This window comes from Dokdonella ginsengisoli (assembly GCF_042652785.1).
Taxonomy (GTDB): domain Bacteria; phylum Pseudomonadota; class Gammaproteobacteria; order Xanthomonadales; family Rhodanobacteraceae; genus Dokdonella_A; species Dokdonella_A ginsengisoli.
Genome location: NZ_JBHSHD010000013.1, coordinates 57,672 through 114,234 on the forward strand (window position 1 = coordinate 57,672; position 56,563 = coordinate 114,234).

Here is a 56,563-nt window from a genome sequence, read left to right on the forward strand (position 1 = left end):
GACGACCATCGTCCGAACCTGATCGCCATGCGCCGCCTGCTCGCCGGCATCGACGCGGAAATCGTCGAGGCGATGACCGGCAACGACGTGCTCGCCGCCGCGCTCGATCACGAATTCGCGCTGATCCTGCTCGACGTGCAGATGCCGGACATGAACGGCTTCGAGGCGGCGACCCTGCTCGCCGGCGAGGAACGCACGCGCTCGACGCCGATCATCTTCGTCACCGCCTCGCACGCCGACGACGTCAACCGCCTGCGCGGCTACAGCTTCGGCGCGGTCGACTACATCACCAAGCCGCTGAACGAGGTGATCCTGCTGTCGAAGGTGCGCATCTTCCTCGAGCTGTACCGCAACAAGGTCGCCCTGCGCTCGGCACTGTCGGATCTTTCCGAGCGCAACCGCCAGCTCGAGCGCGAGGTGCAGGAACGGCGCATGGCCGAGGAGCAGGTGCGTCACCTGGCGCACCACGACGGCCTCACGGGCCTGGCCAACCGCCTGCTGTTCATGGCCCGTCTGGAGGCCGCCATCGCGCGCGCCCGCGCCGACAGCGGCGGCTTCGCGCTGGCCTACCTGGACATCGACGACTTCAAGCCGATCAACGACCAGCACGGCCACCAGGCCGGCGACGAACTGCTCAGGCTGATCGCCGGCCGCCTGCGCAGCGGGCTGCGCTACGACGAAACCGGCGCGCGCCTGGGCGGCGACGAGTTCGCGCTGATCCTCAACGTCGACAACCTGCACGATGCGGCCAGCCGCGCCGGCGAAATCGCGCGCTCGCTGTTCGAGCCCTACGACGTGCAGTCGCGCACCGCCGGCGGCAACGTCGACGTGCGCATCCGCGGCAGCCTCGGCGTCGCGCTCTATCCGCAGCACGGCGACGACAGCGAGGCGATGATCCACGCCGCCGACGTGGCGATGTACGCGGCCAAGCGCGACCAGACCCAGCTGCACCTGCTCGGCGACCTGCTGTAACCCCTGCCTGCCGCGCGCGCGGCAGGCGTGCCCGCCGCGCGTTCGGTCGCGCTCACGCGGCCCGGAGCATTCCCCCGCCATCGCCGCAAGCCCCGCCACTGCACGTTTTTGATGCTTGTTTGACGTCTTCCGCGGCGCGTTTGAGGCTTGCCTGACGCGATCGAGCACGTCCCGTCATAGCGTGAAGGGACGGAAGTTCGCCCCGCCGCCGAAACGACTCGCGGCCGGGCGGGCATCCCGTCATCCTGACTCGCAGAGGGGAAACCGCATCATGCCGATCACCACATCCACCGCCGGGGCGCCGATCTGGCCGCCGCGGGAATCCTTCCGCCCGGCGCAACGGTCGTGGCGGCGTGCCGCGAAACGGCTCGTCGCCCTGGGCGGCCTTCTTCTCGCCGCCGCGACCGCCGCCGCCGCGCCGGTGATCGCCGTCGATCCGGCCGCACTGTCGGCCACGCTGGCGCCGGGAGAGACCGCGACGCAGACGCTGACGATCCGCAATCGGGGCAGCGACGCGCTGGACTGGAGCGTGCTGGACCAGAGCACGACCGTGCAGGACTTCCGCCGCGAAGCGGCGCTGAGTTTCGATGCGGGCGAGTACTTCCCGGTCTCCGCCGTGATCGACCCGACCGGCCACTACGCCTATTTCGGCACCAGTTCGCCGCCGGGCCAGATCGTCAAGGTCGACCTGCGCACCTGGGAGCGCGTCGACGCGATCACCCTGCTCGACGGCGCGGGTGAAGACGCCGAGCGTTTCCTGTTCACCGCCATCATGGACCCGGCCGGCCGCTACGCCTATTTCGGCACCGGCACCTATCCGGGCCGGGTGGTCAAGATCGACCTGGAGCGCTTCGAGCGCGTCGGCTCCGTCACGCTGGAATTCGGCGAGGACGTGCTGCGCTCGGCCGCGATCGACCCGACCGGCCGCTTCGGCTACTTCGGCGCGGACTCGTCCCCGGTCCGCATCGTCAAGGTGGATCTGGAAACGATGCAGCGCGTGGGCTCCGTCGATCTGGAGGAAGGCACCGAAGGCCTCGCCGGCGGAGCCGCGGTCGACCCGGCGGGCCAGTTCGGCTACTTCGCCGCCGGTTTCGGTACCGTCGTGAAGATCGATCTGGCCAGCTTCACCCTGAGCGAGCGGCTGGACACCGGCATCGGCACGTTCTTCTCGCCGGCGCTGATCGACCCGGCCGGACAGTTCATCTATTTCGGCACCTATTCCGATCCCGGCCAGATCCTGAAGATCGACCTGGCCAGCTTCAGCATCGTCGATACCCTGACGCTGGGGCCGGGCGAGGCGCGGCCGCTGAGCGCGGCGATGTCCGCCGACGGAACCATCGCCTATTTCGGCACGCAACAGACGACTCCCGGCCGCGTGATCAAGGTCGACCTGGCGAACTTCACGCGCGTCGATGCGATCACGCTGGACGAAGGCGAAGACGACGTGCGCGCCACGATGCTCGATCCCTCCGGCGGCACTCTCTACGTCTCCACCGCGACGTTCCCCGGCAAGGTGGTCAGGCTCGTCGACGTCGCCTACGACTGCGCGCTGCCGGACTGGGCCGGCGCCACGCCGGGCAGCGGCTCGGTCGCTGCCGGATCGAGCCAGACCGTGGACGTCGGCTTCGACGCCGGCGGGCTCGGCGTCGGTCGCCACCAGGCCGCGCTGTGCCTGCAGAGCAACGATCCGGCGACGCCGCGGGTGGCCGTGCCGCTGACCGCCGAGGTGCGGGTGGCCGACGTCGCGCCGGCGCGGCTGTCCTTCGACGTGGTGCGCGGCGGCACCGGCAGCGACACGCTGTCGATCGCCAATCACGGCAGCGGCGATCTCGCCTGGGCCGTCACGCAGGCCGATCCGGCGCAAGGCTGCGGCACGCCCGCGGCGGCCTCCTGGCTCGGCGCCTCGCCGGCCGGCGGCAGCATCGCCCCCGGCGGCACCACGGCGGTCGGCGTGACGGTCGACATCACCGCGCTGGCGGCGGGCTCCTACGCCTGGCTGCTGTGCGTGGACACCGGCAGCGGCGCCGACGCGCAGACCCGCAGCGTCGCCGTCGACCTGCGGGTGAGCGAGCCGGTACCGGCGTTCACCGTCGATCCGGGCAGCCTGTCGATGACCCTGCCGCCGGATCAGAGCGGCAGCTGGGACCTGGCGCTGCGCAACGACGGCGCCGGCACGCTGGACTGGACCGTGCTGAGCGGGAGCTTCGCACCGTACCTGAAGGATTCCCTGCTCCTGGAAAACGCCGCCCTGCCCACCGCCGCCGTGATGGACCCGGCCGGGCGCTACGCCTACTTCGGCACCAATTCGATACCCGCCCGCGTTCTCAAGATCGACCTGACGAGCTTCGAGACCGTCGCCGCGATCACGCTGCCGGCGGGCGAGGACATGCTCCGCTCCGCCGTCATCGACGCCGCCGGCCGCTACGCCTATTTCGGCACGTTCACCGACCCGGGCAAGGTCATCCGGATCGACCTGAACAGTTTCCAGCGCGTGGCTGCACTCACCCTGCAGGCCGGCGAGGACCGGCTCAGCTCCGCGGTGATCGACCCCGCCGGCGCCTACGCCTACTTCGGCACGCGCACCGAGGTCGGCCGCGTCGTGAAGATCGACCTGGCGAACTTCACGCGCGCCGGCGCGATCGATTTCTCCGCCGGCGAAGAGGAAGGCTTCCTGATCTCGGCGGCGATCGACACCGCCGGCGCCTACGCCTATTTCGGCACCGGTCCGCTGGTCGGCAAGGCGGTCAAGGTCGACCTGGCCACGTTCCAGCGCGTCGACTCGATCGTCCTGAGCGAGGACCAGGGCATCAGCACGGCGATGATCGACGGCGCCGGCCGCTTCGCCTACTTCGGCACCGAGCCGCCATTCCTGGGCGCGGCGCATTTCATCAAGCTCGACCTGGCCGAGTTCCGCCTCGTCAGCTCGATCGATCTGGAGGTGAGCAACTACGAAGGCGGCATCACCGCCGCGGTGATCGATCCGCTCGGCCGCTATGCCCTGCTCGGCAATACCTGGGGCTCGGCCACGCGCATGGTCGAGGTCGATCTGCAGGACTTCTACCGCACCGGATCGGTCCTGCTCGGCGTCACCGAGGGCGGCTTGTATTCGGCGGTGATGGACCCCGCCGGCCGCTACGCCTACTTCGGCGGCGTGCGCTACCCCGGCACGAACGAGCCGGGCCGCCTCCTCAAGATCGAAAGCCGCCTCGACTGCGTGCTGCCGGGCTGGCTGTCGGTCGCCGACAGCAGCGGCAGCGTCGCCCCCGGCGGCGCGCAGACGCTGGCGATCGAGGTCGACTCCGCCGGACTCGCCGACGGCGTCCACGGGGCGAACCTGTGCTTCGGCAGCAACGACCCGGCGCAGCCGCTGTTGAGCGCCGCGGTGGAACTGGTCGTGGCCGGCGACGACCGCATCTTCGGCGACGGCTTCGATCCCGCCGCTCCCTGACGCGGTTGCGGCGCGGCGGCCTCCGTGCGACGGCCGCCGCGCCGCACCCTTTTCCCCGGGCTGCGATGAAATCCGTCTCGTTCGGAATCTTCCTGCTGGCCGCCGCGCTGATGCCGCGACCAGCAACATCGGCCGCCTTCCTGGCGCTGGATCTGCCCGGCAGCCAGCTCGCGGCGTTGTCCGCCGACGGCTGCGTCGCCGCCGGCGGGGTACTGGGCGCCCGCCCGAGCGGCTTCCGCTGGTCCGCCGCGCACGGCGCCGAATCGCTCGACGCCGCGATCACCGTGCACGCCCTGTCGCCCAGCGGCGACTATGCCGCCGGCTCGACGCTCGATGCGATGCAGCGCGAGGTCGCCAGCTACTGGGACGGCGCCGGCACGCTGCATCGCCTCGCCGCGATGCCGGGGCTGGCGACGATCGGCGCCGTCAGCCAGGCGCATGCGATCACCGACGCACCGCACGTCGTCGGCAGCGCACGCCGCAACGACCGCCTGCGCATCGCGTTCGACTGGAGCGACACGACCGGCATGCGCGCGCTCGATCCGGTTCGGGCGGAGGAAACTCGGGCGATCGCGATCAGTCCCGACGGCCGCCGCATCGGCGGCTGGGAGCGGATCGGCGACCGCGTGCGGCCGCTGCATTGGCGCGACGGCCGGCTGCTGGCGGACGCGTCCGACACCGAGCCCGGCGAAATCCTCGGCGCCAGCCGCGACGCCGAAACCCTGGTCGGCTGGATCGCGGCGAACGGCAGCTACCTCGTCCATCGCGACGCCGGCATCCGCCGCCTGGGCCGGGACCCGCCCGTGCGTCTGCGCGCCGGCAGCGACGACGGCCGCGTGCTGGCCGGCGAGCGCGGCAGCGGCGACGAGCGCGAGGCATGGCTGTGGCTCCAGGCGGAAGGTTTCGTTTCCCTGCGCGACTGGCTGGCCCGGCACGCCGCGGCATTGCCGCCGGACTGGCGCCCGCTCGCGTTGACCGCCGTCAGTGCCGACGGCAGGCGCGTGGGCGGCTGGGGCAGGCGCGACGGCGACCGTCTCGATTCCTTCATTGTCGATCTCGGCGGCGCGTCCTGCGATCCCGCGTCGCATCCGCAGGCGGCGTTCAGGGCGACAGCTGCAGATCACGCTCGCCGGCAAGGGCACGCCGCTTCGCCTGGGCCGCATCCGCCAGCGCGCCCTGACCTGAGGCCCGGTAGTACGCGCTGAGCGCGCGCGCCGCGAAGTAGTCCTTCTCGGCGTACGGCGTCAGGCGTCCGGCGATCGGAACCGCCGCATCGAACTCGCGCCGCTCGATCAGATGGTGCAGCCAGATCGAGGCGAAGGCGACGATCGTGCTCGGCTCGCCGACCTTCTCCGCCGCCGCCAGCGAGGACGAAAACAAGGCGCGTGCCTCGTCGTAGCGACCGCGCGCCTGCAGCAGCTGGGCGCGGCTGAAATCGAGCAGGGTCGACGCTTCGCCCTGCAGCGGCTCGACGGACAGGCGCGTGCGCCGCTCGATCAGCTGCGCGGCCAGTTCGAGGCGCTGCACGCGCAAGGCGGCATCGACGCCGATGAAGCCGCTCCACGACAACGCCAGCTGGCTGGCGAAGCCTTCGCTGGCGGCGGCACGCTGCATCGAGTCCATCGCCAGGTCCGCCACCCGTGCGTATTCGCCGCGCTGGCGCAGCCATTCCAGCCGCAGCATCACGAATTCCGGGTCGACCGCGGCGGCGGCGGGGCCGTCGTAGCGATCGATCACGCGGCCGGCCTCGCCCAGCCGCCCGACATTGAGCAGCGCGCGCGTGTGCGCCGCGGCGATGCGCGTCTTCAGCCGTTCGTTGTCGACCGACTGCACCAGCTCCAGAGCCTGCCGGCTGGTTTCCAGCGCGCCGGGGAAATCGAGCAGGCCGAACTGCACGTAGATCTTGTTGTGCAGGGCGGTGAGGAGCATCTCGCCCGCGCCGAATGCGGTCAGCACGCGAATCGACCGCTCCTGTGCTTCCAGAGCCGGCGCCAGGCGGCCGCGGTACGCGTCGGCCGCGGCGATGTTGATCTCGAGCTTGGCGATGCCGATGCGATCTTCGGCGCGCTCGAGCGCGACGCGCGCGTGACCGAAGTCCGCCATCGCTTCCTCGAAGCGCTCGCGGTTGGCGTAGCTGGCGCCGCGGCCGGCGTAGGCGTTGCCGAGCAGCTGCTGGTTGCCGCTCTCCTGCAAGCGCGTGATCGCTTCGCTGTAGGCCGTCTCGGCGGCGGCGAAGTCGGGACGCTGCAACTCGGCGCCGGCCAGGCCGAGCCAGGCCTGCGGCGACAGCTCGCGCGCGGCCGGCGCGGCGTCGTCGATCAGGGCGCGGAACGTCCGCCGTGCCTCGTCCAGGCGGCCGCGGCGCAATGCGACCTGGCCCGCACGCAGGCGGAAGCGGGCGTCCTCGGCGGCCAGCGTCGCATTCGCGCCGAGCAGCTGCTGCGCCTGCGCGAGGTCGCCGCTGAGCAGCGCGGCGTCAATGCGCTGCAGGACTTCCTCGTGCGAAGACGGCGGCGCCAGACGCCCGGCCGGACGCAGTTCGCGCAGCATCGGTTCGAGTGCGGCACGCACGGCGTCCAGCGGCGCCGGCGCGGTGCCCGAGTAGCTGCGCAGGGTCTGGCCGTGGAACACGTCGAGCGCGACGCGCCAGCCCGCATCGGTCCTGCGCGCATGCGCCTGCACCGCGTGCGTGGCGCCGGTCAGTGCGAGCAGGCGCGACAGTTCGGCGTTCTCCATCTGACCGCTCGGCTTCGCATCGGCGGTCAGGCTGAGGATCTGGTCGTTCGGCAGCACGCGGCGTTCGCCGCCCTCGCGCAACGCGACGCCGATGTAGTCCATGACGCCCAGCCGCATCCAGGCGACGTCCGCTGGATCCGCCTCGACCCGCACCGGCAGTACGAGGTAGGTCCCCTCGACGCCGGCCGGCGGCGGCGACGCCGGAACGGCGGGCGCCGGCGCGGGAGACGGTCCGGAGGCACGGAACGCGGCGAGGTAGAGGACACTCCCGCTCACCACGAGAGCGGCCAGGCCGATCGCGGCGAGCGGCAACCGGCGACGTGCCGGCGCCGCGGCGGCGGGCGTTGCGAGCGGTTCGGATGCCGGCACGCTGGCGGCCGACGACGTCGGCATCTCGCCGATGCCGTGCGTCTCTTCCGCCAGCTCCACGCGCTCGGTCGGCACCACCCAGCGATAGCCGAAGCGCGGCATCGTGCGGATCGTCTCGCCGTCGCCGTCGCGCACGGCCTGCCGCGCGCGCGACAGCGTCTGCGCCAGCGTGTGATCGTTAATGTCGGCCCTGCCCCACACCGCCGCGATCAGCTCGTCGCGGCCGACCGCGCGATCGCGATGCTCGACCAGGTAGACCAGACAGTCGAACGACTTCAGCGGCAGGGCGATCAGCTGCTCGTCGCGCCACAGTTCGCGCTGCCTGGGATCGAGCCGGTAGCTGCGGAAACGGTAGACGGTCTTGGACATCGAACGGGACGGCGCCGGCGGCGGGCGAAGTCGGGCATCATGGCATAGCGGATGCGCCGGCGACGCCGCTCGCCTCAGCGTTCTTCGAGGACGCGCACGCCGGCGACCGTGGGCTCGTGCCGGAACACCTGCGCCGAGCCGATGCCTTTCACGACCAGTTCGGTGTCCGAGCGCCACTGCACGGTCAGCGCCACCTGGTCGCCGAGGATCAGCGCGTTGCCGGCTCCCGTCGGCGCCGCATCAGCGGCTGGCACGATCGACAGCTGCGTGCTGAATCCCGTCGTCGCGCCGCAGTCACGCGTGAACACGACCGCCCGCATCGCGCCGGACGGCGAGGCGACGCTCGCCACGACCTCGTTGCCGCATGGATCGGCGCAGCCGCCGAGACCGATGATCGCCGTCACCGCCAAGGCTCGCGCCACCGACGCGACGCGCGACGGGCGAGTCGCGGTCACGGCGCGGCCTCCGGCTCGATCTCGCCGATCGGTTCGCCCTGCAGCGTGTACAGGCCGATCGCCGAACCCGCAGCGCCCTGCGAACGCGCGAGGGCGGCGACGAGTTCACGCCGCTCGAAGCCGTCGGGCTTGCTCCGCGCCACTTCGAACACCAGCAGCACGCTGTCGGCGTTCGTCGCGCCGCTGTCGAAACCGGACGCGGCGAGGAAGCGGTCGACGTCGCGCACGGCGCCGAACAGCGCCCTGGGCAGCACCAGCGGACGGCCGTCGTGCTCGACCGCGTAGTAGTGCTCCTCGCGCACCCACGGCCGGCGCTCGCGCACATAGGCGATCTTCCACGGATACACCGCGCCTTCGAACAGCAGCGTCCGCTTCGACTCCGCCGCGGCCGGAAACGCCGCCAGCGCCAGCACGAATGCCGGCAGCAGACACCACTTTGGCACGAAGAAATTCCTCACGCGCCCTCCTGCATGCGCGACGGCGCAGGCTGCGCCGCGCGAACGACACGAGTATGCCGCGGCGGAATCGGCCGTCGCCAGCCCGCGTGCCGCGAACGCTCCTTCCGGTCCACACGCCGGAAGGAGCGCGGCGCGGCTCAGGGCACGTAGTCGATGCCGACCATCGCCGGCGACGGCAGCGGATCGATGCCGGTGACCGCCGGTGCGTTGGGCGGCGCGCTGTAGTACTTGCCGGTCATCGCCGACACGTTCGCCTCGCACGAGGCCGAGCCGGTGGAACGGCTGTTGCGCGTCGGATCGGTCAACACCACCGGACTGGTCTTGGGCACGTAGTACAGCGCGCGCACGTTGCCCTGCCCGGTCACCATGCCGGGGCGCACGTTGCCGGTGAAGATCAGCGCCGGACCGCTGCAGTCGGTACTGACGTAGCTGGCAGTCGTCGAGCCGGCGCCGAGGCCGTCCTGCGAGATCGCGATGAAATATCCCTGCGTCGAGACGAACTCGACATTGGTGCCGTAGCCGCCGGTCGTCACCGCATGCAGCGGTCGCGGCAGTGCGGTGGTGAGCGTGCCGTTGATGCGCGCGACGAACCTGGCGCTGCCGGCGGCGCCGGTCGCGCCAGTGGCTCCGGTGGCGCCGGTGGCGCCGGTCGCTCCCGTCGGACCCGTCGCGCCGGTGCTGCCGGTGACGCCGGTCGCACCGGTCGCTCCCGTGACGCCCGTCGCGCCGGTCGGTCCGATCGGACCCTGCACGCCGATCGGCCCCTGCACACCGGTCGGACCGATCGGGCCCTGCGCGCCGGTGGGACCGGCAACGCCATCCGCGCCGGTCGGGCCGGTCGCACCGGTAAGGCCGGTCGCGCCGGTCGGACCGGTCATTCCGGTAGGGCCGGTCGGACCGATCGCGCCCGTCACGCCGATCGGGCCTGGCGCTCCGGTGGCGCCGGCGACGCCGTCCGCGCCGGTCGGGCCGGTGACGCCGGTGGCGCCCGTCGGGCCGGTCGGGCCGGTCGGACCGATCGCTCCGGTGACGCCGGTCGGACCGGTCGGTCCCTGCGCGCCGGTCGGGCCGGTGGCACCCGTCGCTCCGGTAGCTCCGGTCGCGCCGGCATTGCCGCTCAGCGCGTACTGCGCGACCGGCGCGGTCGCGATCGGCTGACGCGGCAGCGCGACGCCGTTGACCTTCACCTGCAGATAGGTCTGGTTGCCGACGAAGGCGCCGGGAAACGCGAGGTTGAGGCTGAACAATCCGTTTTGCACCGGAAAGCCCGGTTCGGAGATCGCCATGCCGACCTGGCTGCCGCCGCTCTGTGCGTCCCACAGCGAGAATTCCAGATCGTAGCTGCCGTTGGCGGCGGTGCCGTCCTGCTCCAGCCGGCCCTGGTAGAGAAAGTCCGGCAGCTGCGCCGCTTCCGGCGCGGCCTGCGCCGAGACCGCCGTGACCGCCGAGACGGCCAGTGCGGCCGCCAATGCCCTGCGTGCGAATTTCATGGTGTGCAGCCCCCTGTGTTCGGTTCGAATCCGTTGTGGAACAGGCGCTCGCCGAGCGGCGACTGCCCGGCGAGGAAGCCGGCCGTCAGTCGGTACTGCTTGCTGCCGCCTTTGGCCGTGCCGGTGCCGGCGACCGGCTGGCCGAGCGTGGAGGCCAGCGTGTAGCAGGACGCCGAGACGACGCCTCCGCCGCTGGCCACGACGCTGCGGGTGATGGCGTAGTCCTCGCCCGCCGCGGCGGGCGCCACGACGGCGCAGAACGCGAGCGCCGCGACGCACGCGCAGCGTCGCGCCGCGCCCGGCGCAGATGCGTTGCCTTTCATCGATGTCCCCCTGTCGCTGGGTCGAGCGCGAACGCCGCCACGGCCGTGCGGCCGTGTGTCGAACTTCGCGAACTCCCCTGGGCGCCTCGGCGCCCGCCCCTGTCCGGCGCCTCGGCGCGCCGGTCCATTTTTAGCCATTTGAACTGCATCACAGCCGGTCGCGCACGTCAACGGCCGCCACGTTCGTGCCATGCTTGTGCGTTCGCCTGGACCGCCCGGAGACACGAGCGCATGAAACCTGCCCGCATCGCCCTGGTCAGCGTCGCCGCCGCGCGCGCGCTCGACGAAGACCTCGCTCCGCTGCTCGACGCGCTGCGCGCGACCGGCGCCGAGGCCGACGTCGCTGACTGGGACGACGACGCCGTCGACTGGTCGCGCTACGACCTCGCCCTGCTGCGCTCGACCTGGGACTACGCCGAACGCCTGCCCGAGTTCCTCGCCTGGGCCGAGCGCGCGGCGGCGCGGACGCGGCTGCTCAATCCGCCCGACGTGCTGCGCTGGAACACCGACAAGCACTACCTCGCCGAACTGGAGCGCGCGGGCGTGGCGATCGTGCCGAGCCGCTTCGTCGAACCCGGCGACGCGCCCGATGCGGCGCTCGATGCGTTCCTCTCGACGCAGGCGCGCGAGTTCGTCGTCAAGCCGGCGGTCGGCGCCGGTTCGCGCGACGCGCAGCGATACGGCCGCGAGGAGCGCACCGATGCGACGGCGCACGCCGCGCGCCTGCTCGACGCCGGCCGCAGCGTGCTGCTGCAGCCGTATCTGGACCGCGTCGACGAGCACGGCGAAACCGCGCTGATCCATTTCGACGGCGTCTTCAGCCACGCGATCCGCAAGGGGCCGCTGCTGCGTCGCGGCGACGGCCCGACCGCGGCGCTGTTCGCCGCCGAGCAGATCACCCCGCGCGTGCCGGACGCGGAAGAACGCGCGCTGGCGCAGCGCGCGCTCGCCGCGATCGCGCAACGCGACGCCGGCACCCTGCTGTACGCGCGCGTGGACCTGATCCGCGACGACGACGGCGCGCCGCGCCTGCTCGAACTCGAGCTGGCCGAGCCTTCGCTGTTCTTCGCCCACGCGCCGGGCTCGGCCGAGCGCTTCGCCCAGGCGATCCTCGCGCGCACGCGCTGAGGTTCGTCTCGCGCGACGCGGCCCTCGGCGTCGCCACGCAGCGGCAAGGCTCGCTGGTCAAGAAATGACCATACGACTTGACAGCCGCATGACACGGACGTTTCAGCCACTTGTTCCAGAGGTTCTCCACAGGGCCATCCACGCGCACTGTGGAAAAACCCGCGCCGGCCGCGCCGACGGACATTCGCGCAGCGATGAGGTTTTCCGGCGCGCTCTTGCGTAGGAGCGGATACCGGATCCGGCCGCGCGGCGATGCCCGTGCCGGTTCGCCATCGCCAGCCAGGGGAATTGCCGTGCCTTCGACCCGCCTCCCGCCGCCCGCACGCGCGCTGTCACGCCGGCGCAGTGCTCCGCTGCAGCGTTCGCTCGCCGCGGCGCTGATGATCGCGCTCGCGCCGGTGCCGTCGGGCGCGGCGACGATCCGCGTCACCACGCCCGACGACGGCAGCGGCCCCGACGTCACCGCCACCTGCACGCTGCGCCAGGCGATCGCGTCGATGAATGCCGCGGCCCTCGCGGGCGGCTGCACGCATTCCGCGCCGGACATCGCGTTCGGCACGGACGACACGATCACGTTCGCCGCCTCCGCCGTCGCCGCTGCGCAGACGCCGGGTACGGTGACCCTGCGCGATCCGGACGGCGACACGCTCACCGGCGGCACGCTGGTGGTCAGCGCAGCGCGGCTGACGATCGACGCAGGCGAATGGCGCGGCAGCGGCGCCGGCCAGTACGCCGACGGCGTGACGATCGCGCGCGCGGCGGACGCCGCCGCGACGTTCGGGATCCTGCGCGACGACGCCGCGGCCGGCGGCGCGCTGATGCTGAAGGGGCTGGCCCTGCGCAACGGCAACGCGACGGATGCGGCCTGCGACGGCGGCCCGCATGGCGGCGGCGTGTGCGTGCCGAGCGCGGACCTGGTGCTGGTCGCGAGCACGATCAGCGGCAACTCGGCCAACGCGCTCGGCGGCGGCATCCATTCGGGTTCCGGCGCGCTGACCGTGACCGACAGCCGCGTCCACGGCAACTCGGCCTACCGCGGCGGCGGCATCCACGCAGGCTCCGGCACGCTGACCCTGACCGGCAGCACGGTCGACGGCAATTACGCGATGCGCGGCGGCGGCATTCTTTCCGATTCCGCCGCGTCGAGCCTGGTCGGCAGCACGATCAGCGGCAACTCCGCGCGCCGCGGCGGCGGAATCTTCGCCGAGTCCGGCACGCAGGCGCTGACCGACAGCGTGGTCAGCGCCAACTGGGCGTACTACCACGGCGGCGGCATCTACGCCGCGAACGGCACGCTGACCGTGAGCGGCAGCACCCTCCACGCCAATGCGGCGCGCTACTCCGGCGGCGGCATCTATGCGCTGGCCGGCACGCTGGACCTGGGCAACAGCACGATCAGCGGCAACACGGTCTACCGCACCGGCGGCGGCATCCTCTGCCACGGCACGCTGGCCCTGGTGCACGCCACCGTGTCGCAGAACACCGCCGGCCAGACCGGCGGCGGCATCGACGGCAGCGGCCACGGCCGCATCGAGCGCTCGATCGTCGCCGGCAACGCGCAGGCCTCCGGCGACGACGTGAACCTGGGCGGGCCGTGGACCGGCAGCGGCAACCTCGTCGAGGCGGCGAACCTCGACCTCGGTCCGCTGCAGGACAACGGCGGCCCGACGCCGACGATGCTGCCCGGCGCCGGCAGCGCCGCGCTCGATGCGATCGCCGCGTCGGACTGCGGCGCGACGGTCGACCAGCGCGGCGTGGCGCGCCCGCAGGGCGCGGGCTGCGACATCGGCGCGGTCGAGGTCGTGCCGGATGCGATCTTCGCCGACGGCTTCGATCCGCCGGCGCCTCGAGCGGGTTTTCGGCGGCCGTGAAAACCGCTGCTGGTCAAGGAATGACCACCCCGTCTTGACAGGCGCGCCACGCGGTCGTTTCCACTATTCGATCCCGAACTTGTCCACAGCGCTGTCCACGCCGCTTGTGGAAAACCCGCGCGCCTGCTGCGTCGCCGCACGCGTGCATCGTTTCCGCTAAAATCGAGGTTCTTTGCGCCGGCCGCACGGCCGCGCGGCTTCCAGCGAGGTTCGACATCCGATGAAGATCCTGGTCGGCTACAAGCGCGTCGTCGATTTCAACGTGCGCATCCAGGTCAAGCCGGACGGCTCCGGCGTGGTCACCGACGGCGTCAAGCTGTCGGCCAATCCCTTCGACGACATCGCGCTCGAGGAAGCGCTGCGGCTGCGCGAGAAAGGCGTCGCCAGCGAAGTCGTCGTCGCCACGATCGGCCCGGCCGATGCGCAGGCGCACATCCGCAACGGCCTGGCGATGGGCGCCAACCGCGCGATCCACGTCGTCACCGGCGAGGCGATCCAGCCGCTGACCGCGGCGCGCGCGCTGCTCAAGCTGATCGAGAAGGAACAGCCGCAGATCGTCCTGCTCGGCAAGCAGGCGATCGACGACGACTGCAACCAGACCGGCCAGATGCTCGCCGCGCTGTGGGACCGTCCGCAGGCGACCTTCGCCTCGAAGGTCGAGGTGAACGGCAACGCCGTGCGCGTCACGCGCGAGGTCGACGCCGGCCTGGAGACGATCGAGGTCGACCTGCCGGCAGTGATCACCACCGACCTGCGTCTGAACGAGCCGCGCTTCATCAAGCTGCCCGACATCATGAAGGCGAAGGCCAAGCCGATCGAGACGATCGAGTTCGCCAGCCTCGGCGTCGAATCCGGCGACCACCTCAAGACCACGCACTACGCACCGCCGGCCAAGCGCAGCAAGGGCGTGATGGTGAAGGATGTGGCGGAACTGGTTTCGGCGCTGAAGGCCAAGGGGCTGGTGTAACCCACACCGCTGCCTTCTCTCGCCGAAGGCGGGGGAAGCCCTCGAAACGCTTCGCAAGTTCATCCCCCATCCGCGCCTGCGGCGCGGCCTCTCCCGCCGACGGGAGAGGCGAACGGATCCATCGAATCGGACGGTAGAAACCATGAGCAAGATTCTCATCATCGCCGAACACCTCGACGGCAAACTCAATTCCAGCACCGCGCGCTGCGTGACCTGCGCCGGGCAGATCGGCGCGGATTCCATCGACGTGCTGGTGCTCGCCGCCGACCCGGCCGGCATCGCCGCCGAAGCGGCGAAGATCGACGGCGTGAGCAACGTCCTCGCCGTCGCGCGCGCCGAGAACGCGCATGCGCTCGCCGCCGTCTGCGCGCCGCAGATCGCCGCCGCCGCGAAGAACGGCTACACGCACGTGCTGGCGCCGTCGACGACCTTCGGCAAGGACGTGCTGCCGCGCGCGGCCGCCCTGCTCGGCGTGGCGCAGGTGTCGGACATTTCCGCCGTGGAAGGCGCGCACACGTTCAAGCGCCCGATCTACGCCGGCAACGCGATCGTCACGGTCGAGGCACCGGCCGGCCAGATCCTCGTCGGCACCGTGCGCACCGCCTCGTACGCCGCCGCGGCGGAAGGCGCCAACGCGGCGCCGGTGCAGGCGCTGTCGCTCGACGTCGCCCTGCCCTCGCACACGCGCTTCGTCGAACTGGCGCAGGGCAAGAGCGACCGCCCGGACCTGCAGAGCGCCAGCCGCGTCGTCTCCGGCGGCCGCGCGCTCGGCTCGTCCGATGCGTTCAAGGTGATCTACGCGCTGGCCGACAAGCTCGGCGCAGCGGTCGGCGCCTCGCGCGCCGCGGTCGACGCCGGCTACGTGCCGAGCGACCTGCAGGTCGGCCAGACCGGCAAGATCATTGCGCCGGAGCTGTACGTCGCGATCGGCATCAGCGGCGCGATCCAGCACCTGACCGGCATCAAGGACGCCGGCACCATCGTCGCGATCAACAAGGACGCCGAGGCGCCGATCTTCGAGATCGCCGACTACGGGCTGGTCGGCGACCTGTTCAAGATCGTGCCGGAGCTGGAACAGGCGCTCTGAACTCGTCGTCGTAACCGTCCGCGAACACGGTGTCCGTGTCGCAGTCGCGGTACCACGGCGCGGCACCCGTCGCCGCGTCCCACGCCGGATCGGGCGTCGCGGCGAGCGCGTTCGGGCACAGCTCCGACTGATCGTCGTACAGGTCCGGCGTGGCTTCCGGAACGAAGCCCGTCAACCGGTTGAACGACAGACGCACGTAGGCCAGCTGGTGAAGCGGGGCCAGCGGCGGGATGGCGCCGCGCAGGCGGTTGTGCGAAAGGTCGACGTAGTACAGGTGCCCCAGCCCCTCGAACGAGGGAATCGTGCCGGTCAGCGCGTTGTTCTGCAGATACAGCGTGCCCAGGGCCGACAGGCCGCGCAGCGAGGGGATCGGTCCGCTCAGCTGGTTGTTCCGCAGGTCCACATCCTGCAGGAAGATGTCGTGCCCTTCGAGCGCCGGAATCCCGCCGCTGAGCTGGTTGTCGGCCAGAGCGAGGCCGCGCAGCAAAGCGAGGCCGTCCAGTGAAGGAATCGACCCGGTCAGGCGATTGCGTGACGCGTCGAAATCGCGCAGTTCGGCCAGTCCGGCCAGCGAAGGGATCGAACCGCTGAGCTGGTTGTCGGCAACGTGGAACTGCCGCAGATGCGTCAGACCGTTCAAGGCCGGAAGGGTGCCGGTGAGCTGGTTGCCCGCGAGGTTCACGTATTCGAGCTCGGCCAGTCCGGCGAGCGCGGGCAGCGGGCCGCTGAACTCGTTGTCGTGGAGATTGATCGACTGTATGCCGCGCAGGGCGCTCAGGCCGGCGAGCGAACCGCTCAGACCGTTTCCGTCCGCAATCAGGCTGCGCAGGTTCGCAAGACCCTCGAACGAGGGCAGCGGACCGGCGAGCTGGTTGTCGTTGAGGTAAAGGTCCTCGAGGCTCGGCAATCCGCCCAGTGACGGGAAGCTGCCGCTCAGCTGGTTGCCCGACAAGGTCAGCCGGGTCAGGTGGGGCAGCCCCGTCAGCACCGGCACCGAGCCGGTGAGCCGGTTGAAAGGCAGCTGGATCGCGGTGACCGTGACGGCGCCGCTTTCGGACCCGCACAGGATGCCGGTCCAGTTGCACTCGGTGCCCGCAGGACCGTTCCAGCCGGAATGGTCGGCCCAGGCGTCGCCGCCAGTCGCCTCGTACAGCCCCAGCAGGGCCTGCCGTTCGCCGGGCGAGACCTGCGCCCACGCAGGCGCGACGGCGGCCAGCAGCAGGCATCCGAACAGACGCATCGCGTTTCGCATGACACCTCCCCTCGCACCCTGGACGCCATTGTAAAGAGTGCGACACCCGGGTGCGCTGCGGCTGGTGACGTCGGGGTCGTCGCGCTGGCCGGATCAGCCGCCGTCGCCACGATGTCCGCCGGAAGAAGGCGCGACCGCGTCGCCGGAACCGGCCGGCTCGTCGCCGCACTCGTCGCAGTCCGCCTCGTCCTCAGCGGCATTCGCGTCGCCGGGGCAGACTCCGTCGGGACACAGCCGCGGATGCGACGCCGCGAAACGCCGTGCGGCGTCCTCGGCCTGCGCGATGCGTTCCGCCGTCGGCGGATGGCTCGACAGATAGGCGAAATCGTCGTCGTCCGGCCCGTCCGCCCGCAGCACCTGCATCGCCCGCGCGAACCAGCGCGGCGACTCCTGGTGGCACGCGAGCAGATCGAACGCGAACGCATCGGCTTCGGCCTCGAAGCCGCGCGAATAGTGGCTGCCGAGCAGGAACGTCGGCACCGCCACGACGACCGCGCCGGCCGAACTGACGTCGCCCGCGAACACCGCTGCGACCACCGCGATCAGTGATCCGCGCAGCGCCTGCCGCAAGGCGTGCCGATGCTGCTGGTGGCCGAGTTCGTGCGCGACTACCGCGTCGAATTCGCGATCGTCGCGCAGCCGATGCACCAGTTGGTCGGTGACGACGACAATGCCGCCGGGCAAGGCGAACGCGTTCGCACCGATGTCGGGGGCGTCGCGGAACTCGATGCGATCGGCGACGCCGCGGTCCAGTCCCTGCAGCAGGTTCTGGAAGCGTGCGTACAGCTCGTCCTGCCGGTCCTGCGCCAGGCCGCTCGGTGCCAGTCCGAAACGATCGAACTGGGCCAGGGTGTGTTCACCGAGCGAATGCTCCGCGCCGGGAGGAATCGTCGTCGCGATGCGGTCGGCGAGCCGGGGCACGCCCCAGGTCGCGCCGATCGCGAAGGCGGCGATGCAGATCAGCACCGCGGCGGCGACCGCATACGCGTGCCGCTCGAGACGGTCGACCAGGGCCTCCAGCCCAGGGCCGTGCGCGAACCAGCCATCGATCGGCGCGGCTGCCGGCAGCAGCAGGCGGCCGCCGTCGCCGAACTCGACCGTGCGCTCGACGCCGGCCAGTTTCGGAGTGATGCTCAGTTCCGCGATCGAGCCTTCGCGCGCGATGCCGTCGCCTTCGAGGGCGTAGCGGCCGGCGCCCAGGCCGCGCAGCGCCGCCGCGTGCGCGCGGCCGCTGCGGCCGTCGAAATAGATGCCGTCGAAGCGTTCGCTCATAGGCCGATGTCGATGTCGAACAGGCCGTCCATCTCGGCCGCCACGGCGTCGATGTCCTCGCCGGCTTCCGCGTGGAGGTTCGCCGGATCGTCGCCGGCCAGCAGGGTCAGGCTCTGCGCGCGGTAGCGCGCGAGGCGGACCTTGGCCCACGGAATCGCCAGCCCGGCGCTGCACACGATCGCGAGCGTGTTGCCGAGGTACAGCCCGAACAGGCGGCTGCCCTTGAGGCTGGAACGGAAGCGGTGCGGCCCGAGCTCGGCGCGGTTGTAGAGCAGGTTCGCCAGCGCCGCACTGAGGAAGGCCCAGACGGCGAAATAGCCCAGGTACATCGGCAGCGCGAACGCGTAGCCGAACCAGGCCGGCGGCGGCGTGGGTACGCGCCCATGCAGGACGACGCCGAAGACGAAGGCGCCGATCAGCATGCTCGAGACGAAGGCCCATGCGACCAACGCGCCCCAGGCGGCCAGATATGGCGGATAGAAATCGCCGCCCGTGGCGCGGAAGCCGAACGCGCTCCCGCCGTAGCGGTGGCGTTCGACGAAGAATTGCTTCTGCTTGAACTTTACGTACGGGAACAGCAGCCCCAGGGTCAGCGCCAGCGGCGCCCACAGCAGCAGATAGCGCACGTAGGCCTGGCGGTAGTCGGTCACGAAGCGGAAACGCAAGCCGCGCCAGGACGAGTAGCGAGCTCGGAACGCCGCTCCGCGCACCAGGAGCCACGGCATCAGTACGGCGATCAGCGCGGCCAGGCCGAGTTGCAGCGTCACGCTGAATTGCCCCGCCAGCACGTAGCCGCCGAACAGCGCGACCGCGATCAGGCGGCCCTTGAGGATCGGCCAGGGCTGCGCGAGATACTCGAACGGCACGCCGGCGAGGCGCGTATTGCCGTAGAAATAGCGTTCGCTGCGCACTTTCGCCCAGGCCGAGTAGAGACCGAGCGTGACGATGCCGAGAGCCAGATTGACGATCCAGATGCGGAAGTACTCACGCGCGTCGCCGTGGAACTCGAACGGATGCTCGATCGGCGCCGGTTCGCTGGGTGCGGGCGGCGCAGGCGTCCCTGCGGATTGCGGCTCGCCTGCCGTGACGACGGGATCTTCCATGTCCGTTCGCGCCTGACGGCCACCCCTCGCTAGCCCCGGCCCAGTCTAGCAGCACGCACGCGTCAGCCGGCGAGCAGCAGCTGCGCCGCGCGCTCGGCGATCATCATCGTCGGCGCATTGGTGTTGCCGCCGATCAGGGTCGGCATGACCGAGGCGTCGACGACGCGCAGGGCGTCGACGCCGCGCACGCGCAGTTCGCCGTCGAGCACGGCCGCGTCGTCGCGGCCCATGCGGCAGGTGCCGACCGGGTGGTAGATCGTCTCGGCCTTGCGCCGCACGAAATCGACCAGTTCCGCGTCGCTCTGCGCGGCGGCGCCGGGAAAGATCTCGGCGCCGCGGTACGGCGCGAACGGCGCCTGCGCGAAGATCTCGCGCGCGAGGCGGGCGCCTTCGACCATCATCTTCAGGTCGAAGCCTTCGGCGTCGCCGAGATAGTTCGCATGGATCTGCGCCTTGGCCGACGGGTCGGCCGAGCGCAGGCGGATCGAGCCGCGGCTGCGCGGCCGCAGGAAGCAGGTGTGCAGCGTGTAGCCGGAACCGGGCAGCTTGTTGCGGCCGTGGTCGTCGAGCAGGGCCGGCACGAAATGGAACTGCAGGTCGCAGCGCGCATCGGCGGCGTGGCGCGTGCGCACGAAGCCGCCGGCCTCGGCGATGTTCGAGGTGCCGATGCCGCTGCGCCGGAACAGGAACTCCAGCATCACGGCCACGTCGCTGACCTTGTCGTAGGTGACGTCGCGCGTGGACTGCACCAGGGTGCAGATGTCCAGGTGGTCCTGCAGGTTGGCGCCGACCCCGCGCGCGTCGATCGCGACGGCGAGGCCGTGCTCGCGCAGGTGGTCGGCCGGGCCGATGCCCGACAGCATCAGCAGCTGCGGCGAGTTGACCGCGCCGCCGCAGAGCAGCACCTGCCCCGCCTCGACGCGTTGCAGACGACCGCCGCGACGGTACTCGACGCCGACGGCGCGCGTACCGTCGAGCAGGACGCGCGTGGTCCGCGCGCGCGTGCGCACGTGCAGGTTGGCGCGCGCGAGCGCGGGCTTGAGGTAGGCGGTGGCGGCCGAGCAGCGCAGGCCGTCGCGCTGGGTGACCTGGTAGTAGCCGACGCCTTCCTGGGTGGCGCCGTTGAAGTCGTCGTTGCGCGCGATGCCGAACGCCGCGGCGGCGTCGATGAAGGCCTGCGACAGCACGTTGTGGTGGCGCAGGTCGGACACCGTCAGCGGGCCGCCGACGCCGTGCCAGGCGTCCGCGCCGCGCGCGTTGTCCTCGCCGCGCCTGAACACCTCCAGCACGCTCGGCCAGGCCCAGCGCGGATCGCCGGTCGCAGCGGCCCATTCGTCGTAGTCGGCGGCGACGCCGCGCGCGTAGCACATCGCGTTGATCGAACTCGATCCGCCGAGCACGTGGCCGCGCGGCCACCACAGCCGGCGCTGCTGCAGCGCGGGCTCCGGCTCGGTCGAATAGTCCCAGTTGATGTCGCGCAGCGCGAACAGCTTGCCCAGGCCGGCGGGCATGTGGATGAACGGGTGCCAGTCGCGACCGCCGGCTTCCAGCAGCAGCACGCGATGCGCCGGGTTCGCGCTGAGCCGGTCGGCGAGCACGCAACCGGCGGACCCGGCGCCGACGATGACGTAGTCGTAGGTCATCGCGCGAGCGTATGCGTCCGGGTTAGAGCCGTTACTCCAGACGCCGCCCGCCCCGTTCGGCACGGCGGTCAGGCCGCGCGCAGGACCTCGACCGCATCGCCGACGCGCAAGGTTCCGCTCCCACGCGGGATCAGGTTCTGGCCGAAGGTGACGCCCTGCGGCGTGCGGCGGTAGCGCGCGAGCGTGCGCAGCGGCTCGCCGGCGGGATCGAATTCGCCGCGCTCGTAGTCGACCGTGGTGAACACGCAGCGCGTGCAGGGCTTGACCACGTCGAACTCGATCGCGCCGATGCGGATGCGCTTCCAGTCGTCCTCGGCGTGCGGGCCGGTGCCGGCCACGACCAGGTTCGGGCGGAAGCGCAGCATCGGCACCGGGCGCTCGAGCCTGGCGTTGAGCGCGTCGAGCGCGGCCTGCGAGATCAGCAGCAGCGGATAGCCGTCGGCGAAGCTCACCTCGTCGCCGGGTTGCCCGTAGTCCGGGCTCACCGCACGCACGCAGGCCGCGTCCATGTGCACGAAGCGCGCGGGCAGGCCGAGGAACGCGCTGATCCAGGCGTCGGCCGCAGCATCCGCGACCTGCGCCTGCACGGTGCTTTTCCACACCGTCGTCTCGATGCGCGCCTCCGACTGCGGCGGCGACAGCCGCAGCGACGGCATGCGCGGCGCGCTCAACACGAGCGCATCGCCGTCGTCCCGGGCGTTCACCAGGGTCAGGCGCGGATGCTGGCGCGCGGTGAGGAAGCGCCCGTTCGCGTCGGCGACCATCCAGCGCCGGTCGCCGGCCAGGCCGCGCGGCTCGACCTCGGCCTCGTCGCGGATCCACGCCGCGCAGGACTTGATCGGGAACACGTGGATCGCGCAAAGCGTCGGCGTCGTCATCGCGCGATGATAGCGATACCGCTGTCCTGCCGCTTGATGCGGAAGCTTCTCTCGCAGAGGCGCAGAGGCCGCAGAGAAAAACTCTTCAATGCTTCTCTCTGCGCCCTCTGCGCCTCTGCGAGAAACCGGCTTTTGCCGGCACGTCGGCGACATTCCCACAAGCAGCAGCGAAGAAACCGACGCATGCTAGGCTTGCGCCGCCTTCGAGGAACCCCCGTGACGAGCCGTCCCGCCATCCAGCGCCACGAAGTCTTCGCCGTCGCGGTTTCCTTCGCGTACTTCTTCTTCGTGCTGGCCGCCTACTACGTGATCCGGCCGGTGCGCGACCAGCTCTCGGCCGCGGTCGGCTCGACCGCGCTGCCGATCTTCTACGCGGCCACCTTCGTCGCCACCTTGGCGCTGGCGCCGCTGTTCGGCGCGCTCGTGGCGCGCTTCCCGCGGCGGCGCTTCGTGCCGATCGTGTACCTGTTCTTCATCGCCGGCATGGTCGCCTTCATCCCGCTGTTCAACGCGCAGGACTCGATCGACGCGCGCCTGCTCGGCTCGGCCTTCTTCGTCTACGGCAGCGTGTTCAACCTGTTCGTGGTGTCGGTGTTCTGGAGCTTCATGGCCGACCTGTTCGATCCGGCGCAGGCGCGGCGGCTGTTCCCGATCATCGCGCTCGGCGGCGCGGTCGGCGCGATCGTCGGCCCGGCCCTGACCAAGGCGCTGGTGTTCGTCATCGGCGTGTCCGGCCTGCTGGTGGTCTCCGCGGCGCTGCTCGGCTGCTCGATCGCCTGCATCTTCGCGCTGTCGCGCTGGTCGCGCAGCCACCCTGTGGCCGGCGACGAACGCCGCAACGAACGCGTGATCGGCGGCAGCTTCCTCGCCGGCGCGGTGGAGACGGTGAAATCGCCGCTGATGCGTCGCGTGGCGCTGCTGATGCTGCTCGGCGATGCGGTCGGCACGGTCATCTACGCCCTGCTCACCGACTACAGCGGCGCGACCTACGCCACCCGCGAGGCGCGCACGGATTTCGCCGCTGGCATCGACCTCTGCGCGAACCTGCTGCAGGCGGCGCTGCAGCTCACCGTGACGCGCGCGCTGATGGTGCGCGCCGGACCGGCGCCGGCGCTGGCGCTCGACGGCGCGGTGAAGGCGGTCATGCTGGCGGGCCTGGCCGTGTTCAGCGGCGCCTGGATCGCGATCGTCGCGGTGGTCACGCGCGCCAGCGCCTACGGCGTGTTCAAGCCGGCCTTCGACAGCCTCTACACGCAGGTCGACGCCGAGACGCGCTACAAGACCAAGAACTTCATCGACACCTCGGTCTGGCGCTTCGGCGACCTCGTCATCACCAGCGGCTTCAACGGCCTGCGCGCGCTCGGCATGACCCTGCCGGGCTTCGCCGCGCTGGCGATCCTGGCGGCGGGATGCTCGGGCTGGGTCGGCTGGAAGGCGGCGCGCTCGCTCGGCGACGACCCGGCGGAAAAGCCGCGGCCGGCCGACGCCTGACTCCGGCACGCGGCTCAGTTCTCGCCCGGCTCGGGCTGGTCGCGCGTCAGGATCGCCGCGGCGGGCGAATCGCCGATCAGCCTGCCGCCCTCGATCGAGACAGCGAAGTCGGCGGCCGGCTGCTGCACGCGGCGGGTCTTCAGGTCGATGCTGCCCTGGCCGTCCAGCCGCACCAGGCGAACGTCGGCGATCGACAGCGGCTTGCCCGCCGTCAGGCTCTTGGCGGCCTTTTGCGGCAGCACGATCCAGGCGCTGCCGGGCGAACCCGCGGCGAGCCGGCCGACGCCGTCGGCGCCGATCAGCAGCGCGGTCTTCTCGTCGACGCCGATGCCGAGCAGTTTTCCGGCGCGGCTCCCCGCGTCTTCCGCGCGCAGCCGCGCGAGGAAGGCGATCAGCCGGCCGAGGCGATGGCGCTGCGAGAAATGCGTGTCGGTGATGACGTCCTCGAGGAAGCGGAAATGCAGGAAATCGCGCTCCAGCGTCACGCCCTGGTCGAACGGATCGGCCAGCGCGACCTTCGATTCCATGCTGCCGCCGTCGAGCGCGCCGTAGCTGTAGCGGCCCAGCACCGCCAGGCCCGCACTCGACCCGCCGATCGGCCGGTTCGCCGCGACGTGCGCGTCGAGCGCCTCCTGCACGGGCGTGCCCTTCCAGTAGCGGATGTAATTGGACTGGTCGCCGCCGGCGAGGAAGATGCCGTCGGCGTTCTTCAGGGCGGCGATCACGCGCGGATCGGACGAGGCCTGGCGGTTGTGGAACACGATGGTCTCGGCCGAGGCCACCGGCCCCCACTCCTTCATGAAGGACCGGCCGTAATTGCCGTCGTCCGGATCGAAGCTGTCGTCGCCGACCGCGCGCAGGATCACGATGTGGCCGCCGCCGGCGCGCTGGGCGATGAAGCGGTAGGCCGCATCCGGGTTGCCGCCGCCGCCCATCAGGGCCAGGCCGAACTCGGTGTGCGCGGCGCGCGGCGCGGACGGATCGCCGCTGACGAAATAGTCGAAGTTGCGGTCGCGGTAGTCGCGCGCCTTCGGCGCGCCGTCGGCGACGGCCGCGGGCGCGACCGTCGCGCAGATCAGGCAAAGAAGGGCGGCGATGACGGGGCTGCGCATGCGGCGGTTTCCTTGATCGGCAATGGCGACAAGCGGGAGCCATGCGGCCAGTGCCACAGAACCGCTCCCTCGGGGCGCGTCGAAGAGCCTTGATCGCGTCATTCCCGCGAACGCGGGGATGACGAGACAAAAGGGTCTCGACGCTCCCTCGACAAGGACGAGTTCGACGCGGATTTTTGAAATGCGCCGGCCCCCCGCTTTGGTACCCCCGGCTGCGGGGAAGGAAAAGCCGGGCGCAGACCCGTTTCGGGGTATCGTCGGCACGGCAATACCCCCGCGATTTCAATCCGGTCGCGGCCATTCGTCTAGGCGTGGACGCGGCATGGCGGACCCCAGCGTGAACCCGGCGAGCAGCCAGCACGAACTCGAGCGCGCACGACCCGTGGCGGGCGCCGGCACGGCGCACGCGGCGCAGGTCGCGCGCCTGTTCAGCGAGCACAACCGCACCCTGATCGCCTTCCTCTCCAGCCGCCTGGATTCGCTCGCCGAAGCCCAGGAGGTCGCCCAGGAAGCCTACGTGCGCCTGCTGCGGCTGGAGCATCCCGAGCAGGTCGGCTTCCTGCGTGCCTACCTGTTCCGCATCGCCTCCAACCTCGCCGTCGACCGCCTGCGCCAGCGCAACGCCCGCGCCGACGCGGCCGACGACGAGCCGCTCGCCGACCTGTTCGAGGAATGGCTCGCCGCGCCGGCACCCGAGCGCCGCGCGCTGGCGGCGGACCAGCTGCGGCTGGTGCGCGAGGCGCTGCGCGAACTGCCGCGCAAGACCAGCGCGGCCTTCGTCATGCACGCGATCGAGGGCCGCGACTTCGACGCGATCGCGCGGCAGATGCAGCTCAGCGAGCGCATGGTGCGCTACCACGTGGCGCGCGCGATGGCGCACTGCCGCGAGCGCCTGGACGCCCAGGAGAATCCCTGACATGGAACCGAAACGTCCCGATCCGACTTCCGCCACGCCGCTGCGTGCCGCCGCCGACTGGTGGGTGCGGCTGCGCGATCCGCGCCGCGCCGCGGACAGCGAGGAACGCTGGCTGGAATGGAACGGCCAGGACCCGCGCCATCCCGACGCGTTCGCGCGCGTGAGCGAGCTCGGCGCGCAGCTCGGTGCGCTCGACGCCGAAACCCGCCGGAGCTTGGCGCGCGAATTCGCACCGGCGCAGCCGCGGCGCTGGTGGCCGTTCGCGCTGGCCGCCTCGTTCCTGCTCGCCGCCGTCGCCGTCGGCACCGTTCTGCGGGACCGCCTGCGCGCGGGCGCGGTCGAAAGCGCCAGCTACGCCACCGAGGTCGCGGTCGATCGCGACGTCGCGCTGTCCGACGGCTCGCAGGTCGCCCTGGGCGGGGCGACGCGCCTGACCACGCGCTACACGAGCGCGCGCCGCGACGTGGACCTCGGCGCGGGCGAGGCGTATTTCCGGGTCGCGCACGACAAGGCACGGCCCTTCATCGTCGCCGCCGGCAAGATCTCGATCCGCGCGGTCGGCACGGCCTTCAACGTGCGCCGCACCGGCGAGCGCGTCACCATCGCGGTGGCCGAGGGACGCGTGCGCGTGGCGGGCAGCGAAGGCGCGGCGATCGGCAAGGTCGCCGCGGCCGACACGCTCGAAGCGGTGGCCGGCCAGCAGATTTCGTTCGATCCGCGCGCGTCCGGCCTCACGGTCAGCGCGATCCCGCCGAACCGGGCCACGAGCTGGCGCGAGCACCGCCTGGAATTCGTCAACGAGCCGCTCGACTCGGTGGTCGCCAACATCAACCGCTACTCGACGCGCCCGCTGGTGCTGGCTGACGCGAAGCTCGGCACGCTCGCCTTCACCGGCACCGTCGACCCCGGCGCGCTCGACGGCTGGCTGCGCGCGCTGCCGAAGATCCTGCCGGTGCACGTCGGCGGCGAGTCCGGGCAGGTGACGATCTCGGCGGCGCGCGGCGCGCGCTGAGCGGGTTCGCTCACCACTGCACAAGCCCCGCAAGCCACTTCCTTGCAAGGGGACCCAGCACGAGAACCGCAACCATTTCGGCATTCCCGCGAACGCGGGAGGCGCCTTTCAACAGCCGAAGACTGGTCATCCATCGTGCTTTTGATCGTACTCGGGAAAGATCGAAATGGATCCCCGCTTTCGCGGGGATGACGACACTGAGGATTTCCGAGTTCTCCTCAGCACGGGAACGGCGGCGCCGTGTGCGAAGCACGCCGAAGCGGGCCGGACCGGACGAACACGCTTTCGTGACCGGCGCATTTCAAAATCCGGCCGCTGGTCCGTCATGGCTCCCGAGCCGCGCCGTTGCCGCGGCAACGGGGATGTCCATGGGTAGTCGCGCGGTTTCGCCGCATCGGGTTGTTTCGTTCGTTCTGAGCGCCGTCCTGTCGTTCCTCTCCCCGCCGTTCCTGGCCGCGGACGCGCAGGCACAGGCGCAGGGCGCGCCGGAACGGGTGGAGTTCGCGATCGCCCCGCAGCAGCTGGCCGGCGCGCTGATCGAGTATTCCAAGCAGGCGCACGTGCAGGTGCTCACCTCCGGCGCGAATCTCGAGAACGCCCAGTCGCCCGGCGTCAGCGGCACGCTCGGCCCCGCCGCCGGCCTGCGCAAGCTGCTGGAGGGCACCGCGTTCACCTCGGAGTTCACCGACGCGAACACGGTCGTGGTCAAGCCGGGCGCGCCGAAGCCGGCCGCCGCGGCGCCGGCCGCGACGAAAGCGGCCGCGCCGGCGGAGAGCAATCCGCCGCCGCAGGAGCCGCCGGCCGAGCTGGAGAAGCTCACCGTCACCGGCTCGCGCATCCCGCGCGCGCAGGTCGAGGGGCCGGCGCCGGTGGTCGTGATCACGGCGACCGACATCCGCAACAACGGTTTCGCCAGCACCTACGACATCATGACCTCGCTGACCCAGAACCTGGGTTCGCTCGACAACAACGCCAACACCAACGGCTTCTCCAACGGCGCCATCGCGGTCGACCTGCGCGGCCTGGGCCCCAACCACACGCTGGTGCTGGTCAACGGCCGGCGCATCGCCGACTACCCGCAGTCCTACGGCGGCAACAGCAACTTCACCGACATCTCCAACATTCCCGCGTCGATGATCGACCGGGTCGAGATCCTGTCCGGCAGCGCCTCGGCGGTGTACGGCTCCGACGCCGTCTCCGGCGTCATCAATTTCATCCTCAAGCAGAAGGTCGACGGCACCACGGTCGACCTGCGCGTGGGCGACACCCAGCACGGCGGCGCCGGCTCGCAGCGCCTGCAGATCACCAGCGGCTGGTCGAGCGGCGACTTCGACTCCGTGTTCTCGCTCGAACTCATGCACAAGGCGCCGCTGTGGGGCTTCCAGCGCCGCTACACCGACTCCAAGCTCGATTCGCCGATCCCGACCTACCCCTCGCAGGTGTTCGCCCTCATCGACGAGAACGGCGACTACATCGATCCGGGCAAGGAGACCTGCGATGCGCTCTCGTACCTGGACAACGGCTCGGTGTTCCACGCCAACCGGCGCAACTACGGCTACTACTGCGGCAGCAACGAGGACGTCGGCTACGGCACGCTCGAAAACGGACGCCGCACGGCGAACTTCTACGGCACCGCCACCTATCACCTCAGCGACAGCCTGAATTTCTTCGTCGACCTGCAGGCCGGCACCTCGCACCAGGAGGGCTACAACACGCCCCTGCAGTGGCAGAACAGCTACCAGCTCAACGGCGATTCGACGCCGGTGCCGTTCTACAACCTCGCCACCGGCCGCATCGAGCAGTGGCAGCGCCGCTACTTCACGATCGAGGAGAACGGCGGCTTCGAGCGCGGCAAGATCCGCAACATCAACAACACCTACTCGATCAACACCGGCGTCAAGGGAACGATTGGGGACAGCGCCTGGACCTACGAGGCGCTGTTCGGCCATTCGCAGAACCAGCTCAAGAGCAAGTGGCCGGCGCTGGTCTCGGCGAAGGCGCAGGCGCTCTACCTCGGCCCCTCGCTCGGCATCGATCCCGACAGCGGCTACCAGATCTACGATGCGCCGATCAGCCGCCTGTTCACGCCGCTGACGGTCGAGCAGTTCCGCTCGATCACGCAGGATTCGATCGACCGCAACTTCAGCCGCGCGGAGAACTTCAGCGCGACCCTGACCAACACCGAGCTGTTCCGCCTGCCGGCCGGCCCGGTCGGCTTCGCCGCGGTGGCCGAGTACGGCAACCAGTACTACGGCCTCAAGCCCGATCCGCTGTCGCTCGACGGCACCTACTTCGGCCTGCACAACACCGGCGCGGTCGGTTCGCGCGACCACACCGGCGCCGGCGTGGAATTCAACGTGCCGGTCTTCTCGATGCTCAACGTGAATGCCGCCGGCCGCTACGACCGCTATGAGTACTCCTCGACCTCGTCGGGCAAGTTCACGTGGTCGGTCGGCCTGGAATTCCGCCCGTTCGAGAGCCTGCTGCTGCGCGGATCGGCCGGCACCGGCTTCCGCGCGCCGGACCTGTCCTACCTGTATGCCGGCCTCAGCGGATCGAGTTCGAGCGCGCCGGACTACTACTACTGCCGCCAGTACGAACCCGACGTCGACCTCGGCGACTGCAGCCGCAGCGACGTCGACTACAACGGCCGCAGCCACGGCAGCACCACGCTGAAGAACGAGACCAGCCGCTCGTTCACCTACGGCTTCGTCTTCTCGCCGATCCGCGGCCTGGACATCACCGCCGACTACTACAACATCAAGCTGAAGAACGAGGTCCTGTACCAGGACAGCGACACGATCCTGCGCCAGGAGGCGGACTGCCGCCTCGGCGTGCTCGACATCAACTCCGCGCTGTGCCAGCAGGTGCTGACCCAGGTCGTGCGCAATCCGGGCACCGACCCGGCCAACCCGCTCGGCATCACCTCGGTGCTGGTGCTGCCGATCAACGCGGCGGTGGACCGCACCTCGGGCGTCGACGTCAAGGCGCACTACAAGTGGGAGACCGACCGCGCCGGCACGTTCGACTTCGACCTCGGCTACACCTACGTCATCAGCCACACGCTGCAGCAGTTCCCGGGCGATCCGGTCGTGGACGAGCTGAAGGATCTCTACAACTACGTGATCCCGCGCGACAAGACCTCCTACTCGGTGACCTGGAACTACAACCCCGTCACCACCACGCTGTACGGCTACCGCCTCGGCGGCCTGCCCGACTGGGACGGCACCAAGCGCCTGTCGCCGACCTTCGTCTACAACGGCTCGGTCAACTACCGCTGGAGCGACGCGCTGACGCTGAGCCTCATCGTCGACAACCTGCTCGACACGGAACCGCGCCGCAAGGGCGACTGGACCAGCTATCCGTACTACCCCAACCGCTGGTTCAGCCCGCTCGGCCGCTCGTTCTTCGTGCAGATGAACTACCGCTTCGGCGGCAAGAGCTGAGCGACGGCGCAGCGGCCGACGCGCGCCCGCACATGCGCCACGGACCGCCTTCGGAGGCGAGCGCGCACCGCGCGCTGCGCGCCGCCCTGACCGCGCTGGCGCTGTGCGCCTGCGCCGGCCCACCTGCGCCGCGAACCGGTTCCGCGGACGCGACGCCGGTCGCGCGCAAGGTTCCCCACGTCGTCTCCTCGCCGAACGGCGACCGCGAAGACCCCTACTACTGGCTGCGCGACGACACGCGCAGCCGCAAGGACGTGCTCGATCACCTGCGCGCCGAGAACGCGTACTACGCGCGCGCGATGGCGCCGCTGCAGGCGCAGGCCGAGCGCCTCTACGGCGAGATCACCTCGCGCATCGCGCCCGACGACGCCGGCGTGCCGGTGCGCGAGCGCCATTGCTGGTACCAGACGCGCTACGCCGACGGCGCCGCCTATCCGCGCTTCGTCCGCCGCTGCGGCAGCCAGACCGCCGACGAGCAGCTCCTGCTCGACGAGACGGCGCTCGCCGCGGGGCACGCCTACTACCACGTGCGTTCGCGCGTGGTCAGTCCGGACGAGCGCCTGCTCGCCTATGCGGAAGACACCGCCGGCCGCTACCAGTGCACGATCCGCATCAGGAATCTCGCCAGCGGCGAAACCCTGCCGGACGAGATCCGCGGCACCTCCGGCGCGATCGTCTGGGCGGACGACAACCGCACGCTCTTCTACGTCGAGAACGATCCGGTCACGCTCGCCACACGGCGCGTGCGGCGCCACGCGCTCGGCACCGATGCCGTCGCCGACGTCACCGTCTACGAGGAGCCGGACGACCGCTACTACGTCGATCTCGCGCGCACCGGCGACGACCGCTTCCTGGTCATCCAGCTCGACAGCCGCAGCACCAGCGAGGTGCGCTACCTGCCGGCGAATGCGCTGCTGGCGCCGTGGCGGATCCTCGCCCCGCGCGAGAGCGGCATCGAATACGACGTCGACCACGTCGATGGCAGCTGGATCGTGCGCAGCAACTGGCAGGCGCCGGATTTCCGCATCGTGCAGGTCGACGACGCGAACGTGGGAGACAAGCGCGGCTGGCGCGAAGTCGTCGCCGCGCAGGAAGGCACCTCGATCGAGCGGATGACGGTGTTCCGCGACTACCTCGCGCTCGGCGAGCGCAGCGACGGGCGGCGCGGCATCCGCATCGTCGACCGACACAGCGGCCGCCAGTTCCACCTCGGCTCCGACGCCGCCGACGACACCGCCACGCTCGGCGACAACCGCGTGCAGGACACCGATGAACTGCGCTACGAGATCACCTCGCTGATCACGCCGCCGTCGACCTACCGCCTGGACCTGCGCAGCGGCGAGCGCACGCTGCTGAAGCAGGCGCGGGTTCCCGGTTACGACGCGTCCGCCTACGAAGCCGTGCGCATCCGCATCGACGCGCGCGACGGCACGCGCATCCCGGTCTCGCTGGCCTACCGCAAGGGCCTGCGCGCGGACGGCACGGCGCCGCTGCTGCAGCTGGGCTACGGCGCCTACGGCGTGTCGAGCGATCCGCGCTTCGATCCGGCCTACGCGTCCCTGCTCGACCGCGGCTTCGTCCTCGCCGTCGCGCACGTGCGCGGCGGCGGCGAACTGGGCGGCGCCTGGCACGACGCCGGCAAGCTACTGCACAAGCAGAACACGTTCGACGACTTCGTCGACGTGACGCGTGCGCTGGTCGCCGCCGGCTACGCCGACCGCAGCAAGGTCTTCGCCGCCGGGCGCAGCGCCGGCGGCCTGCTGATGGGCGCCATCGCCAACCAGGCGCCGCAGGACTACCGCGCCCTGGCCGCCGGCGTGCCCTTCGTCGACGTGCTGACCACGATGCTCGATCCCAGCGTGCCGACCACCACCAACGAATACGAGGAATGGGGCGATCCGCGCGAGAAGCCCTACTACGACTACCTGCGCGCGTATTCGCCCTACGACAACGTCGGCGCGCACGACTATCCCGCGCTGTACGTCACCACCAGCCTCAACGACTCGCAGGTGCAGTACTACGAGCCGGCCAAATGGGTAGCGCGGCTGCGCGCGACGAAGACCGACTCGCGGCCGCTGCTGTTCAAGATCGACATGGACGGCGGCCACAACGGCAAGAGCGGCCGCTTCGGCCGCCAGCGCGAGACGGCGCAGATGTACGCGTTCTTTCTCGACCAGCTGAAACCTTCCACCGACTGAAGACGGTCGCGCCGTCCTATCCGCAAGCGCGAGCAGCGAAGCCGACAAGCGCCCCGCCTCCTTTGGCCGTCATTCCCGCGAGGCGCCTTTCGACTGCCGAAGGCTGGTCAAGCGGCAATCCATCTTGCCCTGGACCGGCTACGGAGAAAATCAAAGTGGATCCCCGCGTTCGCGGGGATGACGAACATCGAAGGTATCCACGACGTCGTCGATGCAGGTCCGTCCACCCACCCTTACATCCGCGAATAGCTCCAAGACTGCATGCGCCCTTCCCGATACGGCATGACGCCGTGGAAAGGCCGCAGGTCGCCATCGAACACCAGCGGCAGGAAGTGACGGTCGCCTTCCCACATCGGCAGCTCGTGCAGGCGCGCGACGTCGACCCATTCCAGCGCGCCCTCGGGATTAGTCTGCAGCGGCGTGCCCTCGAAGCGCGTGACGGTGAAGATGAAGCCGAGCCAGTCTTCGCCGTGCTTGCCGAAGCCGGGCCAGTTGATCGTGCCGCGCAGCTGCATCTGCGTGCATTCGATGCCGGCTTCCTCGCGGATCTCGCGCCGCATGCCGGCGAGCACGTCCTCGTGCGGATCGAGCTTGCCGCCCAGACCGTTGTACTTGCCCAGGTGCAGGTCGTCCGGGCGCGCGTTGCGGTGGATCATCAGGACGCGCCGGCCGTCGGGCGACAGCACATAGCCGAGGGTGGCGACGATCGGGGTATAGGGCATCGGCTGTGGGCAACAGAAAGGGGCTGTCCATCATAGCCGCTGTGGTTACACTGCCTGGAATGCCTCCGGCGCCGTGACCGCTCGCGCGGAAATGTCGCCCCACAAGCGGATGCCCAAATGACCATCGAGACGATTTCCGAACAGCGCTGCTTCGGCGGCGTGCAGGGTTTCTACCGGCACGAATCCAGGGAAACCGGCGGCACGATGCGGTTCGGCGTGTACCGCCCGCCGCTGGCCAAGGGCGAGCAGGCGCCGGTGCTGTACTACCTGGCCGGCCTGACCTGCACCGAGGAAACCTTCGTCATCAAGGCCGGCGCGCAGCGCCTGGCCGCGGAACTGGGTCTGATCCTGGTCACCCCGGACACCAGCCCGCGTGACACCGGCATCGACGGCGCCACCGGCGACTGGGAGTTCGGCGAAGCCGCCGGCTTCTACCTCGACGCGACGACGCCCGCGTTCGCCAAGCGCTTCCGCATGTACAGCTACGTGACGAAGGAACTGCCGGGCGTGCTCGGCGAGCATTTCGTCGAAGCCGATCTCGATCGCGAGGGCATCTTCGGCCATTCGATGGGCGGCCACGGCGCGCTGACCATCGCGCTGAAGAACCCGGACCGTTACCGCTCGGTGTCGGCGTTCGCACCGATCGTCGCGCCGAGCCAGGTGCCGTGGGGCCAGAAGGCGCTTGCGCGCTATCTCGGCGACGACGCGGCGAGCTGGCGCGCCTACGACACGGTCGCACTGCTCGAGGACGGCCACACCTTCCCCGGCACGATCCTGGCCGACCAGGGCTACGCCGACAAATTCCTCGAAGTCCAGCTGCAGCACTGGCGCCTCGACGCCGCCGCGCGCACCGCCGGCCAGGCGCTGACCCTGCGCGCGCACGCCGGCTACGACCACAGCTACTACTTCATCCAGACGTTCATGGAGGACCACCTGCTGCATCACGCGCAGGCGTTGCTGGGCTGAGATCGCTTCAAGCCGATGGACGCTCCGCGGGCCGCGCGTTGCGCCGCCCGCGGAGCGTTCGACGGCGCCGGCTCGAAGCGCCGGCGCCTGCCGGCCCTCGTTCGTGCCGCAGCACGTCGACCGGCCACCGGAAATCCGCCATTCCCATGGCGCCGCGCTAGCGGCCGATGTCCTCGTTCCACAGTTCCGGCCGCTCGCGCATGAAGCGGTTCATCAGCGCGACGCAGGCCGCGTCGTCGGCGAGCCGGATTGCCACGCCGCGGCTGCGCAGCCAGTCTTCCTCGCCCATGAACGAGCGATGCTCGCCGACCACCACGCGGCGGATGCCGTACAGCACGATGGCGCCGCTGCACATCGCACAGGGCGACAGCGTGGTGTACAGCGTGCAGTCGCGGTAGACCGCGGCCGGCTGCCGCCCGGCGTTCTCCAGCGCGTCCATTTCCGCGTGCAGGATCGCGCTGCCGCGCTGCACGCGGCGGTTGTGGCCGCGGCCGATGATGCGCCCCTCGTGGACGATGACCGAACCGATCGGGATGCCGCCTTCGGCGAGGCCGGCTTCCGCTTCGGCGCGTGCGGCGGCGAGAAATTCCAGGTGCTGCGCATCGGTCGGCTGCATCGTGCGGACTCCGTCTTTCGCGCGATCGTCGGCGAGCCGGCGACGGACGTCAATCGCCCTGTCAGCCTTGCAGGAACAGCGGCGCGGCGAACAGGACCGCGCCGGCCACGAACAGCACGGTCAAGGCGTGCACCAGCGGATGGTCGATGCGCAGGAACACGAACTGCTCGATCGTGCGGCCGACCCAGAACAGCGACATGCCGGCAAGGAACGCGTTGCCCAGGCGCGTGTCGAGCAGATCGCCGGGCAGCGTGAAGCACGCCGCGGCGACGCCGAGGAACACGTAGATCAGACGCAGATTCAGGATCTGCGCGACGGCGCGCGTGGCCGCATTCGTCGACTGCAGCGCGCGCGGCCAGTCGAACAGCTTCCAGAACGCGAGGTGGAACACGGCGAAGCCGAGGCTGTGCACGCCGCCGAGCAGCACGATGATCTCGTTGCTCGTCACGGCGTCAGGCGACCTTGCGCAGTGACACCCACATCGCGATGTCGGCCTCGAACACGACGGTGTTGCCCAGGTCGCGCACTTCAACGTGCGCCTGCAGCTCCTGCGCGACGGCGGCGTCGGCGATCGATGCCACCGTCGCTGTCGCGGTCATCGTGCCGCGCGCCTTGGCCAGATAGCGCACGCTCATGCCCTTGGGTATCCAGCGCATGGCGTCGGGGATGGTCGCGTCGGTGGCGAGCCCGCCGGCGAGTTCGGCCATGTTGCACAGCGCGATCGCGTGCACGGTGCCGATGTGGTTGCGCACCGCGCGGCGGTCGCGGATCTGCACGATGCAGCGGCCGGGTTCGAGCAATTCGATGCGCGGCGCGATCGAGGCGAAATACGGCGCGCGCCGGCAGATCAACTTGGAGAACAGCCAGCGCCCGGACGGCGAACCACCGAGGCGGCGGAACAGACGCAGTGCCTGGGAACTCATGTCGGTCGGCCTCGCTGGGTTCACGCACCGCGCAGGGCTTTCCCTCTCCCGCTTGTTGCGGGAGAGGGGGATGAGGGAAATCGGAGCGTTGCGCTTCGACTCCCCTCACCCGCGCCTTGGGCGCGACCTCTCCCGCAAGCGGGAGAGGCAAATCTCATTCACTCAAGCGTCGCAACCTGCCTCAGGCCACTGACCGCAACGGGCGCTTGCCTTCGTGACGCGCGCCGGCCGCCAGCTCCGACGGATCGAAGTCGTCGACCGAGATGAACTCGAACGTCGCCTTGCGCACGCGCGCCAGCAGCTCGCGCTCGGCGGCGGTCAGTACGCCCTTGGCTTCGGCGTCCTCCAGCTGCGCCTCGTAGTCGTGGCCCTGCAGCTCGCCGGCCTTGGCCGCCTTGAGGAACTTGCGCTCCACCGGTTCGGCCGCGATCACCTCCGGCAGCAGCGCGTTCATGCGGCCGACCACGTTGTTCGCGCTCGGCGTCAGGTAGACCCACTCGGCCAGGCGATCGCGCGCGTCGTTCGGCGTCATCAGCAGCGCCGCGACGCGATGACCGAGGCGGTCGGACGGCGGCACTTCGCGCCGGCCGAACGGGAACACCAGCGCGTGCAGCAGCCATGCCGCCGGACGGATCGGGAAGTTGCGCAGCACGCCGTCGAGCGCGTTTTGCATGCGGTAGGCGCAGTCGTGGAAGGCCCAGGCCAGCAGCGGCTGGTCGGCCACCGGCCGGCCCTGGTCCTCGTAGCGCTTGAGCATGGCGCTGGCGATGTACAGGTTGGACAGCACGTCGCCCAGGCGCGCCGACAGCTTCTCCTTGAACTTCAGCTTGCCGCCGAGCAGCAGCATCGAGCTGTCGGCGAGCAGGGCGAGATTCGCCGCGTAGCGGTTGAGCTTGCGGTAGTAGCGGCGCGTGTAGGCGTCGCCGGGCACGCGGCCGATCTTGGCGAACGTCAGGCCGAGCACGAGGCTGCGCACCGCGTTGGAGATCGCGAAGCCGACGTGCGCGAACAGTTCGCGATCGAACGCGCGCAGGCGCGTGCCGTAGTCGGCGATCTGCGCGGCCTGCATTTCCTTCAGCACGTGCGGGTGGCAGCGGATCGCGCCCTGGCCGAAGATCATCAGGCTGCGCGTCATGATGTTGGCGCCCTCGACCGTGATCGCGATCGGCGCGGTCTGCCACGCGCGGCCAGCGTAGTTGTTCGGCCCGAGCTGCACGCCCTTGCCGCCGTGCACGTCCATGATGTCCTTGGCGACTTCGCGGCCGAGCTCGGTCGCGTGGTACTTGGCGATCGCCGACGGCACCGCCGGCTTCTCGCCGCGCACCACCGCGGCAGCGGCGGCCTTGGACACCGCGGTGATCGCGTAGGTGTGGCCGCCGATGCGCGCCAGCGCTTCCTCCACGCCCTCGAAGCGGCCGATCGACATGCCGAACTGCTTGCGGATGCGCGCGTACGCGCCGGTCGCGATGGCGCCGATCCGCACGCCGCCGGAGGCGGTCGACGGCAGCGTGATGGCGCGGCCGACCGACAGGCATTCGATCAGCATGCGCCAGCCCTGCCCGGCCATGTCGGCGCCGCCGATCAGCTGCGACAGCGGCACGAACACGTCCTTGCCGCGCAGCGGGCCGTTCTGGAACGCGGCATTGAGCGGGAAGTGGCGGCGGCCGATCTCCAGGCCCTTGGTGTCGCGCGGGATCAGCGCCAGCGTGATGCCGATGTCCTCGACGTCGCCGAGCAGATGCTCGGGGTCGTACATGCGGAAGGCCAGACCGATCAAGGTCGCCACCGGCGCCAAGGTGATATAGCGCTTGTCGAAGGTCAGGCGCACGCCGAGCACCTGCGCGCCCTGCCACTCGCCCTTGCAGACGATGCCGTAGTCGGGAATCGAGGTCGCGTCGGAACCGGCGGTGGGGCCGGTCAGCGCGAAGCACGGCACCTCGCGGCCGTCGGCCAGGCGCGGCAGGTAGTAGTCGCGCTGGTCCTGCGAGCCGTAGTGCAGCAGCAGCTCGCCGGGGCCGAGCGAGTTGGGCACGCCGACCGTCGAGGACAGCGAACCCGACACGCTCATCAGCTTCTGCAGCACGGCCGACTGGGCGAGCGCCGAGAACTCCAGGCCGCCGTACTGCTTGGGGATGATCATGCCGAAGAATTTCTTCTTCTTGACGTATTCCCAGATCTCCGGCGTCAGGTCGGCCAGCTCGTGGCTGATCTGCCAGTCGTTGACCATCGCGCAGAGTTCTTCCACCGGACCGTCGAGGAAGGCCTGCTCCTCCACGCTGAGCTCGGGCTTGGGCTGCCGCAGCAGCTGGTCCCAGTCCGGCTTGCCGCTGAACAGCTCGCCCTCGAAACCGACCGTGCCGGCTTCCAGCGCGGTGCGCTCGGTGTCGGAGATCGGCGGCATCACCTTCTGGAACGCCGCCATCAGCGGCGCGGTGATCTTCCTGCGGCGGAAGTCGACCAGGTTCAGCGGCACCGCGACGGCCGCGAACACCAGCAGCGGCAGCGCGATCGCCAGCACCGACGAACCGGCCAGCAGACCGGCGGCGACGATCGCGACGGCGGTGGCGAGGGTCCATGGACGCAGACCGGCGCGGAAGTACGCGGCAGCCAGCGAAACCAGCACGCCGGCCAACAGGGGGAGGATCGAGGTCATGGTCGGGACTCCTCGCTTGCTAGCGATTGCAGAAACTCTAGTACGTGGCGGGTGAATGCGTTGTTGTCGTCGCCGGCCACCATGTGCGTGGCACCGGGCACGGCGACGTGGCGCGCCTGCGGCGCGAGTTCGAGGAATTCGGCGATCGTCTCCTGCGAGACGATGTCGCTTTCGCCGCCGCTGACCAGCAGCAGCGGCACGTCGATGCGCCGCACCGCGTCGAGCAGCATCGGCTGGTGGCTTTCGATGTCCGGCGTGAGGTCGTCGAGCAGGCGCGGATCCCAATGCCAGCGCAGGCGTCCGTCGCCGCGATCGACCAGCAGCGAGCGCAGGCGTTCGGGCCTGCCCGGATCGGTGCGGTAGCGTTCGCGCCGGTGCGGCAGGTAGGACGCGATCGCCTCGGCGGCGTCCTGCAGGGAAGCGAAGCCGTCCGGATGCGCGCGCATGAAGCCGAGGATGCGCTCGACGCCGCGCGTCTCCCAGCGCGGCGTCACGTCGACCAGCACCATCGCGCCGAACGGCGCGCCGGCGCCGCCCTGCGCCGCGATGCCGAGCAGGCCGCCCATCGAAGCGCCGACCAGGATCGGTTTCGGCCCGACCGTCGCCGCGACCGCGACGAGATCCTCGACCATCGGTTCGAAGTGGTAGGGTTCCTCGCCGCGCCAGGCGCTGTCGCCGTGGCCGCGCGCGTCGAAGCTGACGCATTCGAAGCCGGCTTCGGCGATGCGCCGCGCGCTGCCGGCCCAGGCCTGGCGCGTCTGGCCGAAACCGTGCGCGAACACCACGCCGCCGCGCGTGCCGGGCAAGGCCGTCAATGCCAGCTCCATGCCGTCCGGCCGGCGCAGGCGGCGCGTGGTCGGGACCGGCATCGATTTCGCAAGGCATTCCATACGACGCAGTATGGATGGCGTTTGTGGCGAAATCAATACGCCGACGTATGGTTATTTTTCCCTTTATGAACATTCATTTATAAGCCCCGGATTCATTTCCCGGCGGCCATCGGGCAGACTACGGCGATGGCCGCGCTCGCCAAACTCGAACCCAAAGCCCGTCTCAGCGCCGCCGACTGGGAGGAAGCCGCCCTGGCCGCCCTGGCCGAAGGCGGCCTCGGCGCCGTGGCGGTCGAATCGCTGGCGCGCCGGCTCGGCGTGACCAAGGGCAGTTTCTACTGGCACTTCGCCACACGCGAAGCCCTGCTGCAGGCCGCGCTGGAGCGCTGGGAGCGTTCGGACGAACGCGAACTGCAGGCGGCGATCGCCGCCGCGTCCGATCCGCGCGAGCGCATCCGCGAGCTGATCCGCCAGGTCAGCCACAAGCATCCGTCGCACGCGGTGTTCGCGGCGCTGATCAAGGCGATCGACCAGCCGCTGATCCGGCCGCTGATCGAACGCGTCTCGCAGCGCCGGCTCGAGTTCGTCACCGAAACCTTCCATCAGGCCGGCTTCGATGCGATCGCTGCGGCAAACCGCGCGCGCCTGGCCTACTCCGCCTACGTCGGCTTCGTGCAGCTGGCGCAGATCGGCCAGCCGCGCATGAGCCACGACGAGTTCGAGGCGTACATCCGCGACTTCATCGGCATCCTGATTCCGGAATAGCCGCGCAAGCTCGGCGTCGCCTCGAACGAACCCTTCTCCCTGCGGGCGAAGGGAAACGGGCATCAGCAACCTCCGACCGTCAGCTCCGGCAGCAGGACCGCACCGACGGAGATCTTCGGCCGCCGGATCGCACAGGCGCCGACTACGCGCAGCCGCGGCAGCAGTTCGCGCAGGTTGCCGGCGATGGCGACGCCGGCGACGGCGTGACGTACGCGGCCGCCCTCGACCCAATGGCCGGTCGCTGCGACGGAAAAGTCGCCGGTGACGGGATTGGGGGCGCTGCCGTGGATGCGCTCGACCCACAGTCCGCTGTCGAGCAAGGCGGCGAGGTCCTCTTCCGGCACTTCGCCCTCGAGCAGCACGTTGTGCACGCCGCCGGCGTGTCCGGTCGAGCGCAGGCCCATGCGCCGTGCGGAGTAGCCGTCGAGCAGCAGGGTGCGCACGCGGCCGTCCGCGACCACCAGCGTGCGCGCGGTGGCGACGCCTTCGTTGTCGAAATTCGTCGAGCCGAGGCCGCCGCGTTCGTGCGCGTCGTCGACGATGCGCAGATCCGGCGCGAAGAGCGGGCGATCCAGGCCGTCGCGCAGGAAGCTCAGGCCGCGCAGGTGCGACGAGGCGTGCAGGGCCGACAGCACCGCCTGCATCAGCCAGGCGCCCACGCGCGGGGACAGCAGCACGCGGCACCGTCGCGTCGTGATCGATCTCGCGCCGAGCAGCGATTGCGCGGTGCGCCGCAGGTCGGCGAGGAGATCGGAGACGGCAGCCGGACCGGGCGGCCGGCGGAAATGGCGAAGATCGGCCGCACGCTGCGCCTCGCCCTGTTGCCGCGCGATCCATTCGCCGCCGACGGCGTGCAGGGTGGCCGCCTCGAAACCGAAGAATCCCGCCGAGGTCGCCAGCGCGCTGGTGCTGCGCTGGGATTCCGACAGCAGGGCAACCAGCCCGCTGCGCGCCCCGCCCTGCGGCGCCGCGCCACCGCACTGCGAGAGCCACTCCGCCGCGGCCGCGGCATCATCGGCACACGGATGCCAGAGGTCGAGGTCGGCGAAGCGCGTCGGGTGCAGGTCCGGCTCGGGCAGGTCGATCCACGGATCCGGATCGGCGAAATCCGCGGTCGCGCACGCGCTGCGCAGACCCTGCGCGATCTCCGCCTCGCGCAGGCAGGCGACCTTGCAGCGACCGTGGCGGCGTCCCTTGATGACGCTGGCGACCAGCACCGAACGCACGACGTGCTCGATCTTCTCCAGTTCGCCGCCGCGCAGTTGCACGCGCAGCGTGCGCATGCGCGTCAGCGCGACCGCGGCCTTGTCCGCGCCGTGCACGCGCGCCGCGTCCAGCGCGATTGCCGCCGCGCGCTCGAGTACCGGACGGTCCTCGTCCGCGTTCACGTCTCCACCGCGGCATCGGGCACCCGCCCCTCGCGCACGCGCAGCGAGGCGAGCAGGCAGAACGCGCCGGCGATCGCGTTCACCAGCAGCGGCACCACCAGCGACTCCCAGCGCAGCGGCCCGCGCACCAGTTCGGCCAGCCCCTGTGCCGCCGAGGCGAGCGGAACATAGGCCGAGTACGGCAGCGCGCGCGACGAGGCCGCGTAGCCGGTCGCCATCACGATCATGATCAGCGACAGCGCGAGCACCTGGTAGATGCCGGAGAAGCTCATGCGCGAACGGCTCGACACGGCGAGCCAGGTCACGGCCGGCGCGATCACCACCAGGAACGAAGCGCTCATGACGAGGAACGAGGCAACGATTTCCACGTCGGAAGTCAGCGAGGGCGTCGCGCTGACGCTCGCGTCGAGTTCGCGGATCATCTGCACGGTGCCGCTGTTGACGTAGTTGCCGAGCATCGTCGCGATCCAGATTCCGGCGAGGTACCCGACGATGCCCGCACCGCCGAGCAGGGCGACGCGCGCGTGCAGCCGCAGCCGCGAGGCCCGATCCGGCACGCTGCCGTCCACGGCCTGCACCAGCGCCGGCGCGACGGCGCCCAGCAGCCATTGCACCAGCAGCGCCGGCAGCACGATCAGCAGCATGCCGACCGAGAGTTCCAGATCGCTGTCGACTGCGACCGCGTGCGGCCAGTCCGACAGGCTGTGCTGCGGATTGCGCATGAGGAAGGAAACCTGGCGCGCGGCGGCGACGGCTTCGCGCCCGCGCGTCTGCGAAGCCTTGAACAGTACGCGGTCCGGCTCGCCGGTTTCGCCGGTCGCGCGGATCTCGACCAGCGCCTGCACCTCGTTCAGGCGCAGCGCGCGCGCCAGCTGCGGGCACGAACCGCCGGTCAGCTTCACCGGGCGATCGCCGATGCGCTCCACCGCCGGCGGCACCGCGTCCTGCGGACAGACGCCGATGAGCAGCGGACGCGAGGCGTCGGCGCGGCCGAGCAGCAGCAGCGGCATGACGACCAGCATGACCGGCGTCAGCAGCAGCGGCAGCAGCGCCTTGCCGGCGAGCTCGGCGAGTGAAGGCCATCCTTGCATGGGGCACCTCCTTGAAAAATCGGTCAGGTCCGCAGCGCGGCGGCGGGATCGAGATTGGCCGCGCGCAGTGCCGGCGCCACGCCGGAGACGACGCCGACCACCACGGCGGCCAGCACCGCGGCAGCCACGGCGAACGGCGACAGGTCCAGCGCCAGCAGGCCGCCGAGGGCATCGCCGGCGAGCGAGGCGAGCAGCGCGAAGACGGCCACCGCGGCGAGCGCTCCCGCCGCGGCGACGACGACGTTCTCGAGCAGGAACTGGCGCATGATCAAACGATGGGTCGCGCCGACCGCGATGCGCAGGCCGATCTCGAAGTAGCGATGACGCACGCTGATCAGCGCGACGTTGACGATGCCGACCGCGCCGACCACCAGCGAAATGCCCATCAGCAAGGTGGCGGTGAGCGAGATCAGCGCCGTCGTGCTGCGGATGCCGGCACGCACGCGCTCGGACGAGGTGATCACGAAGCCCGCCGGCTGCGCGCCGGACAGGTTGCGCTCGCGCCGCAGCAGCACGCCGATGCGCGCCTGCCAGACGTCGAGCTCGGCACCCGGCGGAATCTCCACCTCGATCATCAGTGGAAGGTCGGCGGCCGCGTCGGGCGCGACCGCATCGGGCACGATCGCCAGTCCGTCGCCGCCGCCGGCATCGACGCCGAGGCCTTTGGCCTTGACCAGGCCGACCAGCTGCACGAATGCGCCGCCGAACTTCACGCGGCTGCCGACGTCGGCGACGTCGAGGCCCAGACGCTCCGCGGCGCCGCGGTCCAGCACGATCACGCGGCGCTGTTCCGGCCCGTCGCTGGGCACCAGCGGGCGGCCGGCGACGACCTCGTAGCGGCCGGTCTGGAACAGGCTGTAGTCGGCGCCGATCGTCTGGACCGCCGCCGCGCCGCGCGGCGAGACGATCGTCTGCATGCCCAGGCTGCGGATCAGGCTGATGCGGCGCGCGTCCGCCAGCGCCGCGCGCAGCGCGACGTAGTCGCGACGCTGCAGGCGCAGCGCCGACGAACCCGGGTGCGGATCGGGCGCGATCGACAGCACCGGCCCGCCGCTGAACGCGATGCGTTCGAACGAGCGCCCCAGTCCCTGCGTGATCGAGGCGACGAGCAGCACGCCCAGCGTGGCGATCGCCACCGCCGTCGCGCTGAGCAGGCTCGCCAGCGCATTGGCGCGCACTTCGCGCAGCGCGTCGGCGAGCTGGTCGGCGAACGAAACCGCGGCGCGGCGGGAGTCAGTCGAGGCGGTCATCGACGCACTCGCCTCCGCGCAGCGTGACGATGCGCCGGCAGCGTCGCGCGATGCCGGGGTCGTGGGTGACGATCACCAGGGTGCGGCCGCCGGCCGCATCGTCCATCAAGGTGCGCAGGCACAGCGCCGCGTTCTCGGCGTCGAGGTTGCCGGTCGGCTCGTCCGCCAGCAGCAGGGGCGGATCGCCGACGATCGCGCGCGCGATCGCCACGCGCTGCTGCTGGCCGCCGGACAGTTGCTGCGGAAAGCGCTGCGCGAGCCCGCCGAGGCCGACCGCCTCCAGCGCGGCGGCGGCGCGGCGCCGTCGCTCGACGCGCGCGACGCCGCGGTAGTACAGCGGCAGCTCCACGTTCTGCACGACCGTGGCCGAGCGGATCAGGTGGAACTGCTGGAAGACGAAGCCGATGACTTCGTTGCGCAGCGCCGCCAGCGCCTCGTCGTCGAGCTGCGAGGTGACCACGCCGCGGATCGACACCGTGCCGCTGCCGGGGCGATCCAGGCAACCGAGCAGCGACAGCAGCGTGGTCTTGCCCGAGCCGGAGCCGCCGACGATCGCGGTGTGCTCGCCGCGGCGAATGTCGAGGTCGATGCCGCGCAGCGCGTGCACGATGCCGCCGTCGGTGGCGTAGGTCCTGGACACGGCGCGCAGCGAAGCGAGCGGCGCTTCGGCGCTCATCGCGCGGCCTCGACGGCAACGCCCTGCCCGGCGACGAGCGCGGCGAGCACGCCGGCCGGACCGGTCACGACGCGGTCGCCCTCCTGCAGGCCGCGCTCGACGCGCTGGTTGCGGTTGTCGGAGAGGCCGGTCTCGACCGGCGCGTAGGTGACGCGGCCTTCGGTCACGCGCAGCACGAACGGCGTGGCCAGTCCTTCCGAGCCGACGTTCTGGCCCGGATAGCGGATTGCCTCCAGCGGCACGAGCAGGCCCGGTTCACCGCCGTCCAGATCGACGTCGGCGACGCAGGAGGTGTGCACGATCCGCGTCGGCAGCGCATCCGGCGCGAAGGCGATCTCGCCCTGGAACTTCGGCTCGCCGCCGCTCGTGGGCCTGGCGCGCAGCTCGACGAATTCGCCGGCGAGCGGCGGTCCGCCGAGCACGGTGGAGCGGACCTGCGCACGGTCGCCGGGTGCGAGCTTGCCCAGTTCGGTCTCGGAGAGTTCGACGCGAGCGATCAGCCGGTGCGTGTCGGCGAGCCGCAGCAGCAGCGAGCCCGGCAAGGCCGCGCTGGTCGGAATGGCCACCTCGCCCTCGCGGATCGACACGTCCACGACGGTGCCGTCCACCGGCGCGACGACGTGCAGCTTCTGCTGCATCGCCCGCGCATGGCGCACGGCGAGCTGCGCCTCGCGCAGCGAGGCCTGCGACGCCTTCACGCCGGCGACGGCGGCTTCGGTGTTGCGCTGTGCCGACTCGACCTGATCGAGCGCCACGAGCCTGGCGCGGCCGAGGCGGACCAGACGCTGCTCGCTCGACCGCGAAAGCTCCAGCGCGACCTGCGCGCGCGTCAGCTCCGCGGCGACGCGGGCGACGGTGGCTTCGAGCCGGTCGACCTCGGCGTCCAGGTCCGGCGCGCGCAGCTCCAGCAGCGGATCGCCGGCGCGCACCGCCTGCCCCGCCGACACTTGCAGCCGCGCCACCGGTGCGACGACTTCGGAGCGGATTTCGGTGACGTTGGCGTAGTCGAAGGTGCCGGTCAGCGACAGCTTGCCGGTGAGCACGCCGCGCGCGACCGGCGCGGTCTGCACCGCGGTCTGTCCGTAGCCTCGCTGCCGATGGCTGGCAAACAGCGCGACGGCCGCCAGCGCAGCCACGATGACCCAGCCGATGCGACGCTTCGACACGGCGCTAGAACGGGTTCGACAGCGCGACCAGCGCGCCCCAGGTGATGAACACCGCGGCGAACGGAGCCAGCGCGAGCGCCGCGGCCCAGACCGCGCCGAGCCGTACCAGGTCGCGCAGCCAGTGGAACAGGATCAGTGCGCTCCACAGCACGGTCGGCGACAGCGCCGCGAGCGGCTTCTGCCACGCGGACTGCTCGCCGAGGCGGAACACGAGCGCATCGGCGGACAGCGGATTGAGCCGCTCGATCGGCGTCGTCGCCATCGGTTCGAGAAAGCTCGCCGCCAGCGCGAAGACCGAATCGAGCGCGGCCGGCAGCAGCGCGACGCAGGCCACGCCGAGGCAGGCCACGGACGAGACGCGCGAGCCGGCGAGCACGCTGACCACGCGCAGGTAGCCCCACAGCGCGGCCAGCACCAGCGCCTGCTGCAGGGCCATGCCGGCGGTCGCCAGCGGCGCCATCACGGCCGGCGTCAGGAACCGGTTCAGAGCGGCGTCCGCACCCGCCGGCAGCCTGCCGACGGCGGCCGCCTGACCGAGCACGAGCGTGCGCATCCATTCGTAGTCGACCGCCGTGTAGTAGCGGACGTGGAAGACCGCCGCGAGCAGCACCATCAGCAGCCAGGCGAGCACGGCGGCGCGCCAGGCGTCCATCGCCACCGCCGCGCTGCGCGAGGGCCTCGCCATCGCCGGCAGCAGCGTGTTCCACAACGCGTGCAGCGTGCTCATGGGCGGCTCACCGCCTCCGGCCCGCGTGGTTCGGCGGAGAGCTTGCACAGTTCGCAGGCGACCGGCTGGTCCGCCGGCGTGCTCATCGTCACCAGCGCCGCCTTGGCGCCGGCGTAGACACCCAGCACGCAGACGATGGTCACGACGAAGGCCGTCCTGCGCGCCGGGATCGTGCGGAAGACCAGAAATCCGGCGACGACGGCGGCGCCGAGGTTGGCGAGGTCGAAGGTCTGCAGCATCGTCTTCAGGGGCAGCGAGGCCTGCGCGAAAAACACGTCGGCGCCGTTCGGCACGGTGGTCTCGCCGCTCGCGACGGCGAGCACCGTGCCGGCCACGGCGTAGACGCCGTAGGCGGCGGCGATGCCGATCACGAAGGCACGCAGCGTCTGCGCGAAGACGAAGCGCGGACCGCCGATCGCGCGCAGGGCGGCGGCATAGGCCCCCGCTCCGGCCAGCACGCACAGCGGCCAGAACAGCAGGCTCATGAGCGGGGCGTAGCGCAGCTGCTGCACCTGGCGCACGACCAGCACATCGATTTCCTCGGGCGCCATCGCACTCTGGGCCGCCTTCAGGCGCAGCAGCCCCTCGATGTCGGAGTGCGTGATGATCGCGTACTGCATCGCCACGATCGCGATGGCGCTGACCGCGAGCGCCGCCGCGCAGGTGCGGATCGAGAGCGTCGGAGCGGAACGCAGCGCGCCCGAGCGGGCAGTGGTGAGCGACGTCGATGTCGCGGCCATCGGATGTCCTCTGGAATGGGGATGCCGGCGGCTTGCGCCGCGGTCCTTTTGAAATGGGATATCGGCGGCTCGCGCCGCGGCTCTCTCGAAATGGGGATCGGCAGCTTGCGCCGCGGTCCTTTTGAAATGGGTATCGGCGGCTTTCGCCGCCGATACCGACAAGCGGCGTCAGTTCGCCTGCGTCACCACGCAACCGACAGCGCAGATGCTGGCCGCCACGCAGCAGCACACCACGGCGCAGGCGATGGCCGGATCGAAGTTCGTCGTCCTCGATTCCTCCACCGAAATTTCCACCGATCCCAGAAGGTCGTTCGTGTCGAGTGATTTCACGTTCCCGTTCTCCAGTTGGTCGACGTCAAGCCGTCGCCGATGCGACGGCAACTACCCCGCGGGCAGGATTCAACCGCCCGGCCCGCAAGTCCTTGGTTTTCAGATCGGCGCAGGAACGGCCGTGCGTTCGCGCAGGACGCCCTTGTCGAACAGCAGGTCGAGCAGGCCGCGCGCCTGCGCGTCGGCCACGCCGAATTCCCCGCGCAGCGCGACCGAGATCGCCTCGGCGTTCCAGCGCCCTTCGTGGATGAGTCCGCCGACGCGCTGCATCAGCGCCGGGTGCGCCTTGTTGCGGATCGCGATCGTGTCGAACGCGTTGCTCAGCACGAAGCCGTCGGGCTCCGACGCGAAGCTGAGATCGCCGCGGAACGCAAGCGCGGTGGTGGCGTCCAGCCGCATCGGCATGTGCCGGGCGATCAGCTCGCGCAGGCGCGCGGCCGCCTCGCGGCCGTCGCCGAACGAGGTGCGCTCGAAGACGACGTAGCCGTCCGGATGCTCGTCCGACGCCGGGCACGGCGAGATCAGGCGGATCTCCTTGTGCGCCAGGTTGATCAGGAAGCCGCTGACGCAGGCGATCGTGCTCGGGCGCGCCGCCTGCAGCGCGGGCGAGGCGTATTCGCCCAGCTCGACCGTGACGAAGTCGCGGTCCTCCTGCAGGCGCCGGCTGTTGCGCGCGCGGCCGGCTTCGGCCTTGACCATCAGCGAGCCGCGGTTGTGCAGCACCAGTTCGACGAACAGCAGCTGCGCCGGCGTGAAGCGCGCCATCGTCTCGCTCTGGACGCGCGGCGTCAGGATCGAGAAGCGGTTGACCAGGCAGCCTTCGCGCGCGGACAGCTTGATCAGCTCCCAGGTGCGGTCGGCGTCGCGCATCGGGATTGCGGTCGTCGTCTGCGGGAACCCACCGCAGACCGCCTTGAGATCGAGGCAGTACTTCTCGTAGTCGGGATTGTCGAACGGCTCGGTGCCCCAGTAGAGGAACGCCTTGGACGCGATCGGGCCGAGCTCGTCGCGCAGCGCCGCGAGGGTCGCCAGCCAGTCGTCGCGGATCGCCTCGTAGCTGACCGCGCCGCGATACTTCTCCGCCGACACGCCGCAGAACCAGCAGCCGACCGAGCAGCCGGAGGCGAGCTCGAAGGTGGCCGGCGCGTGCACGATGGCGGAGGCGTTGACCGGATCGACTTCGGTGCGGCAGCGCGCGATCTGCCGGTGGCGCCACGCATCGAACGCCGGGTTCGACGAGACCGCGGACAGCATGCGCGAGAAGAACGCGCGCTTGAGTTCGTTGAAGGCATTCAGGCAGAGGATGCCTTCGCGCTGCAAGTCCTGCGGCGTGAGGCTGCCCTCGCGAAGGGCTTTGCCGTCCCACAATGCGCGCAGCTCGAACGGGTCCACGCGCAGGCCGAAGGCCTCGACGGTGGCCCTGGCGTTCTCCTGCAGCCCCTTGCGGAAGCTCGCGTTGCCGATCAGCAGCTCGGCGAAGCGCTTGACCTCGGCGGTCAGCACGCGGTCCGTGCCGAGCACGGACTTCGGGTCGGTGATGAGACGAAGCCTCAGCTCGTGGTCGTTGAGCGAAGCCTCGATCGCCTGCAATTCGCGGTGCGCCGAAACGATTTCCCGGGCGCCGGTGTCGATCTCCATGGCCATTCTCCCCATGCCGCGGACCCGGCCCCGCTTCCGCCATGCGGAACGGGCACGGGCACACTGTCCGTGTCGCAATCGATTGATGCGTCGGCGATGCGGGATTCCGATCCCGGTTCCGCGTCGCTTCCGTTCGAATCCGCCTTCCGCCTTCTCCCGATCCCGCCCGTCCTCCCGCTGCCCGGCGGCACTTCCACGCCGGCACCGGAACGACGTGTCGCAATCCGGCCCTTCCTCCCGCAAATGAAATGGACGATTAAAAGTATCGTATTTCCGAACTTCATTTGTCAAGCATTTCCGCACGACACCGCAACGTTTCACTCCTACCGTCCGAAGCCTCGTCGGGCGGAGTTTTCTTGGATGAAGCGGTTCGCCGATCGCCTGCGCGAAGCGCGGGTCGCGGCAGGGATGACGCAGGAACAGCTCGGCTTCGCGCTCGGCGTCACCAAGTCGTCGGTTTCGGCGTGGGAGAACGACCGCGAGACGCCGAGCTTCAAGCTGCTGCCGCAGCTGCGCGCGATCCTGCGCCGATCGCTGGACGAACTGGTCTGCGGCGGACCGCTGACCCCGCTCGGCGTGCGCGACGAAAGCGCCGTCTACGGCGATCCCGCACTGAAGGCGCGCAACCGCGAGGAACAGGCGCTGCTGCTGCGCTATCGCGCCCTGCCGGCCAAGCGCCGTACCGCCCTGCTCGAGATCCTGCGGCCGAGCGACGATTGACCGCTGCCGGCGTTTTGCACGCTTCCTTGCATTGCCCGCAGGGCGCGGCTACCGTCCCTTCAACCCTTTCAACCGGCGCCTCGCGGCGCCATCGCCCGATGGCCAGCCAACTCCAAGCATTGAATCGATGGGTCGACGACGTCGCCCGTCTGACCCGGCCCGACCGTATCCACTGGTGCGACGGCTCCGACGCCGAGTACCGCGCCCTGCTCGACCTCATGCAGCGCGACGGCACCCTGATCCCGCTGAATCCCGACACGCATCCCGATGCGTGGCTGCACCGCTCGCATCCGTCCGACGTCGCGCGCGTCGAGCACCTCACGCTCGTGTGCACGACGAACGAGGAGGACGCCGGCCCGAACAACCACTGGATGGCCCCGGCCGACGCGCACGCGAAGATCGACGCGCTGTTCGACGGCTGCATGCAGGGCCGCACGCTGTACGTGGTGCCCTACTGCATGGGTCCGATCGAGTCGCCGATCTCGCGCTGCGGCGTGGAGATCACCGACTCGCCCTACGTCGTCGCCAACATGCGCATCATGACGCGCATGGGCGCGGCCGCGCTGGCGCGCATCGAGCGCGAAGGCGCCCAAGCGCTCGCGCGCGGCGCGCAGCCGGCCTTCGTCAGGGGCCTGCATTCGATCGGCGAACTCGATCCCGAACGCCGCTTCATCATGCATTTCCCCGAGGAACTGACGATCAAGTCGTACGGTTCGGGCTACGGCGGCAACGCCCTGCTCGGCAAGAAGTGCCACGCGCTGCGCATCGGCTCGTGGCAGGCACGCCAGGAAGGCTGGCTGGCCGAGCACATGCTGATCGTCGGCATCGAGAACCCGCAGGGCCAGACGCACTACGTCGCCGCCGCGTTCCCGTCCGCCTGCGGCAAGACCAACCTCGCCATGCTGATCCCGCCGGAAGGCTATCGCCGCGCCGGCTGGAAGGTGTGGACGATCGGCGACGACATCTGCTGGATGACGCCCGGCGCCGACGGCCGCCTGTACGCGATCAATCCGGAAGCCGGCTTCTTCGGCGTCGCGCCCGGCACCAGCAACGACACCAATCCGAACGCGCTGGCCTCGATCCAGCGCGACACCATCTTCACCAACGTCGCCGTCACCGCCGACGACCAGCCGTGGTGGGAGGGCCTGCCCGGCAAGCCCGTCACCGACTGGCAGGGCCGCCCCTACGATCCGGCCAACGGCCCGGCCGCGCATCCGAACTCGCGCTTCACCGTGTCCGCCAGGCAGGCGCCGAGCTGGTCGCCGCGCGCCGAGGATGCGCAGGGCGTGCCGATCTCGGCGATCGTCTTCGGCGGACGCCGGCCGTCGCTGATTCCGCTGGTGTTCGAGGCGCGCGACTGGGCGCACGGCGTGCTGGTCGGCGCGGCGATGGGTTCGGAGACGACCGCCGCCGCGACCGGCGCGGTCGGCGTGCTGCGCCGCGACTCGATGGCGATGAAGCCGTTCTGCGGCTACAACTACGGCGACTACTTCGCGCACTGGCTGTCGTTCGACCGCCCCGGTGCCAGGCTCCCGAAGATCTTCCACGTCAACTGGTTCCGCAAGGGCGCCGACGGCAAGTTCCTGTGGCCCGGCTACGGCGAGAACCTGCGCGTGCTGGAATGGATCATCGGCCGCTGCGAGGGCCGCGTCGGCGCCGATGAAACTCCGATCGGCTACCTGCCGCGCGAAGGCGACCTGAACCTCGACGGCCTCCATCTGCCCGAGCGTGCGTTCGACACCCTGCTCGAGGTCGACGCCGACGGCTGGCGCGCCGAAGTCGACGACATCGGCCGCTACCTCGACTCGTTCGGCGACCGCACGCCGGCGCGCCTGCGCGAGGAACAGCGGCGCGTGGCCGAGGCGCTGTCGAAGGCGTCCGCGCAGCCGCGCAAGGCCGCGGCCGGCTAGCCGAAACCCGCTCCGGTGCCGGCAAAGTCGCCGTCACGGCGGCTCTGCCGGCCCGATCGCGGAACGGAACTTGCGCCGGCCGACACACGTTCCGCCTCCGCTGCCTAAACCCTCGGCTGCTTGCGTGCATCCAAGCTGGCAAGATGAACGCCTGCTTTGCCATGCCCCTGCCGATGAGCGCCCCGCCACGCACCGAAGTGGCCGATCCGACCGACGCCGATCTGGTCCGCAGCGCGGCCGCCGGCGACATGCGCGCGTTCGAGGCGCTGTACCGCCGCCACGCCGGCCGCGTGCACGGCGCGGTCTGGCGGCTGTCGGGCATGAACGAGGCGCGTGCGCAGGAACTGACCCAGGAAGCCTTCGTGCGCGCCTGGCAGAAGCTCGACAGCTTCCGCTTCGAAAGCGCGTTCTCGACCTGGCTGCACCGGCTGGCGGTCAATGTCGCCTTGATGGACCTGCGCGGCCGCGATCCGGAAGACACCGTCGAGGACGGCGTGCTGGAGGCCGCGTCCGAGCCGGTCACGCCGTTCTGCGCCGGCGAGCGCGCCGACCTCGAGCAGGCCGTCGCCAAGCTGCCGCCGCGTGCGCGCGCCGTGCTGGTCCTGCATGATGTGGAAGGCTGGAAACACGAGGAGATCGGCCGCGAACTCGGTATGGCGGTCGGCTCGTCGAAAGCGCAATTGCATCGCGCGCGCGGCCTGCTGCGCACGATGCTGGGAGACGCCGCATGAACGATTTCGAGATCCAGCGCCGGCTGCGCGAGATGAACGCGCCGCGTCCGCCGCAGATCGACCTGTGGCCGGCGATCGAGAAGCGCATCGCCGACGAAGGCCGCCCGGCCGCCGCGCCGCGTCGCGGCCGCTGGCTGCCGCTGGCCGCCGCGGCCGGCCTGCTGCTCGCGGTCGTCGCCGGCACGCTCGTCGTCGGCCTGCAGCAGCGCGACGCACTGCCCGAAGTGGCCGTGCGCGACGCGCGCTCGTTCGAGCGCGACCTGCCGCACCTGTCGCCGGGCGACGCCGACGTCGGCCTGCACGCGCCGGGCGGCGATCCGCGCCTGGCCGGTGCCGCCGTCGTGCTCGACGCCGCGCAGGCCGAACTCGAGCAGGCGCTCGCCGAGCGCCCCGACGCGGCCTTCCTGGTCGGCATGCTCAATCGCACCAATGCACGCCGCATGAAACTCGATCACTACGGCGCCCACGCCGGTTGATGCCTGGAGTCCATCCATGATCCGATCCGTCCCCCTCGCCCTGCTCGCCCTGGCTGCTGCGGGCAGCGTCCACGCCGGCACGCCGATCGACGAGAAGCGCGCCGTCGCCGCGGACGCGCGCGTGGAAATCTCCAACGCGAAGGGCTCGGTCACGGTCAGCGGCTGGGACCGCGACGAGGTCGCCATCAGCGGCGAACTCGGCAGCGGCGCCAGGCCGACGATCGAAGGCGGCGGCGCGCAGCTGCGCATCAAGATCGAAGCACCGGACAAGCAGGGCTGGTTCAGCTGGGGCGCCGATTCGCGCATGGGCCCCAGCGACCTCGACATCAAGGTGCCCAGGTCGGCCGAACTGAAGATCGGCGTGGTCAGCGCGGACGTGACGCTGTCCGGCGTCGCCGGGCGCCTGCTCGACGTCGACAGCGTCAGCGGCAAGCTGCGCCTGTCCAGCGACGCCAAGGAGGTCGACATCGACAGCGTCAGCGGCGAGGTCGACATCGACGGCAAGGCCGAGCGCGCACGCGTGCAGACGGTGTCGGGCGACATCCGCGCACGCGGCCTCGGCGGACGCCTCAAGTACGAGACCGTCTCCGGCGACATCGACGCCGACAACGGCCGCTACAGCGAGATCAATGCCGGCACGGTGTCCGGCGACATCGACCTGCGCGGCCAGCCCGAGGGCGACCTGCGCATCGACGTCGAATCGATGAGCGGCAGCGTGCACCTGTACCTGCCGGACGAGGTTTCCACGCGCCTGCGCGCGTCGAGCTTCAGCGGCTCGATCCGCAGCGACTTCGGCACCGTCAAGCACGAGGACCGCGGTCCCGGCAGCAACCTCGACGCCAGCAACGGCGGCGGCCAGGGACAGGTCAAGATCGAGACCTTCAGCGGCGACATCGACATCCGCCGGCGCTGATTGCCGCATCGCGATCGAATGCCCCGCGCGTGTGGGGCGTTCGATCGTGTGCGCCTCGAATACGGACCGCGAGAATTCCACGGACGCCTGTCAGGGGCCGCCCGCACAAATGGACAACCCCTTTCACCTTGACGTCGGCAGCTGCGCCGAAAAGCCCAAGGGACGGGGAGAGTTGGTCATTCCCGCTTTCGCGGGAATGACGGCAAGAGCGTTGTCCGCGCCTATCTGGCGGGAGTTGGCGCTCGAACTCTCCTGCGCGTCAAACTCCTGCGCGCGCCTGCGCAGCCGTCAAGGCCAGCACGTCGCCGAGCAGCGCCTGCGCGGTGACTTCCGGCCCCGCGCCCGGCCCCTGGATCACCAGCGGCTGCGCGCGATAGCGGTGGGTGGTCAGCGCGAACAGGTTGTCGGTGCCGGCCAGGCGTGCGGCCGGATGCGTCGGGGCGACCTCGGTCAGGCCGACGCGGGCGCGACCGTGCTCGTCCAGTCGTGCGAGGAAGCGCAACAGCCGGCCGCGCTGCGCCGCGTCGGCACGGCGCCGTTCGAGATCCGCGTCGAATTCCTCGACACGCGCGAGAAACGCCTCGAGCGGAACGTCGCGCAACGCGGCCGGCACGAGACTTTCGATCGCCACGTCGGTCGTGTCGATCGGGTGCCCGGCGGTGCGCGCCAGGATCAGCAGCTTGCGCGCGACGTCGGCGCCGCCGAGGTCGAGGCGCGGATCGGGCTCGGTGTAGCCGAACGCGCGCGCCTCGCGCAGCAGGGCCGAGAACGGCCGGCTGCCGTCGAACTGGTTGAACAGCCAGGACAAGGAACCGGAGAACACGCCGTCGAGCGCGAGCAGGCGGTCGCCGCAGTCGCGCAGGCGGCGCAGCGTCGACAGCACCGGCAGACCGGCGCCGACCGTCGCCGCATCGCCGTAGAGGACTCCGCCGCGACGGCCGGCGCGGCGCAGATCGTCCCAGGCCGCGAGCGTCTCGCCGGTGGCGGCCTTGTTCGCGCTGACCACGTGATAGCCGGCGCCGAGCCAGTCGGCGTGGCGCGCCGCCTCGTCGGCCGAGGCGGTCGCGTCGACCACCACGCGGTGCGCGGCGCCGCTGTCGTCGAGCGCGGCCAGAAGGCCGGCATCGTCGCGGCCCGCGGCCGACTCCGCCAGCGCCGCGGCGACGCGCCCCGGCACCAGGCCGCGCGCGTTGGCGACCTGGCGTTTCGAATTCGCCGCGCCGACCAGGTACAGCGTCGAGGCGGCCGGGGTCGCCAGCAGGCGCAGCAGCGCGCCGCCGACCACGCCGGTGCCGAGCAGGACGATGGCCGTGTCCGTGCCGGTGGTGGCAACCGCGCGCGGGACGGCGCTCATGCGCTCACCTTGCGCGTGCGTTTGAGCGTCTCGACGCGGACCAGGGCCGCTTCGAGATCGGCGCACAGGTCCGCACCGTCCTCGATGCCGGCCGAGACGCGCAGCAGCGCATCGCTGATGCCGGCCTTGTGCCGCGCCTCGGGCGCCATCGAGGCGTGCGTCATCGTCGCCGGATGCGCGATCAGGCTCTCCACGCCGCCGAGCGACTCGGCCAGCGAGAAGTAGCGCAGGCCGTCGAGGAAGGTTTCGATCGCCTCGAGGCCGCCGTCGAGCTCGAAGCTCAGCATCGCGCCGAAGCCGGACTGCTGGCGCGCGGCGAGCTGGTGCCCCGGATGCGCGGCCAGGCCCGGCCAGTACAAGCGCGCCACCGCCGGATGTGCGTCGAGCAGAGTCGCGATGCGCGCGGCGTTCTCCTCGTGCGCGCGCAGGCGCGGCACCAGCGTGCGCAGGCCGCGCAGGGTCAGGAAGCTGTCGAACGGCGCACCGGTCAGGCCGAGGCAGTTGGCCCACCAGACGAGCTGGTCAGCGGTGTCCTTGTCCTTCGCCACCACCGCGCCGCCGACCACGTCGCTGTGGCCGTTGATGTACTTGGTGGTCGAATGCACGACGAGGTCGGCGCCGAGCGTCAGCGGACGCTGCAGCGCCGGCGACAGGAAGGTGTTGTCGACCACGCAGCGCGCGCCGACCGCGTGCGCGGCCTGCGCGACGTGGCGCACGTCGGTGATGCGCAGCAGCGGATTGGACGGCGTCTCGACCCAGACCAGAGCGGGCCGCTGCGCCAGTGCCTCGGCCAGCTTGACCGGATCGGTCAGGTCGGCGAAGACGACGCGGAAGCGCCCCTTCTTCGCCCAGGCGTCGAGCAGGCGCCAAGTGCCGCCGTAGCAGTCGTGCGCGGCCAGCACGAGGCCGCCGGCCGGCACCAGCTCCAGCACCAGCGCGACCGCGGCCATGCCGCTGGCGGTGACGACCGCGCCGGCGCCCTCTTCCAGGTCGGCCAGCGCGGCGCCGAGCTGATCGCGCGTGGGGTTGCCGCTGCGCGAGTAGTCGTACTGGCGCTTGCGCGCGAATCCCTCGAACGTGTAGTTCGTGCTCAGGTGCAGCGGCGGCACCACGGCGCCATGCTGCGTGTCGGATTCGATGCCGGCGCGCACGGCGCGCGTACAGGATGCGGTGCTCATGTTCGGTTTCCGATGAGGTTGAAGATTTCCTGGGGACTGCGAACCCTTGTCCAGCCAGCCGCGCCGGAGCCGGTTTGTTCGCAGGACGAGGAAGCGTGAAGGAGTGGATGCCGATCCACGACTGAACGATGACGAAGTCGTGCGGGCAAACCGGCCCGGCCCTGCGGGTATTCCCGCCGGGGCCGCCACGCGGCAGCGCGCCGCCGGGAAAGGCAGCCAGCCCGTCCGGCGCGACGCACTACCACCTGACAGCCCCGGCGGGACAATGCGACTGACTGGACAAGGGATCGCAGTCCCGCAGCAGCGCCGAGATCTGCGCGTCTTCCTTGAGGAAGGCGTCGTGGCCGTAGCGCGAATCGATCACGTGCAGCGCGGCGGCGGCGCCGCAGCGGCGCTGCAGTTCGCACAGGTCCGCCAGCGGCACGACACGGTCGGTGGAAATGCCGATCAGGGTAGTCGGCACGCGCACGTCTTCCGGCTCGACGCGATGCAGGTCGATCGATTCGGACAGGGCCAGGTAGCGCCCGGCGCCGAAACGCTGCACGAAGCGCGCGCCGGCGGCCTTGAGCCAGGATTCCTCGGCGAAGCGGAAGCGCCCGTCCTCGAACACCGGCGCTTCGGCGCAGCGCTCGGCGAACTCGCGCTCGCCGCGGTAGGTGGTCATAGCCAGGCGGCGCGCCAGGTCGAGGCCGGCGTCCACGTCGCCGAGCCGCGCACCCAGGCGCACGACCTCGCGCTGGATGTTGCGCACCGCCACGCTGAGCGGATGCGCGCGGTGCGCGCCGGCGATCGCCACGAGATGAC

General features: G+C 70.7%; 48 protein-coding genes (2 of these 48 only partly in view). 19 read left to right on the forward strand and 29 right to left on the reverse strand.

All coding sequences use genetic code 11. From position 1 onward, the window contains the following. From ACFO6Q_RS16920 to ACFO6Q_RS16930, 3 genes are all read left to right on the forward strand, one after another. A protein-coding gene (locus ACFO6Q_RS16920) for a diguanylate cyclase domain-containing protein (RefSeq protein WP_380022294.1) crosses the window boundary here: on the forward strand, positions 1-972 show its 3' portion. Its footprint begins 42 nt before the window's first position; 972 of the gene's 1,014 nt are visible here — the last part of the coding sequence; its start codon lies off the left edge, out of view; the stop codon is at positions 970-972. 271 nt (positions 973-1,243) lie between these two features. Further along, entirely contained in the window at positions 1,244-4,420 is a 3,177-nt protein-coding gene (locus ACFO6Q_RS16925) for a BACON domain-containing protein (protein ID WP_380022295.1), read from the forward strand. 65 nt (positions 4,421-4,485) lie between these two features. Further along, positions 4,486-5,625, forward strand: a complete 1,140-nt coding sequence (locus ACFO6Q_RS16930; protein WP_380022296.1) for a hypothetical protein — start codon at positions 4,486-4,488, stop codon at positions 5,623-5,625. Here ACFO6Q_RS16930 and ACFO6Q_RS16935 read toward each other — a convergent pair. The 5 genes from ACFO6Q_RS16935 to ACFO6Q_RS16955 all read right to left on the reverse strand — a co-directional run bounded on the left by ACFO6Q_RS16935 (position 5,522) and on the right by ACFO6Q_RS16955 (position 10,620). Next, positions 5,522-7,894, reverse strand: coding sequence for a winged helix-turn-helix domain-containing protein (locus tag ACFO6Q_RS16935; RefSeq protein WP_380022297.1), 2,373 nt, complete (start codon positions 7,892-7,894; stop codon positions 5,522-5,524). The genes ACFO6Q_RS16930 and ACFO6Q_RS16935 overlap by 104 nt on opposite strands. A gap of 74 nt (positions 7,895-7,968) precedes the next feature. Further along, entirely contained in the window at positions 7,969-8,349 is a 381-nt protein-coding gene (locus ACFO6Q_RS16940; RefSeq protein ID WP_380022298.1) for a hypothetical protein, read from the reverse strand. Beyond that, positions 8,346-8,792 carry a hypothetical protein gene (locus ACFO6Q_RS16945; RefSeq protein WP_380022299.1) on the reverse strand — a complete coding sequence of 149 codons (447 nt, stop codon included), beginning with the start codon at positions 8,790-8,792 and terminating at the stop codon, positions 8,346-8,348. The genes ACFO6Q_RS16940 and ACFO6Q_RS16945 overlap by 4 nt, the downstream gene beginning before the upstream one ends. Before the next feature lie 152 nt (positions 8,793-8,944). Further along, positions 8,945-10,297: a collagen-like domain-containing protein gene (locus tag ACFO6Q_RS16950; protein ID WP_380022300.1), complete on the reverse strand. Its 1,353-nt coding sequence runs from the start codon at positions 10,295-10,297 to the stop codon at positions 8,945-8,947. Further along, entirely contained in the window at positions 10,294-10,620 is a 327-nt protein-coding gene (locus ACFO6Q_RS16955) for a hypothetical protein (protein ID WP_380022301.1), read from the reverse strand. Before ACFO6Q_RS16955 ends, ACFO6Q_RS16950 begins: the two co-directional genes overlap by 4 nt. 231 nt (positions 10,621-10,851) lie before the next feature. Here ACFO6Q_RS16955 and ACFO6Q_RS16960 point away from each other — a divergent pair, with 231 nt between their 5' ends. The 4 genes from ACFO6Q_RS16960 to ACFO6Q_RS16975 all read left to right on the forward strand — a co-directional run bounded on the left by ACFO6Q_RS16960 (position 10,852) and on the right by ACFO6Q_RS16975 (position 15,673). Beyond that, the gene (locus ACFO6Q_RS16960) at positions 10,852-11,748 is read left to right on the forward strand and encodes an ATP-grasp domain-containing protein (protein ID WP_380022302.1); all 897 of its coding nucleotides are present in this window, start codon (positions 10,852-10,854) and stop codon (positions 11,746-11,748) included. A 293-nt stretch (positions 11,749-12,041) separates the two neighbouring features. After that, positions 12,042-13,619 (forward strand): choice-of-anchor Q domain-containing protein, encoded by a 1,578-nt coding sequence (locus ACFO6Q_RS16965; RefSeq protein ID WP_380022303.1) that lies wholly within the window; start codon positions 12,042-12,044, stop codon positions 13,617-13,619. Positions 13,620-13,839: 220 nt separating this feature from the next. Further along, positions 13,840-14,586 (forward strand): electron transfer flavoprotein subunit beta/FixA family protein, encoded by a 747-nt coding sequence (locus ACFO6Q_RS16970; RefSeq protein WP_380022304.1) that lies wholly within the window; start codon positions 13,840-13,842, stop codon positions 14,584-14,586. Positions 14,587-14,728: 142 nt separating this feature from the next. Then, positions 14,729-15,673: an electron transfer flavoprotein subunit alpha/FixB family protein gene (locus ACFO6Q_RS16975; RefSeq protein ID WP_380022305.1), complete on the forward strand. Its 945-nt coding sequence runs from the start codon at positions 14,729-14,731 to the stop codon at positions 15,671-15,673. On the opposite strand, the gene ACFO6Q_RS16980 is transcribed toward ACFO6Q_RS16975, so the two are convergent. The 5 genes from ACFO6Q_RS16980 to ACFO6Q_RS17000 form a co-directional block, all read right to left on the reverse strand. Continuing rightward, positions 15,639-16,913, reverse strand: coding sequence for a leucine-rich repeat domain-containing protein (locus ACFO6Q_RS16980; protein ID WP_380022306.1), 1,275 nt, complete (start codon positions 16,911-16,913; stop codon positions 15,639-15,641). The genes ACFO6Q_RS16975 and ACFO6Q_RS16980 overlap by 35 nt on opposite strands. 105 nt (positions 16,914-17,018) lie before the next feature. Continuing rightward, positions 17,019-18,197, reverse strand: coding sequence for a M48 family metallopeptidase (locus ACFO6Q_RS16985; protein WP_380022307.1), 1,179 nt, complete (start codon positions 18,195-18,197; stop codon positions 17,019-17,021). After that, a complete protein-coding gene (locus tag ACFO6Q_RS16990) occupies positions 18,194-19,300 on the reverse strand; it encodes a YjgN family protein (protein WP_380022308.1) in 1,107 nt (368 codons plus the stop codon). Before ACFO6Q_RS16990 ends, ACFO6Q_RS16985 begins: the two co-directional genes overlap by 4 nt. 62 nt (positions 19,301-19,362) lie before the next feature. Beyond that, entirely contained in the window at positions 19,363-20,943 is a 1,581-nt protein-coding gene (locus ACFO6Q_RS16995) for a GMC family oxidoreductase (protein WP_380022309.1), read from the reverse strand. 68 nt (positions 20,944-21,011) lie between these two features. After that, the gene (locus ACFO6Q_RS17000) at positions 21,012-21,821 is read right to left on the reverse strand and encodes an MOSC domain-containing protein (RefSeq protein ID WP_380022310.1); all 810 of its coding nucleotides are present in this window, start codon (positions 21,819-21,821) and stop codon (positions 21,012-21,014) included. 36 nt (positions 21,822-21,857) lie between these two features. Between ACFO6Q_RS17000 and ACFO6Q_RS17005 the strand changes: the two genes are divergently transcribed. Continuing rightward, positions 21,858-23,312 carry an NTP/NDP exchange transporter gene (locus ACFO6Q_RS17005; protein WP_380022311.1) on the forward strand — a complete coding sequence of 485 codons (1,455 nt, stop codon included), beginning with the start codon at positions 21,858-21,860 and terminating at the stop codon, positions 23,310-23,312. Between the two features lie 14 nt (positions 23,313-23,326). Here ACFO6Q_RS17005 and ACFO6Q_RS17010 read toward each other — a convergent pair whose 3' ends face one another. Further along, on the reverse strand, positions 23,327-24,424 hold the full coding sequence (locus tag ACFO6Q_RS17010; RefSeq protein WP_380022312.1) for a cyanophycinase: 1,098 nt from the start codon (positions 24,422-24,424) through the stop codon (positions 23,327-23,329). A gap of 322 nt (positions 24,425-24,746) precedes the next feature. Between ACFO6Q_RS17010 and ACFO6Q_RS17015 the strand changes: the two genes are divergently transcribed. The 4 genes from ACFO6Q_RS17015 (at position 24,747) to ACFO6Q_RS17030 (ending at position 31,996) form a co-directional block, all read left to right on the forward strand. Then, positions 24,747-25,340 (forward strand): RNA polymerase sigma factor, encoded by a 594-nt coding sequence (locus ACFO6Q_RS17015; protein ID WP_380022313.1) that lies wholly within the window; start codon positions 24,747-24,749, stop codon positions 25,338-25,340. A gap of 1 nt (position 25,341) precedes the next feature. Beyond that, on the forward strand, positions 25,342-26,352 hold the full coding sequence (locus ACFO6Q_RS17020; protein ID WP_380022314.1) for a FecR family protein: 1,011 nt from the start codon (positions 25,342-25,344) through the stop codon (positions 26,350-26,352). Between the two features lie 368 nt (positions 26,353-26,720). Then, positions 26,721-29,798, forward strand: a complete 3,078-nt coding sequence (locus ACFO6Q_RS17025; RefSeq protein ID WP_380022315.1) for a TonB-dependent receptor — start codon at positions 26,721-26,723, stop codon at positions 29,796-29,798. Between the two features lie 32 nt (positions 29,799-29,830). Then, complete coding sequence (locus ACFO6Q_RS17030) at positions 29,831-31,996, forward strand: S9 family peptidase (RefSeq protein WP_380022316.1); 2,166 nt, start codon at positions 29,831-29,833, stop codon at positions 31,994-31,996. A gap of 233 nt (positions 31,997-32,229) precedes the next feature. Here the strand turns inward: ACFO6Q_RS17030 and ACFO6Q_RS17035 are convergent, their stop codons facing one another. After that, positions 32,230-32,718, reverse strand: coding sequence for an NUDIX hydrolase (locus ACFO6Q_RS17035; protein ID WP_380022317.1), 489 nt, complete (start codon positions 32,716-32,718; stop codon positions 32,230-32,232). Between the two features lie 117 nt (positions 32,719-32,835). Between ACFO6Q_RS17035 and fghA the strand changes: the two genes are divergently transcribed. Continuing rightward, positions 32,836-33,684 (forward strand): S-formylglutathione hydrolase, encoded by an 849-nt coding sequence (gene fghA, locus ACFO6Q_RS17040; RefSeq protein ID WP_380022318.1) that lies wholly within the window; start codon positions 32,836-32,838, stop codon positions 33,682-33,684. A gap of 157 nt (positions 33,685-33,841) precedes the next feature. Here fghA and ACFO6Q_RS17045 read toward each other — a convergent pair whose 3' ends face one another. The 5 genes from ACFO6Q_RS17045 to ACFO6Q_RS17065 all read right to left on the reverse strand — a co-directional run bounded on the left by ACFO6Q_RS17045 (position 33,842) and on the right by ACFO6Q_RS17065 (position 38,745). Further along, entirely contained in the window at positions 33,842-34,300 is a 459-nt protein-coding gene (locus ACFO6Q_RS17045; RefSeq protein ID WP_380022319.1) for a nucleoside deaminase, read from the reverse strand. Positions 34,301-34,361: 61 nt separating this feature from the next. After that, the gene (locus ACFO6Q_RS17050; protein WP_380022320.1) at positions 34,362-34,748 is read right to left on the reverse strand and encodes a hypothetical protein; all 387 of its coding nucleotides are present in this window, start codon (positions 34,746-34,748) and stop codon (positions 34,362-34,364) included. A gap of 4 nt (positions 34,749-34,752) precedes the next feature. Next, positions 34,753-35,223, reverse strand: a complete 471-nt coding sequence (locus ACFO6Q_RS17055; RefSeq protein WP_380022321.1) for a hotdog fold domain-containing protein — start codon at positions 35,221-35,223, stop codon at positions 34,753-34,755. Positions 35,224-35,404: 181 nt separating this feature from the next. Then, a complete protein-coding gene (locus tag ACFO6Q_RS17060) occupies positions 35,405-37,876 on the reverse strand; it encodes an acyl-CoA dehydrogenase (RefSeq protein ID WP_380022322.1) in 2,472 nt (823 codons plus the stop codon). After that, complete coding sequence (locus ACFO6Q_RS17065; RefSeq protein ID WP_380022323.1) at positions 37,873-38,745, reverse strand: alpha/beta fold hydrolase; 873 nt, start codon at positions 38,743-38,745, stop codon at positions 37,873-37,875. Before ACFO6Q_RS17065 ends, ACFO6Q_RS17060 begins: the two co-directional genes overlap by 4 nt. A gap of 147 nt (positions 38,746-38,892) precedes the next feature. On the opposite strand from ACFO6Q_RS17065, the gene ACFO6Q_RS17070 reads away from it, so the two are divergent. Continuing rightward, on the forward strand, positions 38,893-39,471 hold the full coding sequence (locus ACFO6Q_RS17070) for a TetR/AcrR family transcriptional regulator (protein WP_380022324.1): 579 nt from the start codon (positions 38,893-38,895) through the stop codon (positions 39,469-39,471). Positions 39,472-39,533: 62 nt separating this feature from the next. Here ACFO6Q_RS17070 and ACFO6Q_RS17075 read toward each other — a convergent pair whose 3' ends face one another. The 9 genes from ACFO6Q_RS17075 to ACFO6Q_RS17115 all read right to left on the reverse strand — a co-directional run bounded on the left by ACFO6Q_RS17075 (position 39,534) and on the right by ACFO6Q_RS17115 (position 48,477). Continuing rightward, positions 39,534-40,859, reverse strand: coding sequence for a TldD/PmbA family protein (locus ACFO6Q_RS17075; protein ID WP_380022325.1), 1,326 nt, complete (start codon positions 40,857-40,859; stop codon positions 39,534-39,536). Then, positions 40,856-41,950 (reverse strand): hypothetical protein, encoded by a 1,095-nt coding sequence (locus tag ACFO6Q_RS17080; RefSeq protein WP_380022326.1) that lies wholly within the window; start codon positions 41,948-41,950, stop codon positions 40,856-40,858. The genes ACFO6Q_RS17075 and ACFO6Q_RS17080 overlap by 4 nt, the downstream gene beginning before the upstream one ends. A 23-nt stretch (positions 41,951-41,973) precedes the next feature. Continuing rightward, positions 41,974-43,200, reverse strand: coding sequence for an ABC transporter permease (locus tag ACFO6Q_RS17085; RefSeq protein ID WP_380022327.1), 1,227 nt, complete (start codon positions 43,198-43,200; stop codon positions 41,974-41,976). Beyond that, the gene (locus ACFO6Q_RS17090; RefSeq protein ID WP_380022328.1) at positions 43,184-43,876 is read right to left on the reverse strand and encodes an ABC transporter ATP-binding protein; all 693 of its coding nucleotides are present in this window, start codon (positions 43,874-43,876) and stop codon (positions 43,184-43,186) included. The genes ACFO6Q_RS17085 and ACFO6Q_RS17090 overlap by 17 nt, the downstream gene beginning before the upstream one ends. After that, positions 43,873-45,042 carry an efflux RND transporter periplasmic adaptor subunit gene (locus ACFO6Q_RS17095; RefSeq protein WP_380022329.1) on the reverse strand — a complete coding sequence of 390 codons (1,170 nt, stop codon included), beginning with the start codon at positions 45,040-45,042 and terminating at the stop codon, positions 43,873-43,875. The genes ACFO6Q_RS17090 and ACFO6Q_RS17095 overlap by 4 nt, the downstream gene beginning before the upstream one ends. 4 nt (positions 45,043-45,046) lie before the next feature. After that, positions 45,047-45,769 (reverse strand): hypothetical protein, encoded by a 723-nt coding sequence (locus ACFO6Q_RS17100; RefSeq protein WP_380022330.1) that lies wholly within the window; start codon positions 45,767-45,769, stop codon positions 45,047-45,049. Further along, positions 45,766-46,671, reverse strand: coding sequence for a hypothetical protein (locus ACFO6Q_RS17105; RefSeq protein ID WP_380022331.1), 906 nt, complete (start codon positions 46,669-46,671; stop codon positions 45,766-45,768). The genes ACFO6Q_RS17100 and ACFO6Q_RS17105 overlap by 4 nt, the downstream gene beginning before the upstream one ends. Before the next feature lie 6 nt (positions 46,672-46,677). Next, the gene (locus tag ACFO6Q_RS17110; protein WP_380022332.1) at positions 46,678-46,839 is read right to left on the reverse strand and encodes a hypothetical protein; all 162 of its coding nucleotides are present in this window, start codon (positions 46,837-46,839) and stop codon (positions 46,678-46,680) included. Between the two features lie 99 nt (positions 46,840-46,938). Then, positions 46,939-48,477: a radical SAM family RiPP maturation amino acid epimerase gene (locus ACFO6Q_RS17115; protein ID WP_380022333.1), complete on the reverse strand. Its 1,539-nt coding sequence runs from the start codon at positions 48,475-48,477 to the stop codon at positions 46,939-46,941. 360 nt (positions 48,478-48,837) lie between these two features. Here ACFO6Q_RS17115 and ACFO6Q_RS17120 point away from each other — a divergent pair, with 360 nt between their 5' ends. The 5 genes from ACFO6Q_RS17120 (at position 48,838) to ACFO6Q_RS17140 (ending at position 53,227) form a co-directional block, all read left to right on the forward strand. Continuing rightward, positions 48,838-49,197 (forward strand): helix-turn-helix transcriptional regulator, encoded by a 360-nt coding sequence (locus ACFO6Q_RS17120; RefSeq protein ID WP_380022334.1) that lies wholly within the window; start codon positions 48,838-48,840, stop codon positions 49,195-49,197. A gap of 98 nt (positions 49,198-49,295) precedes the next feature. Next, positions 49,296-51,107 (forward strand): phosphoenolpyruvate carboxykinase (GTP), encoded by a 1,812-nt coding sequence (locus ACFO6Q_RS17125; RefSeq protein ID WP_380022335.1) that lies wholly within the window; start codon positions 49,296-49,298, stop codon positions 51,105-51,107. Between the two features lie 173 nt (positions 51,108-51,280). Beyond that, on the forward strand, positions 51,281-51,838 hold the full coding sequence (locus ACFO6Q_RS17130) for an RNA polymerase sigma factor (protein WP_380022336.1): 558 nt from the start codon (positions 51,281-51,283) through the stop codon (positions 51,836-51,838). Further along, positions 51,835-52,314, forward strand: a complete 480-nt coding sequence (locus ACFO6Q_RS17135; RefSeq protein ID WP_380022337.1) for a hypothetical protein — start codon at positions 51,835-51,837, stop codon at positions 52,312-52,314. Before ACFO6Q_RS17130 ends, ACFO6Q_RS17135 begins: the two co-directional genes overlap by 4 nt. A gap of 16 nt (positions 52,315-52,330) precedes the next feature. Next, complete coding sequence (locus tag ACFO6Q_RS17140; protein WP_380022338.1) at positions 52,331-53,227, forward strand: DUF4097 family beta strand repeat-containing protein; 897 nt, start codon at positions 52,331-52,333, stop codon at positions 53,225-53,227. Between the two features lie 259 nt (positions 53,228-53,486). On the opposite strand, the gene ACFO6Q_RS17145 is transcribed toward ACFO6Q_RS17140, so the two are convergent. The 3 genes from ACFO6Q_RS17145 to metX all read right to left on the reverse strand — a co-directional run. After that, complete coding sequence (locus ACFO6Q_RS17145) at positions 53,487-54,581, reverse strand: homoserine dehydrogenase family protein (RefSeq protein ID WP_380022339.1); 1,095 nt, start codon at positions 54,579-54,581, stop codon at positions 53,487-53,489. After that, complete coding sequence (gene metB, locus ACFO6Q_RS17150; protein WP_380022340.1) at positions 54,578-55,759, reverse strand: cystathionine gamma-synthase; 1,182 nt, start codon at positions 55,757-55,759, stop codon at positions 54,578-54,580. Before metB ends, ACFO6Q_RS17145 begins: the two co-directional genes overlap by 4 nt. A gap of 238 nt (positions 55,760-55,997) precedes the next feature. Then, positions 55,998-56,563: the 3' portion of a homoserine O-succinyltransferase MetX gene (gene metX / locus ACFO6Q_RS17155; RefSeq protein ID WP_380022341.1), read on the reverse strand. It continues 514 nt past the right edge of the window; only the last 566 of its 1,080 coding nucleotides appear in the window; its start codon lies off the right edge, out of view; the stop codon is at positions 55,998-56,000.

Bases quoted from the DNA above. Each gene is read 5' to 3' on its own strand.
- ACFO6Q_RS16925 (WP_380022295.1), top strand. From the start codon at position 1,244: ATGCCGATCACCACATCCACCGCCGGGGCGCCGATCTGGCCGCCGCGG.
- ACFO6Q_RS16930 (WP_380022296.1), top strand. From the start codon at position 4,486: ATGAAATCCGTCTCGTTCGGAATCTTCCTGCTGGCCGCCGCGCTGATG.
- ACFO6Q_RS16935 (WP_380022297.1), bottom strand. From the start codon at position 7,894: ATGTCCAAGACCGTCTACCGTTTCCGCAGCTACCGGCTCGATCCCAGG.
- ACFO6Q_RS16950 (WP_380022300.1), bottom strand. From the start codon at position 10,297: ATGAAATTCGCACGCAGGGCATTGGCGGCCGCACTGGCCGTCTCGGCG.
- ACFO6Q_RS16955 (WP_380022301.1), bottom strand. From the start codon at position 10,620: ATGAAAGGCAACGCATCTGCGCCGGGCGCGGCGCGACGCTGCGCGTGC.
- ACFO6Q_RS16960 (WP_380022302.1), top strand. From the start codon at position 10,852: ATGAAACCTGCCCGCATCGCCCTGGTCAGCGTCGCCGCCGCGCGCGCG.
- ACFO6Q_RS16970 (WP_380022304.1), top strand. From the start codon at position 13,840: ATGAAGATCCTGGTCGGCTACAAGCGCGTCGTCGATTTCAACGTGCGC.
- ACFO6Q_RS16975 (WP_380022305.1), top strand. From the start codon at position 14,729: ATGAGCAAGATTCTCATCATCGCCGAACACCTCGACGGCAAACTCAAT.
- ACFO6Q_RS16980 (WP_380022306.1), bottom strand. From the start codon at position 16,913: ATGCGTCTGTTCGGATGCCTGCTGCTGGCCGCCGTCGCGCCTGCGTGG.
- ACFO6Q_RS16985 (WP_380022307.1), bottom strand. From the start codon at position 18,197: ATGAGCGAACGCTTCGACGGCATCTATTTCGACGGCCGCAGCGGCCGC.
- ACFO6Q_RS16990 (WP_380022308.1), bottom strand. From the start codon at position 19,300: ATGGAAGATCCCGTCGTCACGGCAGGCGAGCCGCAATCCGCAGGGACG.
- ACFO6Q_RS16995 (WP_380022309.1), bottom strand. From the start codon at position 20,943: ATGACCTACGACTACGTCATCGTCGGCGCCGGGTCCGCCGGTTGCGTG.
- ACFO6Q_RS17000 (WP_380022310.1), bottom strand. From the start codon at position 21,821: ATGACGACGCCGACGCTTTGCGCGATCCACGTGTTCCCGATCAAGTCC.
- ACFO6Q_RS17005 (WP_380022311.1), top strand. From the start codon at position 21,858: ATGCGGAAGCTTCTCTCGCAGAGGCGCAGAGGCCGCAGAGAAAAACTC.
- ACFO6Q_RS17010 (WP_380022312.1), bottom strand. From the start codon at position 24,424: ATGCGCAGCCCCGTCATCGCCGCCCTTCTTTGCCTGATCTGCGCGACG.
- ACFO6Q_RS17015 (WP_380022313.1), top strand. From the start codon at position 24,747: ATGGCGGACCCCAGCGTGAACCCGGCGAGCAGCCAGCACGAACTCGAG.
- ACFO6Q_RS17020 (WP_380022314.1), top strand. From the start codon at position 25,342: ATGGAACCGAAACGTCCCGATCCGACTTCCGCCACGCCGCTGCGTGCC.
- ACFO6Q_RS17025 (WP_380022315.1), top strand. From the start codon at position 26,721: ATGGGTAGTCGCGCGGTTTCGCCGCATCGGGTTGTTTCGTTCGTTCTG.
- ACFO6Q_RS17030 (WP_380022316.1), top strand. From the start codon at position 29,831: ATGCGCCACGGACCGCCTTCGGAGGCGAGCGCGCACCGCGCGCTGCGC.
- ACFO6Q_RS17035 (WP_380022317.1), bottom strand. From the start codon at position 32,718: ATGCCCTATACCCCGATCGTCGCCACCCTCGGCTATGTGCTGTCGCCC.
- fghA (WP_380022318.1), top strand. From the start codon at position 32,836: ATGACCATCGAGACGATTTCCGAACAGCGCTGCTTCGGCGGCGTGCAG.
- ACFO6Q_RS17045 (WP_380022319.1), bottom strand. From the start codon at position 34,300: ATGCAGCCGACCGATGCGCAGCACCTGGAATTTCTCGCCGCCGCACGC.
- ACFO6Q_RS17055 (WP_380022321.1), bottom strand. From the start codon at position 35,223: ATGAGTTCCCAGGCACTGCGTCTGTTCCGCCGCCTCGGTGGTTCGCCG.
- ACFO6Q_RS17060 (WP_380022322.1), bottom strand. From the start codon at position 37,876: ATGACCTCGATCCTCCCCCTGTTGGCCGGCGTGCTGGTTTCGCTGGCT.
- ACFO6Q_RS17065 (WP_380022323.1), bottom strand. From the start codon at position 38,745: ATGCCGGTCCCGACCACGCGCCGCCTGCGCCGGCCGGACGGCATGGAG.
- ACFO6Q_RS17070 (WP_380022324.1), top strand. From the start codon at position 38,893: ATGGCCGCGCTCGCCAAACTCGAACCCAAAGCCCGTCTCAGCGCCGCC.
- ACFO6Q_RS17080 (WP_380022326.1), bottom strand. From the start codon at position 41,950: ATGCAAGGATGGCCTTCACTCGCCGAGCTCGCCGGCAAGGCGCTGCTG.
- ACFO6Q_RS17085 (WP_380022327.1), bottom strand. From the start codon at position 43,200: ATGACCGCCTCGACTGACTCCCGCCGCGCCGCGGTTTCGTTCGCCGAC.
- ACFO6Q_RS17090 (WP_380022328.1), bottom strand. From the start codon at position 43,876: ATGAGCGCCGAAGCGCCGCTCGCTTCGCTGCGCGCCGTGTCCAGGACC.
- ACFO6Q_RS17100 (WP_380022330.1), bottom strand. From the start codon at position 45,769: ATGAGCACGCTGCACGCGTTGTGGAACACGCTGCTGCCGGCGATGGCG.
- ACFO6Q_RS17115 (WP_380022333.1), bottom strand. From the start codon at position 48,477: ATGGAGATCGACACCGGCGCCCGGGAAATCGTTTCGGCGCACCGCGAA.
- ACFO6Q_RS17120 (WP_380022334.1), top strand. From the start codon at position 48,838: ATGAAGCGGTTCGCCGATCGCCTGCGCGAAGCGCGGGTCGCGGCAGGG.
- ACFO6Q_RS17125 (WP_380022335.1), top strand. From the start codon at position 49,296: ATGGCCAGCCAACTCCAAGCATTGAATCGATGGGTCGACGACGTCGCC.
- ACFO6Q_RS17130 (WP_380022336.1), top strand. From the start codon at position 51,281: ATGAGCGCCCCGCCACGCACCGAAGTGGCCGATCCGACCGACGCCGAT.
- ACFO6Q_RS17135 (WP_380022337.1), top strand. From the start codon at position 51,835: ATGAACGATTTCGAGATCCAGCGCCGGCTGCGCGAGATGAACGCGCCG.
- ACFO6Q_RS17140 (WP_380022338.1), top strand. From the start codon at position 52,331: ATGATCCGATCCGTCCCCCTCGCCCTGCTCGCCCTGGCTGCTGCGGGC.
- ACFO6Q_RS17145 (WP_380022339.1), bottom strand. From the start codon at position 54,581: ATGAGCGCCGTCCCGCGCGCGGTTGCCACCACCGGCACGGACACGGCC.
- metB (WP_380022340.1), bottom strand. From the start codon at position 55,759: ATGAGCACCGCATCCTGTACGCGCGCCGTGCGCGCCGGCATCGAATCC.